This is a genomic window from Nonomuraea sp. NPDC047529 (assembly GCF_040642995.1).
In the GTDB taxonomy this organism is placed as follows: domain Bacteria; phylum Actinomycetota; class Actinomycetes; order Streptosporangiales; family Streptosporangiaceae; genus Nonomuraea.
The window spans coordinates 110616-166183 of record NZ_JBEYTJ010000018.1 but is presented as its reverse complement, the minus strand read 5'-3'; the positions used below and the strand labels follow the sequence as shown (position 1 = coordinate 166183).

At 70.6% G+C, this 55568-nt stretch carries 55 protein-coding genes and 1 pseudogene (1 of these 56 only partly in view); 24 read left to right on the top strand and 32 right to left on the bottom strand.

Annotation, left to right across the window (positions count from 1 at the left end; all coding sequences use genetic code 11):
* Positions 1 to 74: 74 nt before the first annotated feature.
* Positions 75 to 983, bottom strand: a complete 909-nt coding sequence (locus tag ABZ815_RS27335; protein ID WP_357702676.1) for a lysylphosphatidylglycerol synthase domain-containing protein — start codon at positions 981 to 983, stop codon at positions 75 to 77.
* On the bottom strand, positions 980 to 1807 hold the full coding sequence (locus ABZ815_RS27330) for a methyltransferase domain-containing protein (protein WP_357702674.1): 828 nt from the start codon (positions 1805 to 1807) through the stop codon (positions 980 to 982). The genes ABZ815_RS27335 and ABZ815_RS27330 overlap by 4 nt, the downstream gene beginning before the upstream one ends.
* A 144-nt stretch (positions 1808 to 1951) precedes the next feature.
* Between ABZ815_RS27330 and ABZ815_RS27325 the strand changes: the two genes are divergently transcribed.
* A complete protein-coding gene (locus ABZ815_RS27325; protein ID WP_357702672.1) occupies positions 1952 to 2911 on the top strand; it encodes a lysylphosphatidylglycerol synthase transmembrane domain-containing protein in 960 nt (319 codons plus the stop codon).
* Here the strand turns inward: ABZ815_RS27325 and ABZ815_RS27320 are convergent.
* From ABZ815_RS27320 to ABZ815_RS27305, 4 genes are read right to left on the bottom strand one after another with little or no spacing between them, the layout of a single operon-like run.
* Positions 2812 to 3876 carry a glycosyltransferase family 4 protein gene (locus ABZ815_RS27320; protein ID WP_357702670.1) on the bottom strand — a complete coding sequence of 355 codons (1065 nt, stop codon included), beginning with the start codon at positions 3874 to 3876 and terminating at the stop codon, positions 2812 to 2814. The genes ABZ815_RS27325 and ABZ815_RS27320 overlap by 100 nt on opposite strands.
* A gap of 3 nt (positions 3877 to 3879) precedes the next feature.
* On the bottom strand, positions 3880 to 4809 hold the full coding sequence (locus tag ABZ815_RS27315; RefSeq protein WP_357702668.1) for a glycosyltransferase family 2 protein: 930 nt from the start codon (positions 4807 to 4809) through the stop codon (positions 3880 to 3882).
* 58 nt (positions 4810 to 4867) lie between these two features.
* Positions 4868 to 5695 (bottom strand): hypothetical protein, encoded by an 828-nt coding sequence (locus tag ABZ815_RS27310; RefSeq protein ID WP_357702666.1) that lies wholly within the window; start codon positions 5693 to 5695, stop codon positions 4868 to 4870.
* Positions 5696 to 5728: 33 nt separating this feature from the next.
* The gene (locus tag ABZ815_RS27305; RefSeq protein ID WP_357702664.1) at positions 5729 to 7753 is read right to left on the bottom strand and encodes a glycosyltransferase family 39 protein; all 2025 of its coding nucleotides are present in this window, start codon (positions 7751 to 7753) and stop codon (positions 5729 to 5731) included.
* Positions 7754 to 7818: 65 nt separating this feature from the next.
* On the opposite strand from ABZ815_RS27305, the gene ABZ815_RS27300 reads away from it, so the two are divergent.
* From ABZ815_RS27300 to ABZ815_RS27280, 5 genes are all read left to right on the top strand, one after another.
* A complete protein-coding gene (locus tag ABZ815_RS27300) occupies positions 7819 to 9336 on the top strand; it encodes a hypothetical protein (protein WP_357702662.1) in 1518 nt (505 codons plus the stop codon).
* A 143-nt stretch (positions 9337 to 9479) separates the two neighbouring features.
* Positions 9480 to 11102, top strand: coding sequence for an LCP family protein (locus ABZ815_RS27295; protein ID WP_357702660.1), 1623 nt, complete (start codon positions 9480 to 9482; stop codon positions 11100 to 11102).
* Positions 11103 to 11274: 172 nt separating this feature from the next.
* The gene (locus tag ABZ815_RS27290) at positions 11275 to 12474 is read left to right on the top strand and encodes an acyltransferase family protein (RefSeq protein ID WP_357702658.1); all 1200 of its coding nucleotides are present in this window, start codon (positions 11275 to 11277) and stop codon (positions 12472 to 12474) included.
* Between the two features lie 56 nt (positions 12475 to 12530).
* Positions 12531 to 13493: a glycosyltransferase gene (locus tag ABZ815_RS27285; RefSeq protein ID WP_357702656.1), complete on the top strand. Its 963-nt coding sequence runs from the start codon at positions 12531 to 12533 to the stop codon at positions 13491 to 13493.
* A 38-nt stretch (positions 13494 to 13531) separates the two neighbouring features.
* Complete coding sequence (locus ABZ815_RS27280; RefSeq protein ID WP_357702654.1) at positions 13532 to 14239, top strand: acetoacetate decarboxylase family protein; 708 nt, start codon at positions 13532 to 13534, stop codon at positions 14237 to 14239.
* Here the strand turns inward: ABZ815_RS27280 and ABZ815_RS27275 are convergent.
* The 6 genes from ABZ815_RS27275 to ABZ815_RS27250 all read right to left on the bottom strand — a co-directional run bounded on the left by ABZ815_RS27275 (position 14236) and on the right by ABZ815_RS27250 (position 20025).
* Positions 14236 to 15120 carry a glycosyltransferase gene (locus tag ABZ815_RS27275; RefSeq protein WP_357702652.1) on the bottom strand — a complete coding sequence of 295 codons (885 nt, stop codon included), beginning with the start codon at positions 15118 to 15120 and terminating at the stop codon, positions 14236 to 14238. The two genes, ABZ815_RS27280 and ABZ815_RS27275, sit on opposite strands and share 4 nt — an antisense overlap.
* A 186-nt stretch (positions 15121 to 15306) precedes the next feature.
* The gene (locus ABZ815_RS27270) at positions 15307 to 16074 is read right to left on the bottom strand and encodes a CDP-alcohol phosphatidyltransferase family protein (protein ID WP_357702650.1); all 768 of its coding nucleotides are present in this window, start codon (positions 16072 to 16074) and stop codon (positions 15307 to 15309) included.
* Positions 16052 to 17092, bottom strand: a complete 1041-nt coding sequence (locus tag ABZ815_RS27265) for an iron-containing alcohol dehydrogenase family protein (RefSeq protein ID WP_357702733.1) — start codon at positions 17090 to 17092, stop codon at positions 16052 to 16054. Before ABZ815_RS27265 ends, ABZ815_RS27270 begins: the two co-directional genes overlap by 23 nt.
* A 29-nt stretch (positions 17093 to 17121) precedes the next feature.
* Positions 17122 to 17856: a phosphocholine cytidylyltransferase family protein gene (locus ABZ815_RS27260; protein WP_357702648.1), complete on the bottom strand. Its 735-nt coding sequence runs from the start codon at positions 17854 to 17856 to the stop codon at positions 17122 to 17124.
* A 77-nt stretch (positions 17857 to 17933) separates the two neighbouring features.
* Positions 17934 to 18557, bottom strand: a complete 624-nt coding sequence (locus ABZ815_RS27255) for a DUF5941 domain-containing protein (RefSeq protein ID WP_357702646.1) — start codon at positions 18555 to 18557, stop codon at positions 17934 to 17936.
* A 52-nt stretch (positions 18558 to 18609) separates the two neighbouring features.
* Positions 18610 to 20025, bottom strand: a complete 1416-nt coding sequence (locus ABZ815_RS27250; protein ID WP_357702645.1) for a CDP-alcohol phosphatidyltransferase family protein — start codon at positions 20023 to 20025, stop codon at positions 18610 to 18612.
* A gap of 91 nt (positions 20026 to 20116) precedes the next feature.
* On the opposite strand from ABZ815_RS27250, the gene ABZ815_RS27245 reads away from it, so the two are divergent.
* The gene (locus ABZ815_RS27245) at positions 20117 to 20851 is read left to right on the top strand and encodes an IspD/TarI family cytidylyltransferase (RefSeq protein WP_357702643.1); all 735 of its coding nucleotides are present in this window, start codon (positions 20117 to 20119) and stop codon (positions 20849 to 20851) included.
* A gap of 69 nt (positions 20852 to 20920) precedes the next feature.
* Positions 20921 to 22654, top strand: coding sequence for a CDP-glycerol glycerophosphotransferase family protein (locus tag ABZ815_RS27240; RefSeq protein WP_357702641.1), 1734 nt, complete (start codon positions 20921 to 20923; stop codon positions 22652 to 22654).
* Here ABZ815_RS27240 and ABZ815_RS27235 read toward each other — a convergent pair whose 3' ends face one another.
* On the bottom strand, positions 22655 to 23671 hold the full coding sequence (locus ABZ815_RS27235) for a glycosyltransferase family 2 protein (protein WP_357702639.1): 1017 nt from the start codon (positions 23669 to 23671) through the stop codon (positions 22655 to 22657). It abuts the gene before it with no gap.
* An 81-nt stretch (positions 23672 to 23752) separates the two neighbouring features.
* Here ABZ815_RS27235 and ABZ815_RS27230 point away from each other — a divergent pair, with 81 nt between their 5' ends.
* From ABZ815_RS27230 to ABZ815_RS27210, 5 genes are all read left to right on the top strand, one after another.
* Positions 23753 to 25195: an LCP family protein gene (locus tag ABZ815_RS27230; protein ID WP_357702637.1), complete on the top strand. Its 1443-nt coding sequence runs from the start codon at positions 23753 to 23755 to the stop codon at positions 25193 to 25195.
* Positions 25196 to 25230: 35 nt separating this feature from the next.
* The gene (locus ABZ815_RS27225) at positions 25231 to 25578 is read left to right on the top strand and encodes an STAS domain-containing protein (RefSeq protein WP_357702635.1); all 348 of its coding nucleotides are present in this window, start codon (positions 25231 to 25233) and stop codon (positions 25576 to 25578) included.
* A gap of 109 nt (positions 25579 to 25687) precedes the next feature.
* Positions 25688 to 25840 carry a hypothetical protein gene (locus ABZ815_RS27220; RefSeq protein ID WP_357702633.1) on the top strand — a complete coding sequence of 51 codons (153 nt, stop codon included), beginning with the start codon at positions 25688 to 25690 and terminating at the stop codon, positions 25838 to 25840.
* Positions 25841 to 26053: 213 nt separating this feature from the next.
* Positions 26054 to 26893, top strand: a complete 840-nt coding sequence (locus ABZ815_RS27215) for an LLM class flavin-dependent oxidoreductase (protein WP_357702631.1) — start codon at positions 26054 to 26056, stop codon at positions 26891 to 26893.
* 140 nt (positions 26894 to 27033) lie between these two features.
* On the top strand, positions 27034 to 27726 hold the full coding sequence (locus ABZ815_RS27210) for a DUF4097 family beta strand repeat-containing protein (RefSeq protein WP_357702629.1): 693 nt from the start codon (positions 27034 to 27036) through the stop codon (positions 27724 to 27726).
* A 61-nt stretch (positions 27727 to 27787) separates the two neighbouring features.
* Here the strand turns inward: ABZ815_RS27210 and ABZ815_RS27205 are convergent, their stop codons facing one another.
* On the bottom strand, positions 27788 to 28450 hold the full coding sequence (locus tag ABZ815_RS27205; RefSeq protein WP_357702627.1) for a hypothetical protein: 663 nt from the start codon (positions 28448 to 28450) through the stop codon (positions 27788 to 27790).
* A 473-nt stretch (positions 28451 to 28923) separates the two neighbouring features.
* Here ABZ815_RS27205 and ABZ815_RS27200 point away from each other — a divergent pair, with 473 nt between their 5' ends.
* The 3 genes from ABZ815_RS27200 to ABZ815_RS27190 all read left to right on the top strand — a co-directional run bounded on the left by ABZ815_RS27200 (position 28924) and on the right by ABZ815_RS27190 (position 30607).
* Positions 28924 to 29160 carry a hypothetical protein gene (locus ABZ815_RS27200; RefSeq protein ID WP_357702625.1) on the top strand — a complete coding sequence of 79 codons (237 nt, stop codon included), beginning with the start codon at positions 28924 to 28926 and terminating at the stop codon, positions 29158 to 29160.
* A gap of 424 nt (positions 29161 to 29584) precedes the next feature.
* Positions 29585 to 30043: a hypothetical protein gene (locus tag ABZ815_RS27195; protein WP_357702623.1), complete on the top strand. Its 459-nt coding sequence runs from the start codon at positions 29585 to 29587 to the stop codon at positions 30041 to 30043.
* Positions 30044 to 30106: 63 nt separating this feature from the next.
* The gene (locus ABZ815_RS27190; protein ID WP_357702621.1) at positions 30107 to 30607 is read left to right on the top strand and encodes a GNAT family N-acetyltransferase; all 501 of its coding nucleotides are present in this window, start codon (positions 30107 to 30109) and stop codon (positions 30605 to 30607) included.
* On the opposite strand, the gene ABZ815_RS27185 is transcribed toward ABZ815_RS27190, so the two are convergent.
* Together ABZ815_RS27185 and ABZ815_RS27180 are read right to left on the bottom strand one after the other, a co-directional pair.
* Positions 30592 to 30897, bottom strand: a complete 306-nt coding sequence (locus tag ABZ815_RS27185; protein ID WP_357702619.1) for a hypothetical protein — start codon at positions 30895 to 30897, stop codon at positions 30592 to 30594. The genes ABZ815_RS27190 and ABZ815_RS27185 overlap by 16 nt on opposite strands.
* A 46-nt stretch (positions 30898 to 30943) precedes the next feature.
* On the bottom strand, positions 30944 to 31597 hold the full coding sequence (locus ABZ815_RS27180; RefSeq protein WP_357702731.1) for a DNA alkylation repair protein: 654 nt from the start codon (positions 31595 to 31597) through the stop codon (positions 30944 to 30946).
* Between the two features lie 105 nt (positions 31598 to 31702).
* On the opposite strand from ABZ815_RS27180, the gene ABZ815_RS27175 reads away from it, so the two are divergent.
* The 3 genes and pseudogenes from ABZ815_RS27175 to ABZ815_RS27165 all read left to right on the top strand — a co-directional run.
* Positions 31703 to 32362 carry a hypothetical protein gene (locus tag ABZ815_RS27175; protein ID WP_357702617.1) on the top strand — a complete coding sequence of 220 codons (660 nt, stop codon included), beginning with the start codon at positions 31703 to 31705 and terminating at the stop codon, positions 32360 to 32362.
* A 708-nt stretch (positions 32363 to 33070) separates the two neighbouring features.
* Positions 33071 to 33406, top strand: coding sequence for a hypothetical protein (locus tag ABZ815_RS27170; RefSeq protein WP_357702616.1), 336 nt, complete (start codon positions 33071 to 33073; stop codon positions 33404 to 33406).
* Positions 33407 to 33777: 371 nt separating this feature from the next.
* A pseudogene (locus ABZ815_RS27165) lies at positions 33778 to 34475 on the top strand (transposase family protein); the annotation flags it as partial.
* Between the two features lie 333 nt (positions 34476 to 34808).
* Here the strand turns inward: ABZ815_RS27165 and ABZ815_RS27160 are convergent.
* The gene (locus ABZ815_RS27160) at positions 34809 to 35972 is read right to left on the bottom strand and encodes an acyl-CoA dehydrogenase family protein (RefSeq protein ID WP_357702614.1); all 1164 of its coding nucleotides are present in this window, start codon (positions 35970 to 35972) and stop codon (positions 34809 to 34811) included.
* A gap of 123 nt (positions 35973 to 36095) precedes the next feature.
* Between ABZ815_RS27160 and ABZ815_RS27155 the strand changes: the two genes are divergently transcribed.
* Complete coding sequence (locus ABZ815_RS27155; RefSeq protein WP_357702612.1) at positions 36096 to 37409, top strand: UDP-glucose/GDP-mannose dehydrogenase family protein; 1314 nt, start codon at positions 36096 to 36098, stop codon at positions 37407 to 37409.
* Between the two features lie 184 nt (positions 37410 to 37593).
* On the opposite strand, the gene purE is transcribed toward ABZ815_RS27155, so the two are convergent.
* Genes purE through ABZ815_RS27140 form a run of 3 tightly spaced genes read right to left on the bottom strand, consistent with a single transcriptional unit; the run spans position 37594 to position 40055 of the window.
* Positions 37594 to 38070 carry a 5-(carboxyamino)imidazole ribonucleotide mutase gene (gene purE, locus ABZ815_RS27150; RefSeq protein ID WP_357702729.1) on the bottom strand — a complete coding sequence of 159 codons (477 nt, stop codon included), beginning with the start codon at positions 38068 to 38070 and terminating at the stop codon, positions 37594 to 37596.
* A 20-nt stretch (positions 38071 to 38090) separates the two neighbouring features.
* On the bottom strand, positions 38091 to 39239 hold the full coding sequence (locus tag ABZ815_RS27145; RefSeq protein ID WP_357702610.1) for a 5-(carboxyamino)imidazole ribonucleotide synthase: 1149 nt from the start codon (positions 39237 to 39239) through the stop codon (positions 38091 to 38093).
* 42 nt (positions 39240 to 39281) lie between these two features.
* A complete protein-coding gene (locus tag ABZ815_RS27140; RefSeq protein ID WP_357702608.1) occupies positions 39282 to 40055 on the bottom strand; it encodes a hypothetical protein in 774 nt (257 codons plus the stop codon).
* Positions 40056 to 40282: 227 nt separating this feature from the next.
* Here ABZ815_RS27140 and ABZ815_RS27135 point away from each other — a divergent pair, with 227 nt between their 5' ends.
* The gene (locus tag ABZ815_RS27135; protein WP_357702606.1) at positions 40283 to 40759 is read left to right on the top strand and encodes a GtrA family protein; all 477 of its coding nucleotides are present in this window, start codon (positions 40283 to 40285) and stop codon (positions 40757 to 40759) included.
* On the opposite strand, the gene ABZ815_RS27130 is transcribed toward ABZ815_RS27135, so the two are convergent.
* The 10 genes from ABZ815_RS27130 to ABZ815_RS27085 all read right to left on the bottom strand — a co-directional run bounded on the left by ABZ815_RS27130 (position 40743) and on the right by ABZ815_RS27085 (position 48606).
* Positions 40743 to 42020: an ATP-binding protein gene (locus ABZ815_RS27130; protein ID WP_357702604.1), complete on the bottom strand. Its 1278-nt coding sequence runs from the start codon at positions 42018 to 42020 to the stop codon at positions 40743 to 40745. The two genes, ABZ815_RS27135 and ABZ815_RS27130, sit on opposite strands and share 17 nt — an antisense overlap.
* A gap of 4 nt (positions 42021 to 42024) precedes the next feature.
* Complete coding sequence (locus tag ABZ815_RS27125) at positions 42025 to 42693, bottom strand: response regulator transcription factor (protein WP_043620820.1); 669 nt, start codon at positions 42691 to 42693, stop codon at positions 42025 to 42027.
* A 319-nt stretch (positions 42694 to 43012) separates the two neighbouring features.
* A complete protein-coding gene (locus ABZ815_RS27120; protein WP_357702602.1) occupies positions 43013 to 43552 on the bottom strand; it encodes a hypothetical protein in 540 nt (179 codons plus the stop codon).
* 136 nt (positions 43553 to 43688) lie between these two features.
* A complete protein-coding gene (bfr, locus tag ABZ815_RS27115) occupies positions 43689 to 44174 on the bottom strand; it encodes a bacterioferritin (RefSeq protein WP_357702600.1) in 486 nt (161 codons plus the stop codon).
* A 25-nt stretch (positions 44175 to 44199) separates the two neighbouring features.
* A complete protein-coding gene (locus ABZ815_RS27110) occupies positions 44200 to 44376 on the bottom strand; it encodes a (2Fe-2S)-binding protein (RefSeq protein WP_125632481.1) in 177 nt (58 codons plus the stop codon).
* 120 nt (positions 44377 to 44496) lie between these two features.
* Positions 44497 to 45117 (bottom strand): MBL fold metallo-hydrolase, encoded by a 621-nt coding sequence (locus ABZ815_RS27105; protein WP_357702598.1) that lies wholly within the window; start codon positions 45115 to 45117, stop codon positions 44497 to 44499.
* A complete protein-coding gene (locus tag ABZ815_RS27100) occupies positions 45118 to 46203 on the bottom strand; it encodes an S-(hydroxymethyl)mycothiol dehydrogenase (protein ID WP_357702596.1) in 1086 nt (361 codons plus the stop codon).
* 15 nt (positions 46204 to 46218) lie between these two features.
* Positions 46219 to 47136, bottom strand: coding sequence for an adenylate/guanylate cyclase domain-containing protein (locus ABZ815_RS27095; RefSeq protein WP_357702727.1), 918 nt, complete (start codon positions 47134 to 47136; stop codon positions 46219 to 46221).
* 83 nt (positions 47137 to 47219) lie between these two features.
* Complete coding sequence (locus tag ABZ815_RS27090; protein WP_357702594.1) at positions 47220 to 47738, bottom strand: PH domain-containing protein; 519 nt, start codon at positions 47736 to 47738, stop codon at positions 47220 to 47222.
* Positions 47739 to 47784: 46 nt separating this feature from the next.
* Positions 47785 to 48606 carry a biotin--[acetyl-CoA-carboxylase] ligase gene (locus ABZ815_RS27085; protein ID WP_357702592.1) on the bottom strand — a complete coding sequence of 274 codons (822 nt, stop codon included), beginning with the start codon at positions 48604 to 48606 and terminating at the stop codon, positions 47785 to 47787.
* An 84-nt stretch (positions 48607 to 48690) separates the two neighbouring features.
* On the opposite strand from ABZ815_RS27085, the gene ABZ815_RS27080 reads away from it, so the two are divergent.
* A complete protein-coding gene (locus ABZ815_RS27080) occupies positions 48691 to 50895 on the top strand; it encodes an FdhF/YdeP family oxidoreductase (protein WP_357702590.1) in 2205 nt (734 codons plus the stop codon).
* Positions 50892 to 51734: a formate dehydrogenase accessory sulfurtransferase FdhD gene (gene fdhD, locus ABZ815_RS27075; protein WP_357702588.1), complete on the top strand. Its 843-nt coding sequence runs from the start codon at positions 50892 to 50894 to the stop codon at positions 51732 to 51734. The genes ABZ815_RS27080 and fdhD overlap by 4 nt, the downstream gene beginning before the upstream one ends.
* Before the next feature lie 65 nt (positions 51735 to 51799).
* On the opposite strand, the gene ABZ815_RS27070 is transcribed toward fdhD, so the two are convergent.
* Positions 51800 to 53602, bottom strand: coding sequence for a hypothetical protein (locus ABZ815_RS27070; RefSeq protein WP_357702586.1), 1803 nt, complete (start codon positions 53600 to 53602; stop codon positions 51800 to 51802).
* Positions 53603 to 53761: 159 nt separating this feature from the next.
* On the opposite strand from ABZ815_RS27070, the gene ABZ815_RS27065 reads away from it, so the two are divergent.
* The gene (locus tag ABZ815_RS27065; protein ID WP_357702584.1) at positions 53762 to 54841 is read left to right on the top strand and encodes an epoxide hydrolase family protein; all 1080 of its coding nucleotides are present in this window, start codon (positions 53762 to 53764) and stop codon (positions 54839 to 54841) included.
* 50 nt (positions 54842 to 54891) lie between these two features.
* Here the strand turns inward: ABZ815_RS27065 and ABZ815_RS27060 are convergent, their stop codons facing one another.
* Positions 54892 to 55568: the end of a phosphoenolpyruvate carboxylase gene (locus ABZ815_RS27060; RefSeq protein ID WP_357702725.1), read on the bottom strand. The gene runs 1900 nt beyond the window's last position; the window shows 677 of its 2577 coding nt (coding positions 1901–2577); the start codon falls outside the window, past its right edge — the gene reads right to left on this strand; the stop codon is at positions 54892 to 54894.

Below are 55568 nucleotides of genomic sequence, written 5' to 3'. Positions count from 1 at the left end.
AGATCGACGTGGGACCTGGCGGGCCCCCTCTTCGATTCAGCTTATGACCACCCTCCCCCAAATCGTGGGGCAAATCACACCGAGTCGCGACGTGAGGCGATTCCCGCCAAGCCCGCGCAGATCAGGTCCCCGATGACGATGACGATGCGGGAGCAGAGGGCCACCGCGATGGCCGCGCCGCTGTCGAGCACGGGGGCGAGCACCGCCACCATCGCCGCCTCGCGCACCCCGGCCCCCGCCGGCACGACGAAGGTCACGATGCCCAGACACCACGACAGGGCGAAGGCCCCGACGGCGAACAGCAGGCCGCCCTGCGGGGCGATGAAGAAGAAGTGCACGCCGTAGGCCGTCCAGCCGGCCAGCGCCCAGCCGAGCGCGGTGAGCATGCCGCGACGGGTGAGCGGACGTTCCAGGGGCTCCCGCCCGAGCTTGCGCAGGCCGAAGCCGATCACGCCGTTGACGACCTTGGGCTCCAGCAGCACCAGCAGCAGCGGGATGAACAGCAGCACCCAGCCGAACCGGTGCCAGCCGAGCGTGACCAGCGTGACGAGCAGGCCGCTGGCGATCTGGACGGGCATCATCAGGAAGAACGCCGTGGCGCTGCGCGGGCGCGGCACGCCCAGGTCGCGGCCCATCTCCATCTGGGCGAGCACCGGCCAGACAGCGCCGGGGATGTACTTGCCGAGCTGGCCGACGAAGAACACCTTGGCGGCCGGCCGCAGCGGCAGCGGCGAGCCCAGGTCGGCCAGCAGGGTGCGCCAGGTGAGCATGGCCCCGAGCAGCGCGGCGACCACCGCGACGAGCGACCCGGCCAGCGCCGGCCACGACAGCCGGGCGAACCCGGCCACCACGGCGTCCCACTGCCTGGCCACCGCCCACGCGCCGAAGGCGAGCGCGACGGCCAGGAAGCCGAAGCGCAGCAGCCGGCGCGGCAGCGACCGCTTGGGGATCGCGCTCGCGCCGGTCTCCTCCACGAGGCTCACAGCGGCAGGACCCGCTCGGGCGGCTGCGGCAGCGCCGGCCCCGCGGGCCTGCGCGGCGTCTTGGTGGCCACCCACAGGTACGTCGGCACGACGGGCAGCAGCAGCCGCAGCACCTCGCGCGGGACGCGCGCCAGCACGGCCTTGACCAGCCGCCCGGGCAGGCCGGGGAACAGCTCGGAGCCGGCGAATCTGGTCGGCGTGGCCAGCACCGGGAACGTGTAGTCCCAGACGTGGAAGGCCCGCAACATCTTGCGCAGCCCCCGCCGCGTCCTGAACCGCTCGTAGTAGTGGTCGGCCCGCCCGGACGCGCGCACGTAGCGGTCGGCCAGCGCGGGCGGCAGGTACGACAGGAACGGCAGCTTGTAGTGGGGCTCGACGACCCCGAGCCGGTTGCCGAGCCCGAGGTAGAGCACCCCGTCGTCGGACAGCACGCGGTGCATCTCGGCCACCACGGCGTCGGGGTCGACCACGTGCTCATAGATGTGGTTGAACACCAGCACGTCGATCGACCCGTCGGGGAAGGGCAGCGCCGTGCCGTCGCCGCAGACGAACGCCACCCGCTCGCCGAACCGGTCGGCGGCCTTGCGCAACCCCGGCACGTCGATGTCGATGCCCAGCGTGTGCTTGGCCCCGGCCTGGGCCAGCTCGTCGGCGATGAACCCGGCCGAGCAGCCGACATCTCCCACGGTCAGCCCGCCGAGCGGCCCCTGGAAGTGCTCCAGCACGGCGATGATCTTCGCGGCCTTGCGGCGGCGTTTGTCCTCGTCGAGCATGGCCGACTGGAATTCGGAGTACTCGAGCTGCGCGACGCGTTGCTTGCCCACGCCGCCCAACAGTACCCGCGCCGCGGGCCCCGGTACGCTGACCTGCCCGACATGCCGGCTCTCCACGACCGCCCGGCAGGCCGGCTCTGCGCGACCTGCCCGGCCTGCTGGCTCTCCGCCCGGGCTCCCGCGTAGCCTGGCCTGATGCTGCGCCGCCTGCTGCGCGTCCTGCTCGCGCTGGTCGCCCTCGCCTTCCTCGGCTACGGCCTGGCGAGGAACTGGCACGACACGACGCAGGCCCTGACCAGGCTGTCGCCGTGGGCGGTGCTCGGGGCGTTCGGGGCGGTGCTGGCCGGACAGGTCTGCATGCTGGTGGCCTGGCGGCAGATCATGGCGGGGCTCGGCACGCGGCTGCCGCTGCGGGTGGCCGGGCGGATCATGTTCGTGGGACAGCTCGGCAAGTACATCCCGGGCGCGGTGTGGGCGTACGCGGCCATGATGGACCTCGGGCGCGACCACGGGAGCCCGCCGCGGCGCACGTTCGCCACGATCTCGCTCGGGCTGGTGGTCAACCTGGGCGTCGGCATCTCGATCGCCGCCGCCACGCTGAGCTCGCACGAGGCCGTCCGCCGGGCCTGGTACGTCGTGCTGCTGGTGCCGGTGATCATCGTGTGCCTGCATCCCAAGGTGCTCACCTGGGGGCTCAACCTGGCGTTGCGCATCGCCCGCAAGGAACCGCTGGAGAGCGTGCTGCCCGGCCGCACGGTCGTCGTCACGGTCGCCTGGACGGCGCTCGGCTGGTTCGTCTACGGCCTGCACACCTGGCTGCTGTCCGGCCGCCCCGACCTCTACCTCGTGTCGACCGGCGCGTACGCGTTCGCCTGGTGCACCGGCATCCTGGCCTTCGTGGTGCCCGCCGGGGTGGGCGTGCGGGAGGGCGCGCTCGTGCTGGTGCTCGGGCCGGTCATCGGCACCGCCCCGGCCATCGCGGTGGCGATCGTGTCGCGGCTGGCGTTCACGCTGGCCGACGCGGTCGCCGCGGGGGTCGCGTTCGTGCTCGGCCGTCAGAGCGCGAGCAGCGCGCCCGCGTACGCGGCCCAGAACGGCTCGGGATCGACCGCCTTGACCCCCGACCGCAACCTCTCCGGCTCGCCCGAGGCGTAGAAGCGCTCGATCGCCGCGCGCAGCGCCCCGGCGTCGCCCGGCTCGACCAGCAGGCCGTCGACGCCGTCGGTCACGTGGTCGGCCAGCGCGCCCACCCGGGTGGCGATCACCGGCACGCCGTGCTCGTGGCCGAGCCAGACGTTCTGGCTGGCGGTCGCGCTCCGGTACGGCAGCACCAGCGCGTCGGCCGCGGCGAACAGCTTGGGCACGTCGGCGGCGGGGACGTACCCGGGCCGCAGCTCGACCCGGTCGGCCAGGCCCAGCTCGTCGATCAGCGCCTTCGTGTCGTCGAGCCCGCCCCAGAACTCGCCCGCGACGGTCAGCGAGACGCCCTCGGGCAACGCCCGCAACAGCAGGTCGAGCCCCTTGTACGGGCGCACCATCCCGAAGAACAGCAACCGCCCGCGCACCCCACTGGACTGCTCGGCCGACGTGGACGGCAGATGCGGCGGCAGCCCCGCCACCCCGACCGGCCTGCCCGGCGCGAGCCCCCTGGCCAGCTCGGCCTGCTGCTCGGAGTGGGCCAGCACGCCGTCGACCCGCCGCAACAGCGCCTTCATCAGCGGCTGGTCGTACGGCTTCCGCTCGTGCGGCAGCACGTTGTGGCAGAGCGCGACCGTCCGGACCTTCCGCCCGATACCGGACAGGATCCCCAGATACGGAGGAACCTGCACAGGACTCAGCACCGCCAGCACCACCAGGTCGGCCGTGCGCAGCCGCCGCCCCGCCGCGAACCACCCGTCGGGCCGCCGCCAGTCGAGCCGCCGCGCGGTCCTCGGGTACGGCGTGCCCTCGGGCTCGGAGATCGTCTGCTGCCCCGGGTAGAGGAACGACGGGTACTGGGCCCGCCACGACTCGATCACCACGTCGTGGCCCTGGGCCGCCAGCCGGTGCGCCAGCTCGGTGGTGTGCTGCGCCCCGCCCCCCTTGTACGGGTAGGTCGGGCCGACGATCGCGATGCGCACGCGCTATTCCCCCCGCGACCGCACGATCAGGTCGGCCAGCAGCGCCACCGAGCCGATCAGCAGGCCCGACAGGAAGATCATGACCGTGTTGGCCGGGAAGTAGAACGGCTGCCGGATCATGTCCCAGACGCCCTTCACCATGCCGATCGCCACCAGCCAGAGCGCGGGCGGCATGAGCACCTTGAGCGGGTTGAAGTACATGATCATCCGCAGCACCTGCAGGATGTAGCGGTAGGCGTCGGAGACGAAGCTGAACTTCGACTTGCCGGCCCGCTTGGCGTACTCGATGGGCAGGTAGTAGACGTCGTGCTGGTTCGACAGGAACGACAGCGTGATCGTCGTGACGCACGAGAACCCGGGCGGCAGCAGCCGCAGGTACGGCCGGGCCACCGACTTGCGGAAGGCGCGCAGGCCCGAGTTGAGGTCGGGGATCTTCTGCCCGGCGAGCTTCTCGGCCACCTTGCGGATCACCCACTTGGCCGGCACCCGCAGGATCTTGTGCGACCCCTCCTCGCTGGTGCGCGCGCCGACGACCTGGTCGACCGTCTGGTCCTTCTCCAGGATCTGCACCAGCTCGGGGATGCGCTCGTTGGGGTAGGTCATGTCGGCGTCCGTCCAGACGACGATCTCGCCCTTGGCCTCCTGCGTGCCGATCCGGCGCACGGTGCCGGAGCCGCCGTTGCGGTGGAAGGCGCGGATGCGCAGGTGGGGATAGTCGGGCGCGGCCTCCTTGAGCCGGGCCAGGGTCTGGTCGGTCGAGCAGTCGTCGACGGCGACCAGTTCGTAGGTGTAGCCGCTGGAGTCCATCGCCCGCGTGATGCGCTCGACCTCGTCGATGACGTGGTCCTGCTCGTTGTAGCAGGGCAGGACGATCGTGACGTACGGCGCTTCTTCCACGGCAGGTCCACTCTTGGGGGTCTCAAGCGTGCTCACGGGGGTCGAGGGTACTCTGCCCCGCTGGAAGCCGAGTCCACATCGACGGGCTTCAGACTCACTTGATCAGCTGCGACCATCCTACGCCGGGCATCCTGAGCATCTCCTGACCGACGGCCTTGGCCCTCGCCGGGTCGTCGAACCGTACGCACAACACCTCGGAGACGGCGTCGAGCGTGAGAGCCGGCACGTCGCCCTGGTAGAGCCGGGAAAGGCGCAGGCCGAACGGCTTGTCCTGAAGGAACACCTCATCCACGCCGTCCAGCTCGCGCAGCCGCGCCACGACCGCGTCGCGCTGGGCCTCGGTCGCCGCGGCCCGGCAGGCGGGGTACTGCCGCCGGCGGCTGCACATCACGACGCTCAGGTCGGCCTTGCCCTCCCAGAAACCGGGCATCCGGGGCATGACCAGGATGCCGGGCTCTCCGGCCAGCCGCCGCCGGACGGCGCCGTAGTCGGCCGGGCCGCGCAGCCCGGCCTCGATCTGCGGGATCCAGCTCGCCTCGCGGGGCTTGGCCAGCCCCTCGTCGATGATCACCTTCTGGGCCCAGCGCCGCTCGATCTCGTCGGCGGGCACCAGCGTGGGCGCGACCGCCTCGGGAATCTGCCGGACCAGCGCCAGCACCCGCTCGGCGGTCCCCTCCGGGCAGCCCTGGGTCCCCTCGGTGCACAGCGTGACGGTGAAGCCGTCCACGACGGGCAGCGCGCCGACGGGAGGAGGTGAGGGCAGGAGCGAGCGCCGGTACAGGAACCAGCCGCCCCCGCCGAGCACCGCCACCACCAGGACGGCCGTCACGATCACCGCCGCCGTCCTCTGGTGGGCTCTGATCCAGGGCCGTAACCAGGGCTCCCGGTCGTCGCCGAACGACAGCTCGTCGGTGTCAGACATGTCCAGAACTATCGCGATCTTCCCGGACCGGGGTCAACCCACCGCCATCCACACGTTCACCCGCAGAGACCACGTGCCGTCGGGCGGATCCACGAGCGAGCGCTCGTCCTGGCGGGTCACCAGGCCCATGATCTGGCGCGGGGTTCCGTAGGGGGCGACCTGGGCGGGGTCCGCGGCGAGCACGACCGGCACCCGGCCGGCCGCCCTGACCCGTTCGACGGCCGCCCGGACCGCCGGCTCCTCCGCCAGGTCCTGCGTCGGGGGCCGCGTCACCTGCGCCGCCGGACGGCCGCACATCCCGCGGACGAGCTGGGTGAACCGGTCGCCGGTCACCCGCTCGACGAACAACACCGACGCCTTGGGCGGGATCGCCGCGCACATCGTCCGGACCGCCGCCGCCTCCCCCCGCTCGACCGGCGTGAACGCGGTGCCGATCGAGGTCACCACCGGCGGCGCGAGCACCAGCAGCACCCCCGCGACCGTCGCCCACCGCCGTACCGGCTCGCGCGGCCACGACCGCTCACGCAACCAGCCCAGCCCCCACACCGCCAGCACGATCAGCCCGGGGATCACGACCGGGACCAGCCGCCGCGAGGCCCACGGCTGGTCGGGGGTGATCTCGGGGCGCAGCAGCGTGGTGACCGTCGTCCAGCCGATCACCGCCAGCGGCAGCAGCCAGACGAACGGCCTGCCGTCGCGCAGCAGCCTGCGCAGCAGCACGGCCGCCGCCACCGTGGCCAGGACGACGGCCGGGATGCCGATGTACCAGGTGACCCAGTGGAGTGAGTACTCGAAGTACAGCCGCTCCGGCTGGATGGGCAGGCCGTTGGCCTGCTGGGTCTGGGCGATGAACTCGGCCGTGCGGGCGTCGTCGACGTTCGTGGCCTTCCTGGTCACGGTCTGGAACCAGGGACGGGCGTACAGGGCGGCCATGACCAGCACGACCAGCGCGGCCCCCGCCGCCGGCAGCCACCGCGGCGGCCGGATCCTGGCCAGGACGGGCGTGGCCGCCACACCGATCGGAGTGAGCACGAGCACGACCGCGCAGATGACCAGCAGCGGCCGGACGGAACCCGACAGATACTCCAGGTACGGCCGGGCCAGCGCGTACGCCGCCACCAGCCCCAGCCCGGCCCCCGCCACCAGCCCGGCCAGCAGCGGCACCCCCACCGCCCCCTGCGGCCTGCCCGACCGCCGCATCGCGATCAGCAGCCCCGCGTACGCCAGCACCGGCAGCACGTCGCGCAGCCCGTCGACCCTGACCAGCACGGCCAGCCCCAGCACCAGCCCGGCCGGCAGCCCCTGCCGCCAGCCGGGCCGCTCGGCCTCGATCGCGTCCTGCGCCAGCGCCAGGCCGCCGAACAGCAGGATCAGCGACGGGATCTCGCTGAACGTCGTGCGCGAGGTGTAGAGGATCGGCAGGCTCACCGCGAACGCCGCCGCCGCGAGCACCGCCCACCGCCCGCCGGCCAGCCGCGCCGCCACCCCGGCCACCGTCAGCACGGCCAGCGCCCCCAGCACGGCCGGCACCGCGAACGGCGCCCCCAGCCAGTCGCCGATCGCGAACAACATCGGCGGCCCCGGCATGAACTGCGGCACCACGCCGCCGTCCACCGGGTAGGTGCCGACGCTGTCGAAGTACAGGGAAGGGTCGTGGCCGCCGAACGCCGCGGCCTGGTCGGGGATCGGCAGCGAGCCGTGCCCGGCGATCCAGGCCGCGTACTGGGCGTAGGTCGCCGGGTCGCGCCGGACGAGGAGCTGCTCGGAGTGCATGACGACGTTGAACACGCCCGACCCGGCGGCCACCGCCAGGACCCCGGCCACCTGCCACGGCGTGGCCTGGACGCCCTGGCCCGCGCCACGCGCCCCGCGCCGGACGCCGCGCGTGCCCGCCCAGCACAACAGCGCCGCCGCGGTCACCCCGAGCAGCAGCGCGGGCAGCGGCGCGAACCGGCCGGCCAGCAGCAGCGGCAGGCCCACGAGCAGCCAGCCCGCCACGGCGAGGGCGGGCGACACCGACAGCGCGGCCAGTACACGGCCCGATCGATCACGTTCCATCGGTGAGCGAGCGTATCCAACGCCGGAGTCACGGCGTCCACGGAAACGCGGGTAGCGTACGCGAGGTGCAGGAGGAGCGGGATGACGCGCAGGTGAAGCCGGGGCCGGGTGCGGGAGCCCCAGCCCGGGACGGCGCACCCCACACCTGGCGGCGGATCGCCTCCTGGGCCAAGGAGCCCGGCTGGTGGCGGCGGCACGGCTGGTTCGCGGGTGTGCTGGCGGTCGGCGCGGCGCTGCGCGCGCTCGCCATGCTCGGCTACCGCCCGGCCCTGTGGTTCCCCGACTCCTACACCTACATCGTCACCGTCTTCCACCCACGCCCCGACCTGGTGCGCCCGGCGGGCTACTCGATGTTCCTGAAGCTCCTGCAACCGTTCCACGGCTTCTGGGCGGTCACCGCCGCGCAACACCTGCTCGGCCTGGCCACCGGCGTCATCGTCTACGTGGCCGCGCGCCGGGCCCCCCGCTGGGCGCGCACGCTCGCGGCCGTCCCCGTGCTGCTGGACGCGTACCAGGTCGAGCTGGAGCACCTGCTGGTCTCCGACACGCTGTTCCTGTTCCTGATCGTGGCCGCCGTGGCGCTGAGCCTGACCGAGAGGCCCTCCACCGTCGCCGCCATCGGCCTGCTGCTGGCCGCCGCCACCCTGACCAGGACCGTCGGCCAGCCGCTCATCGTCGTCCTGGCCGCGTGGTTCGTGCTGCGCAGGCGCGTGGGCCTGGCCGGGGTGCTGCTCGCCGCCGCGCTGGTCCCGGTGGTCGCCTACGGCGCCTGGTTCTACGCCGCCAACCACCGCGTCGGCCTGGTGGGCGCGAACGGCGTCTTCCTCTACGCCCGCACGATGTCCTTCGCCGACTGCGCCAAGATGGACCCGCCGGCCGACCTGCGGGTCCTGTGCGACCCCCGTCCGCCGGAGCTGCGCCCGCCGTCGCAGGAGTACATCTGGAGCAAGGACTCGCCGCTGGTGAAGCTGCCCGGGATCACGTTCTCGAAGGCGAACGACGACCTGGCCTCCAGGTTCGCGACCCTGGCCGTCACCAGCCAGCCGCTCGACTACGCCGGCTCGGTGCTGTCCGAGCTGGGCCGCACGTTCGCGTGGGGGCGTCCGGTCTATCCCGACGCGGAGATCTACGCCTACTACGAGTTCCCGGTGACCCCACCCGGACCACCTGGCCGCTATCCCGCGCAGGTCGGCGCCGACTATGCCAAGCTCTACGAGCAGGGTGCGATCGGTACGGAGATCGTCGAGCCCTACGCAGGATGGCTGCGGGGCTACCAGAGCGTGGTGCGCCTGCCCGGCCCGGTGCTGCTGGTGCTCCTGCTCGCGCCGCCCGTCGCGGCCGCCGTGCGCAGGGCGCGGGGCCTGCGTCACGCCGGTCCGCCGGCGTGGCTGGTGCCCTGGTCGGCAGCCGTTGTGCTACTCGTCACACCGCCCGCCGTGGCCGAGTTCGACTACCGGTACGTGCTTCCGGCCGCGCCTCTCGCCTGCCTGGCGGGGGCCCTGAGCGTCCGGCCTGACCTGCGGAGACGGTCAGAAAGCGGGAAAGACTTTGGCAATGATATTCCACGAAATGTCCGGCTCTGAGTATGCTGTGCCGCGGAAACATCACGCCCGGGTCACGGTCGTTTCCGGCGGTCATGGCACCGGGCACGCCGTACGTGACCTAATCTCGTGGCGCGGAGCGACCAAGCCGGCGCGTTGGCGCAAGGAACGAGGCTGGGGGGCGTATGAGTGACTACAGGAGCGCGTCCGTTCAGGACGCCAGAGTCGCCTCCAGCGCTCCGGGCAGCCGGATGGCGCGACGGGCGGCGGGCTCCCCGCCTTCCCCGCCCGACGACCGGCCCGCACGCGGCCACCGCGGCGACGGCGACGGCGGCGGGCAGGGCAAGATGCGGGTGCTGGCCTGGGTCAGCATCGCCGTCACCACGGTCATGGTCGCCGGCGCGCTGACCGGCTACACCGTCTACCGCGACGCCTTCGGCAACATCACCCAGAAGAGCGTCAAAGAGGACATCATCAACCCGCGTCCGCGTGACACGGGCGCGCTCAACGTGCTGCTCGTCGGCTCCGACACCCGCGCGGGCAAGGGCAACGCCCGATACGGCCAGCAGATCGCCAGGACGGCCGACGCCGGCGGCAAGCGCACCGACACGATCATCGTCATGCACATCTCCCCCAACCGGGACAAGGCGCGCCTGATCAGCTTCCCGCGCGACTCGATGGTGCAGATCCCGAAGTGCAAGAACGAGACCACCAAGGCCGAGATGCCGCCCCGCCGGGACATGATCAACTCGGCGTACAACTCCGGCGGCATCGCGTGCACGATCTCCACGATCGAGACGCTCACCCAGATCCGCATCAACCACTTCGTCGAGGTCGACTTCAGCGGCTTCAAGAACATCGTCGACGCCCTCGGCGGCATCGAGATCTGCCTCAAGTCCGGCGTCAACGACAAGGCGTCCCATCTCGTCCTGCCTCCGGGCAAGAGCCTGCTCAACGGCGAGAAGGCGCTCGGTTACGTACGCCTGCGCCACTACGGCGACGGCAGCGACATCCAGCGCATCAAGCGCCAGCAGATCTTCCTGAGCAAGGTCATCGCCAAGGCCACGAGCAGCGAGCTGCTCACCGACATCGGCAAGCTGACCGGCTTCATCAAGGCGGCGGCGGGCTCGGTCACCATGGACCCCGAGCTGGCCAACGACACCCAGCAGCTCATCGACATCGCCACCAGCGCCAAGGAGCTGACCGCGGGCGGCGTGCAGCTCACCACGATCCCGTGGCTGCCCGACCCGCAGGACCCCAACCGGGTGGTCTGGAAGGAGCCCGACGCCTCCGCGCTGTGGGCCTCGGTCATCAGCGACACCGATCTGCCCAGCCCGTCCCCGAGCGCCGGCGCGACCACCAAGCCCAAGGTCACCCCGAAGCCCGAGCAGGTCAAGGTCCAGGTGCTCAACGGCACCACCACGCCGGGCAAGGCCCGCCTGGTGGCCGACGAGCTGGCCAAGCAGGGCTTCAACGTCGTCGGCGTGGGCAACTACCAGGCCGCCGACGGCGCGAGCCTGCCGGCCAGCGAGATCCACTACGCCAAGGGCGCCGCCACCGGCGCCGACTACGCGGCCGTGCTGTCCGGCGCGGTGCTGCCCAAGCCGGCCCCCACCGCGGGCAAGGTCACCGCGACCAACCCGCAGCCCTACACCTCCGGCCTTTCCGCCGGAACCGGCGGAAAGGGCGCTCCGGTGCTCCAGCTCGTCGTGGGCTCGGACTTCAAGTCGGTCAAGGTGACCAAGCTTCCTGACAGCGTGAACAACAGCACGATCACCGCCTCCGACCAGAAGAACGTGTGCACCTGAGGCTCCAAGTTCCCTGTGGAACCGGACGTCTGGTGAGACAGGGACCACTAGATCGAGATAATGTTTGCGGGTCGGCGACGCAGCGCGACACAGCCGCAGTTAAGGCGGTTGTAAGTATGAAATGTCAGAATTGCGTCGTGCACCCCGGCCCCTAGCGAAGCTGAGCTCCCCAGTGTCTGACACAAAGTTCTCCCCACCGGTCACGACCCCGCGGAGCCCTGACGGCCCCGGCGAGGAAGGTGGGCCGGCGAACACTGGAGCTCGCTGGCCCCTGCCCCAGGAGCCCGTCTGGGGCAACCAGACCGACCCCCACGGCATCGCGACGGCCGAGCGTCCCGCCGAGCAGCAGGAGCCCGCCGAGGAGCCCGAGCCGCCCAAGCGCCGGCGCGACCCCTACCTCGACAACGTCAAGTTCATCCTGATCGCGCTCGTGCCGCTGGGCCACTCGCTGGTGCCCACGCTCGCGGCCCATTCCTCCAGAGCGCTCTACATCTACATCTACATGTTCCACATGCCGCTGTTCGTGTTGATCAGTGGCTACCTGTCCAGGAACTTCTGGAACTCGAACGCGAAGACGAACAAGCTCGTCGACACGTTCGTCGTGCCGTACGTGATCGTGGAGATCGGCTACGCCGCCGTCCGCGCCGGGCTCGGCCAGAAGTGGAGCCTCACGATCATCGATCCGGCGTGGCTCAACTGGTACCTGCTGGCGCTGCTGTTCTGGCGGTTGTCCACACCGGTGTGGAAGCGGATGAAGCACCCGGTCCCGGTCGCCATCGTGATCTACATGTTCGCCGGGTTCTCGCAGATCACCGGCGACTTCAGCATGGACCGCTTCTTCGGCCTGCTGCCGTTCTTCGTGATCGGCCTGGTGATGCAGCCCGAGCACTTCGAGATGCTCAACAAGTTCTGGATCAAGATCGCGTCGGGCGTCACGCTGCTGTGCGCGGCGGCCGTGGCCATCGTCATCGCGCCCAAGGCGCCGCTCGCCCCGTTCTACTTCAAGAACAGCTTCCAGGACATGGACCTGTCCTGGTGGATGGGCCTGCTGCTCAAGGCCGGGCTGCTGGTCTGCGCCCTGGCGATGAGCTTCGCCGTGCTGGCGCTGGTGCCGCGCGGCGAGACCTGGTACTCCGACCTCGGCACCCGCACGCTCTACTGCTACCTGCTCCACGGCATCCCGGTGCTGATCGCCAAGGACCAGGGCTGGCTGGCCCTGCCGTGGCTGCACGGGCCGCTCGGGGTGCTCGCCATCGCGTGCAGCTCGTTCGCGCTGGCGATCGTGTTGTGCCTGCCGGAGACGCGCACGGTCTTCAAATGGGTGCTCGAACCTCGCCTGACCTGGCTCTATCGCCGCCCCTCTGGAAGTTAAGCGGCACTTCTACCTGAGTTAACGCCTTTGACCTGGTAGACGCGGAGCATCGACACATGCGCGCATGTGTCGCCACCACCGTCCATCATCCCGAGGACGCCCGGATCATGCACCGGCAGATCAGGGCGCTGCTCGACGCGGGCCACGAGGTGACCTACGTCGCGCCGTTCACCTATTACAACGTGACCCCGGCCGTCGGGCTCACGGCCGTCGACGTCGCCCGGCAGGCGCCGTACGGGAAGGCCCGCGCGGCGCTGAGACGCGGCGTGCGGGACGCCGACCTGCTGATCGTGCATGATCAACGGCTGCTGCGCGTGCTGCCCCACCGGCGCCCTCCGGTCGTCTGGGACGTCCGCGAGGACGTCTCCCCCAGGCGGCGGGCACGCGCGGAGAGGCGGCACCACGTGATCACCTCCGCCGTGGTGCCCGAAGCGACCCTGGTGTCGCCCAGCCCGCCTCCTCCCGGCGACACCAGGGTCGTGCACATCGGCCGCCTGGCGGCCGACCGCGGCGTGGCCGAGCTGATCGCCCTGGCCGAGCGCCTGGCGCCGCACGGCGTCCGGATGGACCTCATCGGCGGCGCCGACCGCGACGTGCGCCCGCTGCTGCGCGACGCCCAGCGCGTCGGCCTGCTCGACTGGTTCGGGTACGTGCCCAACCGGCACGCCCTGCGCATGTCCGAGGGCGCTCTGGCCGGGCTGTCCCTGGCCGGCGACGCCGTGACCGAGCCGCCGACGAAGATCCTCGACTACATGGGCCGCGGCCTGCCGGTGATCGCCACCCCGCAGGCCGCCCCGCTGGTCAGGGGCACCGGCTGCGGCCTGGTCGTGCCCCTGGACGTGGACGCGCTGCTGGACGCCGTACTGGACCTCAAGGAGGACCCCGTGCGGCGGGCCGACCTGGGGGCGCTCGGGCACGCCGAGGCCCGGCTGCGCCACCACTGGCCCGACCGGGCCGCGGACTTCGTCAAGCTGGCCGAGTCGTGGGCGGCCCTGCCCGAACACGCGCTGGCGGTGTAGGAATGGCCAGCGGGCGCCGGGGTTGATGTACTGGACCCATGGCATCGCATCTGATCCAGGGCCGGACGGTGGGCATGCCTGTGCGAGTGGAGGACGCGGAGGTCTGCAGCGCCTTCTACGCGGTGCGGGCCGACGCGGCGCGGGCCGTGATCGCCTACTCCGGCCTCGACGTGGCCGAGGTGTTGCCCGGCAAGGCCGTGTGCGTGCTGCTGTTCGTCGACTACCGCAGGGGCGACCTCGACGCCTACCACGAGTTCGGGATGGCCTTCCTGATCCGGCGGCCGGGGACGGCGGGCAAGATCGGGCTCGGCGACCTGCGCGGCGCGGGCGTCTTCGTCCACTGGCTGCCCGTCGACCAGCGGTTCACGCTGGAGGCGGGGCGGACGATCTGGGGCTTCCCCAAGGAGCTGGCCGACATCGAGCTGCGGCTCGGGTCTCCGTACAAGCGGTGTGTGCTGCGCAAGGACGGCAGGCTCGTGCTCGACCTGCTGATCAGGCCCGGGGTGCCGGCGCCGGCCGCCATGGCGCCGCTCGACGCCTTCACCCATCTGGAGGGCGTCACCCGGCGCATCCCGTGGTCCGTACGCGCCGAGGGCGCCCGCGTGCGGCCGGGCGGCGCGCTGATCCGCCTGGGCAACCACCCGATCGCCAAGGAACTCAGCGAGCTGGGGCTGCCCAAGCGGGCGCTGTTCGCCTCGACCGTCTCCCGGGCCTCGATGACCTTCGGCGAGGCGGAGGCGGTCTAGACGATCGGCGGACGGCCGAGCTTGACCATGCGCCAGGCGGTGCGCCAGGCCATGGCACGCCGCTCGCCCGCGGGCGTGCGCAACCCCTCGAAGAAGCCGGAGAACCACGCCTTGATCGCGACCCCCGAACGGCGCTCGCGGATCAGGGTGAGCACCACCCAGTTGGTCAGGTAGAGGAACGCCAGCGGCCACGGCAGGTTACGACGGGCCAGCCAGACGCGGTTACGGGCGTTGAGCCGGTAGAACTGCGCATGGCGGGTCGGCGGGACCTGCGGGTGGTACATGACGGTCTCGGCGTCGTACTCGATCCGGTAGCCCTCGCCCAGCAGGCGCCAGGCCAGGTCGGTCTCCTCGTGCGCGTAGAAGAACTTCTCCGGCAGGCCGCCGACCTGGAGGAAGGCCGAACGCCGCACGGCCGAGGCGCCGCCCAGGAACGTGGTGACCGGCGAGGAGCGCTGCGGATCGCCCGCACGCAGCCGGGGCACGTGCCGCCGCTGGCCGACGCCGCCCTCGGGGTCCATCACCCGGAAGGAGATCACCGCGAGGTCGGGCTCGGTGGCGAACCGGTCGCGCACGTGGGCGACGACCTTCTGGTTGGCGTACCAGCCGTCGTCGTCGAGGAACAGCACGACGTCGCCGGAGCACTCCTCGACGCCGCGGTTACGGCCGGCGGGAATGCCGGTGTTGTGGTCGAGCCGGATCGTCTTCACGACCGCGGCCGAGCCCTCGGGTGGCGTCGCCGGCACCTGGGGCACGTCGGCGCCGTTGCCCACGATCACCACTTCGACGTCGCCGTCGATCTGGTTGAGCGCGGACTCGACGGCCCGGTTCAGCTCCGCGACCCGGTTGCCCATGGTGAGGATGACGCACGAAATCTTCAACGGGTCATCGTCCTGACGCGTTGAGGACACGAGCGGAGCATACTTTCATGATCACCGAGTCTGCTGGTCTGCATCTTGTTGACAATGGTGGAGCTAAGCGTATCGGAACCGATGGTGAACCCCCACCGAACAGCGAACGTCCGATCAATACGACGGACGGGAAGCTCCTCCGGTTCCGACATGAGATCACCCAAGCCGCCTCGACGCCATAATGCTGATCAGATGGAGCACGGTCTGCAGCGCAGCGGCGATCACGCAGGCCACGATGAGCACGCGGGAGGCCCCGAGCGTGCCGGTCGCCAGGTCGATCACCGCGGCCGCCACCGCGAGCAGGGACAGCTCGATCGGCTGCATGATCCGATGGAACTTCGTCGCCGCCAGGATTCTCCTGCCCAGACCGAGCAGCCCTGAACGGAACTGCACCGCCGACGCCTCGGAGGAGGCGCCCAGCCCGCCCTTGGCCCTCGCCACCTCCACCAGGTCGGTCTCGGCCTTGATGAGGATCGCGCCGAGCGCGGCGGCGAAGCCGAGCACGGTGTACCAGTCGGGCAGGACGGCCGAGGCCCGCCAGCCGAGCCCGGCCAGCACGGCGGCCTCGGTGAAGTAGGCCCCGACGCGGTCGAGGTAGACCCCGGCCAGCGACGTCTTGCCCGTCCAGCGGGCCAGCTCGCCGTCGGAGCAGTCGAGCAGCAGGTAGACCTGGACCAGCAGGGCGGCCAGCACGGCCGCCCACAGCCCCGGCAGGGCCAGCACGAAGCCCGCCGCGACCCCGGCGACCGTCATCACCCAGGTGAGCTGGTTGGGCGTGACCGACGTCTTGCTCGTCAGCCAGGTGACGTAGATGGACAGGCGGCGCATGTAGAGCACGCCCGCCCAGTGTTCGCCGTTCCTGCGGTCGAGATGGCCCTCTGGCTGGGCGACCCGCCGCAGCTCAGCTACCGAAGGCCCGGACATAGTCCCCCACCCGATCGCGGATCTCGGAGTCCTGCATGCGCAGGTGCTCCAGGATCGTGTAACGGCCGGGACGGGTCGACGGCGCCAGCGCGATGACCTCGGCGAACTGCTCGCCGGTCAGCCCGATGTCGGCGGGCACGACCGGGAGCTCGTGCCGGCGCAGGCAGTCGACCACCTGGGTCACCCTGGCGGCGTCCTCCCGCAGGAAGAAGCAGAAGGCGGCACCGATGCCGGCGAGCTCGCCGTGGTTGGAGGTGCCGGGGAAGAGCTGATCCACGGCATGAAGGATCTCATGATCTCCACCGCTCGCGGGCCGCGACGACCCCGCGACGACCATCGACATGCCGGAAAGGATGAGCGACTCGGCCAGGACGGTCAGGAACGCGTCGGACTCGATGCCGTCGCTCCGGCCGACCAGCGCCTCGGCGGCGGTGCGGGACATCGAGCAGGCCAGGCCGTCGATGGGCTCGCCGCGCTCGACGCTGCCGAGCTGCCAGTCCTCGATCGCCGACAGGTTGCTGACGACGTCGCCGATGCCGGCCCTGACCAGCGACTTGGGCGCGTTGTGCACGAAGTCGAGGTCGACCAGGATGGCCAGCGGCATCGGCACGCCGAACGTGCCCTTGCCCCCCTCGTACACCAGGGAGGCGGTGGGCGAGCAGATGCCGTCGTGGGAGAGGTTGGTGGCCACGGCCACCATCGGGATGCCCGCGAGCGAGGCGGCGTACTTGGTCGCGTCGATCGTCTTGCCGCCGCCGACCCCGACGACGACCTCGTAGGCGCCCTTGCGCAGGTCGGCGCCGAGCGAGACGGCCGCCTCGACCGACCCGTCGCTCACCCTGAACACCTCGGCCTCGCCGAGCGTGGGCGCGATCAGGCTCTCGATGTGATCGCCCTGGCCGGGCCCGACCGCCACGGCCACGCGGCCGGAGGTCGCCACACGGCTGTCGGCCAGCAGGGCGCCGAGCTCTGCGACGGCGCCGCGCCTGACCTCCATGGTCAGGGGCGCCGGCAGCATCCTCGCTAGAAGCGGCATGCGCGCTCCCTCTAGTAGCGAACGGCTATGGTGCGAGCCTTGGCCAGGTCGTCGTGGTTGTCCACCTCGACCCAGTCGACCTCGCCGATGGGCGCGACGTGGACGGCCTCGCCGCGCTCGACCATCTCCTGGTAACCGTCCTCGTAGTAGAGCTGGGGGTCGCGCTCGAACGTCGCCTTGAGCGCGTCGGCCAGCCGCTCGGCCGCGCCGGGCCTGATGAGCGTGGCGCCGATGTACTCGCCGTACGCCTCGGCCGGGTCCATCAGCTTGGTGATGCGGCGCAGCGAGCCCTCCGGGGAGAGGGTCACCTTCATCTCTTCGTCGGCCAGCTTCTTGACGTTGTCGACCGCGAGCAGCAGGTCGCTGGTCTCGGGGGCGGCCAGCAGCGTCTTCTCCACCGAGACGGGGTGGACGGTGTCGCCGTTGACCAGCAGCACGCCCTGGGCGAAGTAGTCGCGGGCGCACCAGAGGGAATAGGCGTTGTTCCACTCCTCGGCCTTGTCGTTGTGCACGAGGGTGAGCTTGACGCCGTGGCGCCGCTCCAGCTCCTCCTTGCGCTCGTGCACGGCCTGCGCCGCGTAACCGACGACGACCACGACCTCCCGCAGGTCCACCTCTGCCAGGTTGCGCAGCGAGATGTCCATGATCGTGGTTTCGCCGTCAACCGGCACGAGCGCCTTGGGCAGCGTGTCGGTGTACGGCCGCAGGCGTCGTCCGGCCCCGGCGGCCAGAACCATTCCCAGCAACGTGCACTCCTCGGTCGAGCATGACTACGTGTGCCCAAAGGTTAGTTGCCTTTGGCCCCTTCGCGGGTAATCCGGCGTTAGTCTTGCGTTCCCATCTCGCTCGCCTCGACGCCCGAGCGGGGCGCGGCCACCCAGCACGTGATGCTCTCCCAGCCGAACAACGCCCACAGGTAGAGGGTCAGCAGCACGTACCCGGCGGTCATCCAGCCGGCCAGGGCGGCCAGCGAGACCGCCATCATCCGGCCGTCCCAGCCGAGGCCGAGCGTCGAGAGCCAGGGCGGCGGGTAGACGCGCTGGCGCAGCCGGTAGACCAGGTCGTAGTGGTGGAAGGCGAGCGCGCCGAGCAGCAGGAACGTCAGCACGGGCGGCAGGCCGTGGGCGAAGCCGCAGGCGGCGATGAAGCTGTACTCGATGAGCCGCAGGATCGGCGGCACGAGCCAGTCGAAGCGGCCGTCGTGCGGGTGGGTGCTGCCCGGCCCGGCCAGCAGGAGCGTCACGGCGGGCGCGAACACCGCGAGCCCGTCGGAGCCGGCCACGCCGATCAGCAGCAGCACGCCCGTGACGAACGTGCCGGCGATCACCGGCGGCAGCGGCGGGAGCTGCCCGGCCACGAGCAGGCCCATCGCGCGCGAGAGCGGCCCGTCGTCGCGGTAGGCGACGACCTTGCTCTCTGGCACGGGGGTCATGTGCACGGAGATCACGCTGCCCACCTCGCAATCCGTCGGACGGCCGCCCCGCCGTGCCGGACGCCGCTCACCGGGCCGACCTCGCGACGCGCCCGGCGAGCTGGTAGAGGGCGGCGACCCCGCCCCAGCACAGCAGGGACACGAACGTCACCCTGGCGTTCCACACGGCGGCGGTGACGGCGATCAGCGCGGTCCGCTCGCCGATGGGCAGCACGACGATCTTCCTGAACCAGCGGGCGACCGAGTCGCCCTCGATCCGCCGGGCGAGCCCGAGCACCCCGTGGGCCTGCCGCGCGTCGCCCGGTTCCAGCAGCGACCGGGCCGGCCTGGCCCACAGCGCCCCGACGCGGCCCGCGTCGGCGACCGCCCCGGCGTAGGAGTAGTCGACGGAGTGCCGGACGACCTGCGCGATCATCGCGGCGGCCGCCAGGTACCAGATGGCGGTCCCGCCGTAGCCGAAGGCGAGCCCGACGTAGACCAGGTACTCCTTCAGCCGGTCGGCCATGCCGTCGGCCCAGGCGCCGAGCGGGGAGAACGCGCGGGTGTAGCGGGCGAGCTGCCCGTCGAGGCAGTCGAGCGCGAACGACATCAGGAACAGCACGCCCCCGGCCACCCGTCCGGGCTGGGTGCCGGCCGAGAACCAGACGGCGGCCAGCGCGGCCAGGCCGATCGAGACCCCGGTGACGGCGTTGGGGGTGAGCTTGAGGCGGACGGCCGGCTTGATCAGGTGGCGCGACCAGGTCGAGACGAAGAACGTGGCGAAGAAGCCGTCGTCCTCCTTGACCGAGGTGTCGAGCCTGACCCTGGCCTCGTCGACCTCGGCGAGCCTGGTCAGGGCGCTGTCGGCGGCGTTCTGGCCGGTCACGCGGTCGGCGTGCAGCGGGCCGATCGAGGCGGCGCGCACCCGTACGCCCGCTCTGACCAGGCCCACCAGCAGCAGGTCGACCGCCTCGACGGCGGTCACCGGGCCGAGCTTGCCGAGGTCGGCCAGCTCGGCCAGCTCCTCGGCGAGGTCGGCCAGGGACGCCAGGTCGGCCTCGCCGGTCTGGAGCACGCCCCTGAAGGTCGCGTTGGCCTCCGGGACGGTGTGGAACGAGCTGCCGGCCGCGACGATCCGGCCGGACTCGACGCGCACGGGCGGCCGCATCGGGGCGGCGGCGTCGTCGTGCGAGACGAGCGCCCCGGTGTCGTGCGCGGGATGTTCGAGCAGGAGCGCGAGCGCCTCGGTGTGGGCGACGAGGTCGGCGGGGAGCACCACGACCGTGCCCGAGGCGACCCGGGCGATCTTGGCCACACCCCGCAGGTCGGCGCCGAGCCCGCCACCGGGGGTCACCACCTGGACGTCACGGACGGGAAGCACGGCGAACTGGTCGCTCAGCCGGTCGAGCAGCGTGCCGTCGGCGCAGGAGAGCCGGCACGCCGGGGTCGTGGCGAGCAGCACCACCGAGGTGGTCGTGCCCTCGCGGATGAGTGAGTCGGGCAAAGCGCAGGTCTCCTCCCGGTAGGGAGTGCGTGGACTCAGCGTAGCGACAGGGGGGCGCGATATCACGGAACAGGACCGTTACGCTGCCGACATGGATGCAGCGCGGCGGTCGGTCGGAGTGCTCCTCGCGGGAGGCGTGGGGCAGCGGGTCGGACATGAGATACCCAAACAGCTCATCGAAGTAGCCGGGCGGACGATTCTGGAGCACTCGATCGCGGTGTTCGAGCAGGCGCCGGAGATCGACGAGATCGTGGTGCTGATGACGCCGGGCTTCACCGACCGGGTGAAGGAGATCGTGGCGAACGGCGGCCACCGCAAGGTCACCCAGATCGTGGAGGGCGGCCGGAGCCGTACGGAGAGCACGTGGCGGGCGTTGCGCGCGCTGGGCACGCAGGAGTGCGACGTGCTGCTGCACGACGCCGTACGGCCCCTTCTGGAGCCGCGGATCATCACCGAGTGCGTGGCGGCGCTGCGTACCCACCGGGCCGTCAACGTGGCGATCCCGAGCTCCGACACGGTCCTGGTGGCCGTGCCGGCCCCGGACGGCGAGGTCATCGGCGAGGTCCTCGACCGGTCGCGGCTGCGCCGCAGCCAGACGCCGCAGTGTTTCCGGCTCTCGGTGATCCGCGAGGCGTACGAGCGGGCCATGGCCGACCCGGGTTTCGCCGCCCGCCCGGCCACCGACGACTGCGGCGTGGTGCTGCGCTACCTGCCCGAGGTGCCGATCCACCTGGTCCAAGGCAGCGAGCGCAACATCAAGGTCACCCATCCGGACGACCTGCGGATCGCCGAGCAGCTCTTCGCGATCAAGGGGTCCATCTCCTGACGTGTCCGGGCATGTCGTAGACGTTCGCGTGGAAGGCCCTTGACCTGCGGGTTGTTACCGTGCGGTCGCATGAGAAGACTGCTGGCGATCGGCGCGCTGCTCGGCTGCTACCCCATCCTGCTGGCGTCGGCGCTGTGGCCGGCGCCGCTGCTGTTCGGGCTGGTCGCCGTGGTCTCCTACGCCATGGAGCTCGCCGCCGGACGTCTGGCCGACGGGCTGACCGACCTGCTCAGCCGGATGCACCTGGGGACCACCCTGCGGTTCGCGGCCAGGGAGACGGCCGCGCTGCTGCTGGTGGCGCGGGTGTCGGGGGCCGACTCGCCGTGGTTCGTGGCGCTGGCCGCCGGGCTGTTCGCGCTGCACGGCGCGCGGGCCGCGCACTCGGGCCTGGCCATCCGCCTGCGGCAGACCTTGAGCAGCATGCCGGTGACCACCCGCAACCTCGACGTGTCCGCGTTGCGCATCCCCAAGATGCCGCCCCCGTTCCTGGGCGCCCATCGCGGCCTGCGCTTCCTCGGTCTGGACGCCCTGCCGGTGCTCGGCGCGACGTTCGGCGCGGCGGCCGGCGCGCTCGGCGCGGGCGTGGCCTTGGTGCTCGGCGCGGCGGGCGTGCTGGCGCTCCTCCCGTACGTGCGCCGCGCCCGTCCGCTCGGTGACCGGGCGCGGGTGCTGGAGGTCGTGGGCGAGCAGGTCAGGGCCTACGACCCCGAGGTCATCCTGTACTTCTCCGGCGCGACGGCCGCCGCCTACCAGGCCAGGATGTGGCTGCCCACGCTCGAACGCATCGGCAGGCGCGCCATCGTCGTGCTGCGCGAGCGCGGCATGGCCAGGCACCTGGAGTCGACCACGCTGCCGATGGTGTGCATCCCGTCCTCGGCCGACCTGATGAGCTTCCGCGCCCTGTTCGGCGCCAAGCTCTGCCTGTACGTCTCCAACGTCGGCCGCAATGTCCACATGCTGCGCATCCCGACCCTGCGCAGCGTGTTCCTCAACCACGGCGACAGCGACAAGGAGGCGTCGTTCAACCCGTTCTCGCGGGTCTACGACGAGGTGTGGGTGGCCGGGCCGGCCGGGCGCGACCGTTACCGCCGGGCCCGGGTGGGCGTCCGCGACGAGAGCATCCACGAGGTCGGCCGTCCGCAGCTCGAAGGCATCTCGACCGAGGGCCCGCGGCTGCCGTACCGGACCGTCCTGTACGCCCCCACCTGGGAGGGCTGGAACGACGACCTGTTCCACACGTCGCTGATCACCATGGGCCCGCGCATCGTGCGCGCCCTGCTGGACCACGACCCGCCGCTGCGGATCATCTACAAGCCGCACCCGCTGACCGGCCACCGGGACAAGAGCGCCGCGCGGGCGCACCGCAGGATCGTGTCCATGATCGAGGCGGCCGAGCTGGCGAAGTCGAAGGCCAGGCATCCGTCGAGCCCCGGCGGGGCGCCGGAGGTCAGGCACCTGATCGTCACCGCCGAACGCCCGCACCTGTACGAGTGCTTCAACGAGTGCGACCTGCTGATCAGCGACATCTCCAGCGTCGTGGCCGACTTCCTGGCCAGCGAGAAGCCGTACGCGGTGACGAACGTCGCGGGATTGCCCGAACGCGCCTTCCACGAGCGCTACCCGAGCACCGAGGCGGGGGTGCTCCTCGGCGAGGACCTCGCGGCCCTCGCCGGTTTCCTGGACGGTGAGGACACCCTGGCCCGAGCCAGGATCAAGCTCAGGAGCTACCTGCTCGGGCCGGAGTACCCGGACGCGCTGACCCGCTTCGACGCGGCCGTCGAGCGGGTCTTCGCGGGTTCGTGATCAGTGTGGCGGCCTGGCCAGTTTCCGTGGGCTGGTGAGGAAGCCCCAGCCCCACGAGACGTGCATCGCCGCGTAGACGAGGGGCAGCCGCAGCTTGGCGGCGCCCGGGAGCCCGCTGCCGGTGACCGCCGAGCCGGCCACGAGGGCCAGCGCGTAGCCCCCGGGGACGACGAGCGTGAGCGGGAAGAACGGCGACAGGACCAGCCCCAGCGCCATGGCCAGCACCGCGGCGGGCGGCGCCAGGTAACGCAGGTTGATCGTGCCCTCGTGGGTGCGCGCGACCACGCGCCGCCAGCGGCCGTAGTGGAAGTACTGCTTGGCCAGGGCCTTCACGTTGGGCCGCGGACGGTAGGAGACCCGCATGCGCGGCTGGAACCACACCAGCCCGCCGGTCTGGCGGATGCGGTGGTTCATCTCCCAGTCCTGGGCCCGCTGGAAGTGCTCGTCGTAGCCGCCGACCCGGTCGAGCGCCGACCGGCGGAAGACGCCGAGGTAGACGGTGTCGGCCGGGCCCGCGGTGCCGCCCACGTGGAAGGCGGCGGCGCCGACGCCGATCTTGGAGGTCATGGCGCAGGCCACGGCCTGCTCGAACGGTGTGACGCCTTCGGCCGCCATGACGCCGCCCACGTTGTCGGCGCCGGTCTCGGCCAGCGTCTCGACGGCGACGCGCAGGTAGTCGGAGGGCAGCATGGCGTGCCCGTCGACCCTGGCGATGATGCCGTTGCGTGAGGCGGCGATGGCGGCGTTGAGCGCGTTGGGCGTGCGACCGGTCGGGTTGGGCACCACGGTCACCCGGCGGTCGGCCGCCGCGATGGCGTCGGCGACCTCCTGGGTGCGGTCTTGGGACGGACCCACGGCGAGGACGACCTCGATCTCACCGGGGTAGCTCTGGGCGAGGACCTGGTCGACGGCCTCGCGAAGGTGCCGCTCCTCGTTGAGGACCGGCATGACGACGGAGATGGGGGGCCAGCCGCGCGTCTCCGCGGGCGCGTGCGGCGAGTCGGGGAACTGCTTCATGGCGGGGCTCACGCTACTGTACGACCAGGGGAGAAGGGCAATCGAAAGCCCTACGTCCCCGGCGGATACGAGGAGGAGGGCATGCGCGAACCGGGCGAGGAGGACGGCGGCGTGCTGGTGGGCGGCGACGCCTACGGCGGCGTCAGGCTGACCCCTGCCACCCGTCCCCGCAGGCCCGTCAGGAGTGCCAAGGCGCGCCGCCGCAACGTGATCGTCGCGGGCGTGCTGTCCACGGGCATCCTGGTCACCACCGGCGTGGTCTGGGCGACCCCGCGCCAGATCGGCACGGTCGACGCGGGCGTCACCGCCCCCAAGTCGCAGGGGGCCGAGAACATCCTGCTGGTCGGCATCGACAAGCGCGACGACCTGACCCGGCAGCAGCAGAACCAGCTCAAGCTGGGCCGCGAGTCCGGCCAGCGCACCGACACGATGATGGTCATCCACCTGTCGGAGGACCACCAGCGCGTCACCGTGGTGAGCCTGCCGCGCGACACCTGGACGACGGTCCCCGGCAAGGGCGACCACAAGATCAACTCGGCCTACCAGTACGGCGGGCCGAAGCTCACCATGCAGACCGTCAAGGCCGCGACCGGGCTGGAGATCAACCGCTACATCGAGGTGAACATCCTCGGGTTCATCGACGTGGTCGACTCGCTCGGCGGGGTCACCGTCTGCACGCCCATCCCGATCAACGACCCGAAGACGGGCCTCAACCTGCCGGCCGGCACCCACCAGCTCCAGGGCGCCCAGGCGCTCGGGTACGCCCGCACCCGCGCCACCGCCCGCTCCGACCTCGACCGCATCGACCGGCAGCAGCAGGTCATCTCCGCGCTGCTCAACCGCGCGCTCAGCGCCGACACGCTGGCCAATCCGGCCAAGCTCGCCGCGTTCGTCAACTCCACGCTGAGCACGGTCAAGGTCGATCCCGACGACGGGCTGATCGGGCTGGCCTCCCAGCTCCGCGACGTCTCGCTGGAGGACGTCCGGTTCGCCGACGTGCCGCTCGCGAACGTCGACTTCAAGGCCCCGACCGGCGAGTCCGCGGTGTTGTGGGACCGTCCGGCGGCCCGCGACATGTTCCGCCGCATCGACGCCGACCAGGACCTCGCCAAGCCCGCGCCGACCAAGACGGCCACGCCCGCGCCGGTCAAGACGGTGGTCCCGCCGGAGAGCGTCACGGTCAAGGTCATGAACGGCACGCTCATCACGGGGCTGGGGGCGCGTACCAAGTCGGCGCTGGCGGCCTCCGGGTTCAAGGTGCCCGGCGAGCCCGGCAACACCGGCAAGAAGGACCACAAGCAGACTCTCGTGCGTTACGCCGCCGGCCAGGAGGCCGCCGCCCGCCTGGTGGCGTCCGTCATCCCGGGCGCGGAGTTGCGGCAGGCCGACGTCGAGGGCGTCGAGGTGATCGCCGGCAGCGACCAGCCGAAGATCAAGAAGCTCAAGCAGCCGGACGCACCGTCCAGCAAGCCGAGCGCCACCCCGACGACCAAGACCGCCATGGAGAACATCTGCAAGAAATAGGCATAACTAGGTAAAGCCAGGGCACGTGAATTGCCATGGTGGTCAAGTCTTGGCGGGAGGACCCCTGTACCGTCCTGCACGTCGTCGGCGATCTCGACGTGGCGGGCGCTCCTCGGCTTCGCGCCGAGCTCGATCAGGCGCTGGCGGCGGCTGATCCGCTCAATCTGGTGATGGACCTGACCGAGGTGCCCTTCTGCGACTCGGTCGGGCTCGGCGTCCTGGTGGCGACGCTCAACCACGTCCAGGACCTGCGCGGACGGATGATCCTCGTCCTCGGGCCGGGCATGATCCGGCACCTTCTGACGATCACCAATCTCGACCGGCACTTCGAGACCAGCGCCACGCTCGGCGAGGCCCGCGCCGCCCTCGACCCGGCCGCCTGACCCCGTCCGGCCCAGATCATGGACGTGATGTCATTGAGGGCACATCTCCCCGGAGCCAGCGGCTCGTAGGCTCCCGGGAAGATCCCTCTCACGTCCGGAGGCCCGCACGTTGTTCGACGAGTTCCCCGAGCCTGCCCGCTCCCAGCTCGCCGTCGCCTTCGCCGAGGGCAGGACCCGGCCGGAGTGGTGTTTCGCGGAAGGCCGGGCGCACCTGGCATTCTGGGCCCCCTTCGCGGGCGCGGACCCGGTGATCGTCCGGTAGTTCGAGCCCGGCCCCGCCCCCGCGGCGGCGGCCGCGCTGCGCCGCGACCTGCGCCCCGACGAGGTGCTCGCGCACGGCACGCGCACGCCGGCCGGGCCGGCTGCGGCGCGTCGTCGCCGGGGCCGACGTGGGCGACACGCCTACCGCGAACGCCTTCCTGCGTGCCGGATACTCGGAGGTCGGCCGGCTGTTCACCTACTACTGGAGGACTTCGTGAGACTTGGCGTGATGTTCGACCGGGATCTGCCGCCCGAGGAGCTGATCCCGTTCGCCCGGGCGCTCGACGAGACCGCCGTCGACGACCTGTGGGTGGTGGAGGACCTGGGCTGGACCGGCGGCGTCTCGGCGGCGGCCACCGCGCTGGCCGTCACGTCCCGGCTGCGCGTCGGCATCGGCATCACCCCCGCGCCGCTGCGCAATCCGATGCTGCTGGCGATGGAGATCGGCAACCTGGCCCGGATGCATCCCGGCCGGCTGGCCGCGGGCATCGGGCACGGCGTGCAGGAATGGATGCGCCAGGTCGGCGCGGCCGTGCCGTCGCCGCTCGCCCTGCTGGAGGAGACGATCACGGCCGTACGCGCCCTGCTGCTCGGCGAGACGGTCACCCTGCACGGCAAGGCGGTGCACCTCGACGGCGTGTCGCTGGTGCATCCGCCGGCCGTGCCGCCGCCCGTCCTGGCGGGCGTGAAGGGGCCGCGCTCGCTGGCGCTGTCGGGACGCGTCGCGCAGGGCACGATCGTGCCGGAGGGCGTCGGCCCGGCGCAGCTGCCCGGCATCGCCGAGCGGATCGCCGGGGGCGACGACCACGAGCTGGGCGTCTTCACCTTCCTGCACATCGGCGAGGAGGCGGACCGGCTCGCCCATCCGGTGGTCCGGGACCAGGCGGCCTACCTGGGCGTGTCGCCGCACGACGTCGTCATGGCGGCCGGGACCCCTGAGCAGGCGGCGGAGCAGGTCAGGAGCATGTGGGCGGCGGGTGCGGGGACAGTGGTCGTCCGGCCACTGGGGCGCGATCCCCTGCCGCACGTGCACGCCCTGCTGTCGGCGCTGTAGCGGGCTCGGGTTCCCCCGGCGCCTTGGCGTCGGGGCCGTGGTTCCTATGGCCGAATGGCGGAGGGGCATCGGTCGAACGGCCGATGGGGCTTCGCCGCCGCTTCGCCACGATCGTTTGCATGAGGCTTTTGCTGGTAATCGTGGCAATTCTGGCGGTCACCGGGTGCAGCGTGCGCTTCGACAGCGATGAGGTGCCCGCCGTCCGGACGTTCCCGTTCACGGGGGCCGAACTGAAGATCTCGTCGTCGCTGGGCGGGGTGCGGGTGCTGCCCGCCACCAGCCCGGCCGTCGAGGTGCGGCGCTGGACGCGCGGCAAGGCGTCCACCAGCCCCTCCTGGTCGCTGCGCGACGGCGTGCTGCGGCTCAGCGCCGACTGCACGCTCATCGTCGGCGACTGCGGCGCGCGCTACCACGTGAGGGTCCCGGCCGGGGTGCGGCTGACGATCGACTCCCCCGACGGCGTCATCCTGAACGGCCTCACCCAGGACGTCGACGTCTCCAGCGGCGACCGCATCGAGGTGAAGAACACCTCGGGCAAGCTGCGCCTGCTGAGCGACTCCGGCACGATCGAGGGCGACGGACTGCGGTCGTCCAGCGTGCACGGACGCACCCTGGACGGCTCGATCTCCCTGGCCTTCGCCGCGCCGCCCGCGGACCTGGATGTGAAGTCGCGCGAGGGCGGCGTGACCGTCCGGGTGCCGAAGGACTCCTACCAGGTGAAGGTCGAGAGCCAGGACGGCTCCGAGCACTCCGACATCAAGAGCACGAAGTCCAGCTCCAGGACCATCCTCGCCCGCAGCACGTACGGGAACGTACGCGTCCTGACCCGCTGACCCTCCTCCGGCCGCGCCGGCTCTCCTCCAACCTGTGGGGCGCGCCGGTGTTTGGGAGGCGTCAGCCGACCTCCGCCTCCTGCCGGGCCTCAACCGCCCGCACGGACGTCTCCGCCTGCCGCACGGCCTTCCAGAAGTACGTCGAGCTGGGCTTGCCCGCCTCGGCGTACTTCTCGGCCAGCGCCCTGGCCATCACCACCAGCCGGCGTCCGCGGAGCTGGAAGCCCGCCGCTTCTGGCACCGCGCCGAGCGCCCGGTGGTTCCAGTACGCGGCCAGCCGCCGCCAGTGCTCGGCCTCCTTCCCATCCGCGCCGCACGCCTCGCAGGCCAGCAGGACCGCCAGCTCGTGGGCGGCCCTGGCGTCACCCCTCTCCGCCGACCGCAGCCGGAACATGCCCAGACGTCCCCAATGCAGCGGCACCCGCAGCTCCGTGGGCGAGGGCTGCCAGGACGACTGCTCGCCGGGCGCGGGCTCCAGGACGTCCCCGCCGGTCCGGTCGGCGGCCGGCGACCCGCTCCGGCGGCGCGCGGCCTCCCCCGCCTCGGCCTTGGCGGCCTGCCACAGGGCGCTGAACTCGGCGGTCAGCTCCGTCACGGACTCGATGGGCATGCCGGACTTCACCGCGATCACCTGACACACCTCGACGATGGTCCGCATCAGCAGGAAATCCGGCACTTTCTGCGACCTGCCGTTCAGCAGGTCGGACACGGTCGACTTCGGCAACGGCCGGCGCCATCTGTTTCGTTCGGGCTCTTCGGCCAAAAGGGCGAGCGCGACTTTCTCAATCCGTTTCAGCGACGGGTTTCCGCATTCGATTTCACGCAACCTGTTCAGACGTGTCACGAGCACAGCAAGGTGATCTTCACCTTGACCGACATCCTTCATGAGCCGCCCCGGTTCGGACACCGTTGTCCGGTTTAAGAGTGGAAGTGGCATTTCGAGAAGACGGGCAGGCGCCACCCTCTCGTTGCGTTGAGATAAGCAGCCATAGTGCCATAAGTCGGTCTTGTCGGGGTGCCAGGCGCATCACACACATCCGCCCCATCAGCCCTTCTCGGCCGAATCCATCCGATGTCGTCCGAATACGTCCGAGGCAAGCGCGATCACGGCCGGAACGATCAATTGCGCGGACGCGCCCCCGAGTCCCGCTGGTACTCCTACGTCAACGAACAAGCCCGTACGGCAAGGGGACACGAATGAGCAAGACAACCCTCATCTGGTCGGCGGTCAGCGGCGCCCTGCTCGCGCTGCTCGTCGGTGTCGTCGCCGGCCTGCTCGCCATCGGGAACGGCAGCACGGTCGCGGGCGCCATCATGGCGGGCGCGACGGCCTCCGGCGGCTTCGCGGCGCTCTGGATCACCGGCACCTCGGCCGTGCACACCTGGCTGAACTCCCAGAAGCCCGAGAGTCCTTCACAGGACACCAGCGGCTGACCCCACCCCTCGGCACGTCCCGCAACCACCCCCTCGGCACGTCCGGCAATCGCACCCCCTCACGCCCCGGCACGTCCCACAACCGCACACCCCCGCGCTCCGGCACGTCCCCACAACCGCACACCCCTGCGCTCCGGCACGTCCCCACAACCGCACACCCCCGCGCTCCGGCACGTCCCGCAACGCACACCCCCGCACCCGCACCCGCACGGACGGCGAACGCACCGAGGACCGGTCGGAGACCCCGCACCGGTCCCACACCTCCCCCTTGACCGCACCTTTCCCGGACCGTGCCTCCCAGGCCCGCACCTCTCCCGCCCCCGTTCCGGTCCTGCCCGTTCCGGCCCTGGTCGCGGGCGGCGGCGGGTTACGCTGGCGACCGTCCTGAACCCATTTGTCGCGAAGGCAGCACCCGGAGGCGCCCATGGCGATGCCCAGGAAGGGCTCGCGGCTCATCACGGTCGACGGCACCGACTTCCGCTGGCGAGTCAGCCGCAGACCCGCCTTCGGCGACGGCAGTTCCGCGGCCCCGCTCACCTTCGTCGTCGAACGTGACGAGGATCCCGGCCGCGTCCTGCTCGTGTCACTCCCCTGCGCCCGGCCGGACAACTGGCGGGGAGCCCGGACGATCGCGATCCGCCCGCCGCTCGTCGCCGCATGCGTCCGCCGCGCCCTCAAACAGGGCTGGACCCCCGCCCGACCAGGCCCCCGTTTCACCCTCGCCATCACCGAGGACGAACTGACCGAACTCCTGGGCGGCCCACCCGCCTACCTGGTCCCCTTCCTCTGGGGCATGATCCCGGAAGGCGGCACCATCAGGGACCTCCCCCGTGCCAGGCAGATCTGGAGCCGCGAAAGCGCCGGCACCGACCGCACGCCGTAACCCGGCCCCCTCCGGCGGCAAATCCCGTTGCCCGTCCCCACCGTCGGCGGGCAAGGTCGGAACATGGTCGAACTACGCATCCTGGAGCCCGACGACTGGCCGCTCTGGCGCGAACTACGACTGGCCGCGCTCGCCGACGCCGCCCCCGCCTGCGGTTCCACGCTGGCCGACTGGCAGGGCGACGGCGACCGCGAGGAACGCTGGCGGGCCCGCCTGACGATGCGCGGCTCGCACAACGTCGTCGCCTTCCTCGACGGCCGCCCGGCCGGGATGGCCGGCGGAGTCCCGATCGAGACTGCGGACAGCGTCGAGCTGGTGTCCATGTGGGTGAGCCCGTCCACCCGCGGCCGGGGAGTCGGGGACCACCTGATCCACGAGATCGAAAGATGGGCCACGTGGCGAGGAGCCAAGACGCTGCGACTTTCCGTCAAACCCGGAAACGCCCCGGCCATCGCGCTTTACACGCGTCACGATTTCCGGGACTCCGAAGAACTCCCCGCCCTGGACCCGAACGGATCGCGGGTGATGACGAAACTCCTCCCCGCCCTTCACAATCCTCGATGACGAGCTATGCGCGGCAGCCTCCGCACAAATTCCCGTGGGTCCTCGAAATCCCACTGCTCGCCGTTCGGGACGCCGCCGAGAACGCCGCGCCCATGAACAGCCCTCGTCCAACGCTGCGGAATCTGAACCGGTGATTCTTCCGTAGACGTCGTGCGCGACAGAGGCCAGCAGCTCGAAATCCGGCCCCAGCTCATCAAGACGATGCTGCATGCCCCGCGAGCCTTCTTCGAGCCGAAGAAATCCCTCTTGAAATCCAGGTAACGCAACACCTGAGGCAGTTCGATCAGCACGTCGGGACAGTCAGCGACCCTCTCGAACGTTTTTCGTCTCCACCCTCTAGTGAGCCGCCCCGCCCTGCTCCCGGCGTACCATCTCGGCGATCCACACCGGCGCGAACGGCGACGTGCACCCCGGGGACGTCGGATAGTCCTTGAGCACCTCCAGCCGCTCACCGATGCCGATCGCACGGGCGCGGAGCTCGGCGTGCTCGATCCCGATGTGAGCCAGACAGTTGTTCATCTCCCACTGCAGACGGTCAGGGGCGTCCTTCATCTCCGCCTCGATGACGTCGAGCAGCCCCACCAGGTCGAGCCCCTCGGGCTTCTTCGCCACGCGCTCGACGGTCAACGCCCACCCGGCGCTCGCGACCAGCGGATCGGGATCGGCCGACCAGGCCACCCGCAGCTCTTCGGCGTACCGACTCTTCTTCACCACGTAGTTCACGAGCCAGTCATGCACCTTGGGCGTACGCGCCTCGCGGACCATCGCGTCCAGTTCGTCCCGCTCGTACGCCTTCGGACGGCAGACCAGCGTCGCCAGCAACCTCGCCGCGGTGTCGCCCGTCTCCCAGAGCTCGCGCGCGAGTTCCTGCTGCGTCTTCAGCCGCTTGGCGAGGGCGCGCAGCTTGCCGAGGTTCACGCCGTGATCGTCGCCGTGTCTCTCGTTCACCTCGCGCGCCTTGGGATCCTCCAGCGCGGCCAGCTCGGCCATCACCTCGGTCAACGTCACCCCGGCCACCTCCTCAGAAGCAGCTCCAGCCTAAACGCGTTGTGACGTACCTTGGTGTGTCTCCGTGACCGGACGGACAGAGGCTGCATGAAACAGCACCAGGCTTCGAGGTGGGACGACGTCACTCTGCGCTCGACCTACAAGGACCATCTGCTCGAAGAACGCGACGAACTGGCCGACGCCGCACGCGACGGCGCCTGGTCCACAGTCTTCGAGCTGCTCGAAGAGCATCCCGAGTGGATCAACGGCGGCAGAGTCGGCGGCACCAGCGGATACGCCCCACTCCACCAGGCCGCCTGGCACGGCGCCGACGTCGGCGTCGTGCACCGGCTGATCTCCCGCGGCGCCTGGCGCACGCTCCGTACGGCTCAAGGAGAACGGGCGATCGACATCGCCACCCGCCGGGGACACCACGCCCTCCTGGCGCCACTCACCCCGGTCATCCACCACCACCTGCCGGCCGGAACTTTGAGGTCGATCCAGCACCACTTCCACGCGCTGATCCACGAACGCGCCGACGACCTGGTCACCGAGCACCAGCTACGCCTTCCCGACCTGGAACCGCTGACCGAGCAACGTCACCCGGCCTGCTGGTTCGCCGTCCCCGGCATGTACGGCGGCTTCAGCTACCGGCTGGAGCGAACCCGGCTGACCGTGGAAAGCTGGTGCCGCGTCGTCGGCGGATCGGGCCAACGCCACATCATCGACGAACACGGCCCCCGCCTCGTCGCCGAAGGCTTCGTCTGACCAACAGCCCCCGCAATCACCAGCTCGCCGACCAAGCTCTCACTCCCTACAGCACACCGATCACTCACACCCATCGCCCGACGAGCCCCACTCCGCCATGTATGACGAGCGGGCGAGACTCCATCCGGCAGCCCCTTCTTGAGGATCTGGCAGCTCATCGCCATGCGTCGGGCCTGGCTGGCCCCTTGTGAATCCAGGTGACCTCCTGTCTCCAGCCGCTCACGTCATGACCTAAAGGCGAGCGACGACAGGTCGATATGGATATGTGCACGAGTTCACGCCGGCATCTTACGGACCATGCGGGCTCATTTTAGGATTCACCTTATCCAGGCACCATACAGTGTGCGCCGTGTACAGGAGATCATGTATCATCTCATACCGATCTCCCGAAACATCTCGATATATAATATGCATATCGAGGCTCTCCAGAATACGAAGCGCACGCTCGGCCCATGCCGCAATCTCCGAATGAGGGACCGAGTTTCCCGGGATGGTCATCCCTACCCCTAGAGACTGAAGATAGTAGTCTCGACTCCTGACCAGACCGTTCCGATTCAACTCCGAGCAAACCTGCTCCCAGGTGAGCCAGACTTCAGGGTGAGACCCTTCGACGTGAGCGGTTCGCAGTCTGTATCGAAACTCCACTAGATCAACCACACAACGACCCGGCCCACTGTTCTTTATATGCACGGTCCAGCGAGAGCGAATATGACTACTCGCCACCTTTTCGTCACCTCTGGTGCCCAGTGTGGCCGAGATGGACTTCGAGAACTGATCGCGCGCGATAAGCAGGCCGCCAAGTATCACGACGAGATTGGCCGCGGTTTGGACATCGAATACAGTAAATCGCCAGGGCCACGCCGCAAGCATGTGTGGAGCGACGTTACGGCGAACAATTTCCCACACCAGGTCGATCAGCAGAAAAATTACGACAACGCCCGGAAGGACCGTCTGCAAGCGTCGCCGCCGTATGCAGACAGGCGGACCATTGACTTTAACCCTTTTATGGACACCGTGAGCCCTCACAGCATGCCAACGAACTGACGCGCCGCTCAGTTCCACGGAAATTCGGATGAACCATAAATAGCGTTCTATGATGCCTACATCAGGAATACACGTCGGCTTGATCGTCCTCTCGCGGGGAACCGGCCCGCACTCGCCTGAACGAGTTGCCGTTCTCCTTCACACGCTTGTCGATGATCTTCCTCTCTCGCCGGCATTCCGGCCGGCACGCAGGCTTGTCCTGGTGCAGCCGGTATGGCGCCCCTTGCGGTAACCAAGGAGACGAAAACCGCGCCAGTGCGCCTCGCACAACATCTACTGAGCTCTCTTCGCTCAACGACGCTGGTAGGGATTAGATGCGCGGAGCAGTGGCGGATGACCTGAGGCTCCAGACAAGACAGCAGTTGACCAAGATCCGATGCACCAGCCAGGAACCTCATTGCCCTTACCGTGCCTCGATCCCGCTGTCCAACCACATCCTCGCCCACCTGACCGGCCCCATCCGTACCCAGCGAGCCGAACGCCGCTCTCGGGGACAGGGGTCAGATGCGCCCGCGAAGCGCTGCTCGTCGTCCACCTGCGCAATGGCGACATCTACACGTACCCGGCCCTCGGCTTCTCCGTCGACATCACACGACCAGCACGTGCGGCCCGGTCGGCCTACACCCACCTTGGACGGCACCCGAATCCGGATCGACCCCTGACTGAGGAGTAGCCGCACTACAGCGGCCAAGCAACATGGAGTCAACGTGCAGCTGCTTGCTGATCCGGTGAGCCGGCTGGTGCAGGCCCACCCGCGCTATTGGGCGTGGTGCACGACGTGAATGCTGCTCGGACAGTCGGGCTGGCCAACGCCTTGACCGACGTCGGCGTGAAGCCCTTCGCCAACAAGGGCTACCAAGGCGTGCGCGGCGCGGTTCGGACGCCGTCCAAGCGGCATCGCCAGCGACCCTGGCCATCCCAGGCGCAGCGAGACATTGACCGCGTCCAGGCCCGCATCCGCGCCATGGGGGCACGCGCCGCCGGGACCATGAGGAAGGTGCCGACGAAGCCGCGCTGCTGCCCGCATCGAGCGGCCGGACGCCTGGAGGCCCTCTTCCTCCTGCAGCTCAACACAGAAAGCCCAGCGCGGGCAAGCTCGCAGGGACCGAGGTTTGCGTGCTGGTGCCCTCGGTGCTGCGGTGTTCGCAACGAGAACCGGAGAGCTGTGGCCTCGGTCAGCCCCAAGCGCTCATCCACAAGGAGTTGCCCTTTGTGCGAACTGCGCGCCCACTGGATGCCTGGTTCCTACGAGCGGGGCCACTCGGTGATCAGAGGCCGTCTGTTCCGTCCGCGCGGCGTTTCTCACGGAACACGCACGGAAGAGTGATCGTCAGGCTCACGACCACAGGACGACGAACCCCGCCTCAGCCGACCGGCAGGCGGGGTTTTCGCACGTCAGGGGCTACTTGAGGAGCTGGCGGGCCATGACCATGCGCTGGATCTGGTTGGTGCCCTCGTAGATCTGGGTGATCTTGGCGTCGCGCATCATGCGTTCCACCGGGAAGTCCTTTGTGTACCCGTATCCGCCCAGGAGTTGCACCGCGTCCGTGGTGATCTCCATGGCGGCGTCCGAGGCGGCGCACTTGGCGGCGCTCGACAGGAAGGTCAGGTCCTTCTGCGGCCGGCCGTGCATGGCCAGTTCGCTCTTGGCGGCGGCGCGGTAGGTCAGCTGCCTGGCGGCCTCCAGCTTCATCGCCATGTCGGCGATCATGAACTGCAAACCCTGGAAGTCGCCGATCGGGCGGCCGAACTGCTTGCGTTCCTTCACGTAGCCGATCGCGTAGTCCAGGGCGCCCTGGGCGATGCCCAGTGCCTGGGCGGCGATGGTGACGCGGGTGTGGTCGAGGGTGGCGAGGGCCGTCTTGAAGCCGGTGCCGGGCTCGCCGATCATGCGGGACGCCGGGATGCGGACGTTCTCCAGGATCACCTGGCGGGTCGGCGAGGCCTTGATGCCGAGCTTCTTCTCCTTCGGCCCGAAGGAGACCCCTTCGTCGGACTTCTCCACCACGAAGGCGGAGATGCCCCGGGCGCCCGCGGACGGGTCCGTCACGGCCATCAGCGTGTAGTACTCGGAGACGCCGGCGTTGGTGATCCACATCTTGGTGCCGTTGAGCACGTAGTGGTCGCCGTCGAGAACGGCGCGGGTCTTCATGGCGGCGGCGTCGGAGCCCGCCTCCGGCTCGGACAGCGCGTACGAGAACATGGCCTCGCCCCTCGCCACCGGCTTCAGGTAACGCTGCTTGAGCTCCTCGGACGCCGAGAGCAGGAGCGGCACGGTGCCCAGCTTGTTGACCGCCGGGATGAGCGAGGACGACGCGCAGGCCCGCGCGACCTCCTCGATGACGATCACCGCGGCCAGCGCGTCAGCCCCTGCGCCCCCGTACTCCTCGGGAACGTGTACGGCGTGCAGGTCGGCGGCGACGAGGGCCTTGTAGACGTCCCAGGGGAACTCTTCGGACTCGTCGGCCGCCGCGGCCTGCGGCGCGATCTTCTCGTCGGCCAGGGCGCGGACCGTCTCCCTGAGCATGTCGTGCTCTTCGGCGGGCGCATAGAGAGGGAAGCTCATGCATAGATACTAGGACGTCCGAGCACTTTGTTACCAGCTAGTACGGTTTGCGAACAGGTGCAGGTGGCACGAAGGAGGTAGCGAAGGCCGGTAGCATGCCTGGCGATCGAAAGGAGCTCGCTCGTGCCATATCGCCTCACGGTGATCGGGACCGGATACCTGGGCATCACGCATGCGTCCTGCATGGCTGATCTCGGATTCGAAGTCCTTGGCCTCGACATTGACGCGGACAAGATCCGCCGGCTGAACAACGGTGAGCTCCCCATTCACGAGCCCGGGCTGGAACCCGTGCTCCGCCGTGGGCTCGACTCCGGACGTCTTCGCTTCACCAGCTCCTACGAAGAGGTCGCCGCCTTCGGTGACGTGCACTTCGTCTGCGTCGGCACGCCCCAGAAGAAGGGCGAGTACGCCGCGGACGTGTCGTACATGGAAAACGCCATCGAATCGCTCGCGCCGCTCCTCGACCGCGAGTGCCTGGTCGTGGGCAAGTCCACCGTGCCGGTCGGCACCGCCGAGCGCATGGCCGACAAGCTCGCCCGCCTGGCCCCCGCGGGTGTCGGCGTCGAGCTGGCGTGGAACCCGGAGTTCCTGCGCGAGGGCTTCGCGGTCGAGGACACCCTCCACCCCGACCGCATCGTGCTCGGCGTGCGCTCGGAGCGGGCCGAGAAGGTGCTGCGCGACGTGTACGCGCCGCTCGGGGAGGTCCCGTTCGTGGTGACCGACTTCGCGACGTCCGAGCTGGTCAAGACGGCGGCCAACGCCTTCCTCGCCACCAAGATCTCCTTCATCAACGCCATGGCCGAGGTCTGCGAGGCCGCGCACGCCGACGTCAAGCAGCTCTCCGAGGCGCTCTCGTACGACGACCGCATCGGCGGGCGCTTCCTCAACGCCGGGCTCGGCTTCGGCGGCGGCTGCCTGCCCAAGGACATCAGGGCCTTCATGGCCCGGGCCGGCGAGCTGGGGGCCGACCAGGCGCTGACGTTCCTGCGCGAGGTCGACGCGATCAACATGCGCCGGCGTGCCCGCATGGTCGACCTGGCCAGGGAGCTGGCGGGCGGCTCGTTCCACGGGTGCACGGTCGGCGTGCTGGGCGCGGCCTTCAAGCCGAACTCGGACGACATTCGCGACTCCCCCGCCCTTGACGTCGCCGTGACGATCGGCCACCAGGGCGGACAGGTCACCGTCTACGACCCGATCGCGCTCGACAACGCTCGTAAGGCTCATCCGGAGCTGAACTACGGCGAGTCGGCCGTCGACGCGGTCCGTGGAGCGCACGTGGTGCTGCTGCTGACGGAGTGGAAAGAGTTCCTGGAGCTCGATCCGGAGGAGCTGGGCGCGGTGGTCGCGACCCGGCGCATCGTCGACGGCCGCAACGCGCTCAACGCCGAGGTGTGGCGCTCGGCCGGCTGGCACTACCGGGCACTCGGCCGCCCGTAGCCCCTGCACCCGCCCGCCGCAGCTCACCGGGTGCCCGGAGAAGGACCTCCCGGCACCCGCAAAAGACACCCGGATGCCCGGAGACAAGACCTCCCGACACCCGCAGAAACGCCCCCGGGCGCCCGAAGACAAGACCTCCTGGGCGCCCGTCCTGAAAGGGCCTGTACGGCTCTGAGCTGCATGCTCAGAGCTCAGCGGCCTCGGCGCGCAGCTTCTCGCCCTTGGCGTACGCCTGCTCCTTGAGACGCCCCTGGAACTCCTCCATGCGCTCACGCAGCCCGGCGTCGGAGGCCCCGAGGATGCGTACGGCCAGCAGCCCCGCGTTACGCGCGCCCCCGACCGCGACCGTGGCAACCGGCACCCCGGCCGGCATCTGGACGATCGACAGCAGCGAGTCCATCCCGTCGAGGTACTTCAGCGGCACCGGCACCCCGATCACCGGCAGCGGCGTCACCGAGGCCAGCATGCCCGGCAGGTGTGCCGCGCCGCCGGCGCCCGCGATGATCACCCGGATGCCGCGGGAGGCCGCCTGCCGCCCGTACTCGATCATCTCGACCGGCATGCGGTGGGCCGAGACGACGTCCGCCTCGAACGGCACCCCGAACTCCGCCACGGCCTCGGCCGCGGCCTTCATCACGGGCCAGTCGGAATCCGACCCCATGACGATCCCGATGCGCTCTGTCACGTGTACTCCCCGGTCATGAGGTAGACGGCGGCGTGGCGGGCGCGGGCGCGGACCTTGTCGAGGTCGGAGCCCAGAGCCGTGACGTGGCCGATCTTGCGGCCCGGACGCACTTCCTTGCCGTAGAAGTGCAGCTTGATGCCGGGGTCGTGGGCCAGCACGTGCTCGTAGCGCTTGAACAGGTCGGGGTCGTCGCCGCCCAGCAGGTTGGCCATGACCACGACGGGGGCGGTCATCGACGGCGAGCCGAGCGGCAGGTCGAGCACGGCCCGCAGGTGCTGCTCGAACTGGGACGTGGTCGAGCCCTCGATCGTCCAGTGGCCGCTGTTGTGGGGGCGCATGGCCAGCTCGTTCACCACGAGGCCGTCGGCCGTCTGGAACAGCTCCACCGCCAGCAGCCCGGTCACGCCCAGCTCATGGGCGATCTTCAGGCCGATGCGCTGGGCGACGGCGGCGTCCTCGGGGTCCATGCCGGGGGCGGGGGCGAGCACCTCGACGCAGATGCCGTCCTGCTGCACGGTCTCCACGACCGGATAGCTGACGCCCTGCCCGTGGGGCGAGCGGGCCACCAGCACCGCGAGCTCCCGTTCGAACGGCACGAACGCCTCGGCCATCAGCTCGACGCCGGTCGCGAACGCCTCGGCCACCTCTTCGGGCGTACGGCAGACCCACACGCCGCGCCCGTCGTAGCCGCCGCGCACCGACTTCAGCACCACCGGCCAGCCGTGCTCGCCGGCGAACGCCGAGACGTCCTCGGCGGAGGCGACCCGGGCCCAGGCGGGGCAGGGCACGCCGATCGCGGTCAGCCGCTCGCGCATGACCGCCTTGTCCTGGGCGTGCACGAGCGCGTCGGCGCCCGGGTGCACGGCGTGGCCGTCGGCGATCAGGGCCCTGATGTGCTCGGTCGGCACGTGCTCGTGGTCGAACGTGATCGCGTCGCAACCCTGGGCGAACGCGCGCAGATCGGCCAGGTCGCGGTAGTCGCCGACCCGGGTGTCGACGATCACCCGTGCGGCGCTCTCGCCGGCGGCGGCGGCCAGCACCCTCAGCTCGACCCCGAGCGCGATGGCGGGCTGCTGCGTCATCCGGGCGAGCTGGCCGGCGCCGACCACGCCGACGACCGGCCCGATGGGACTGTAGGAACTCACGTGAGGTGAGCTTACCGGGACGGAACGACTACCTCGCCGTTGTCAACTCGCGCGGGCCCGGCGCAGCCCGAGCGTCCTGATCCGGTTGCCCGCGCCGACGAGGCTGGCCATCACCACCAGGTCCGTACGCCCGCCCTCGTACGTCAGGCGCAGGGCGTCGAAGACCAGGACGGAACCGGCGGCCACCGGGATCGCGAGGGTACGGGTGCCGTACAGCTCCACGTCGGCGCGCCGCGCGGTGACGTCCTTGAGCAGGCCGCGCAGCGGATCGCCGGACGGGAAGCGCACCCCCGCCACCCCGGCCGGGTCGGTGAGGTACGTGAGGTGCCGCTGCGGCACCAGGCGGGCCTGCCTGACCAGCGACGACGGCGCCTCGGCGGCCTCCCGCGCCGGCTCGCCGGGCACGGGGACCGGTCCGGCGCCCAGCCGCCAGCGTCCGTCCTCCAGGAAGAACAGGTAGTACGCGGGCGTGGGCTCGCGGGCCAGCGCGGCGAACCAGTCGCCTTCGTCGGGCAGCAGGTGGACGGGGTCGGCGGGGAGGGCTGGACGGCCGTTCCGGGTCGCCTCGCAGGCACGGCCGTCCAGCGTCCGCTCCGCCCACGTGGTCAGCTCCCGTACGGCGGCGCAGTCCCGCCGCCGCCAGGCTTCGTCGACCTGCCGGAGCAGCGAGAACGCCTGCTCGGCGGTCGCCGGGTCGACCCGTGGTGCGGCTGCCGGGGCAGTCGTGCGGTCCTCCTGGAGCACCGGGGCGCCGCCGGTCGTGCCACAGCCCGCTGTGAGCAGGGCCAGCACCAACGCGAGCAGTCGAAGCGGCACAGGTGGCTCCCGGGAGGGCGGCCGTCTGGAGCGGCAGGTCCGACATCGCGGGCGGGCCCGCGATCTGAACGGCAGCGTAATGCCGATCTTTCAGAAATGCCGCTAATAAGACGATATTTCTAGAAGTCGTCTTTGCGGGGTATGTTCCGCCCCCTGACACCGGCCGTACGACATCGCCGGTACGCTGAGTTGGTCAGTCTCGACTAGGGAAAGGACCGAGCGCGGACGTGCAGATTGCCAAGCGCCTCTACCAGCGGTTCGAGTCCCTGGTCCACGAGCTGGCCAAGTTCGGGAGCATCGGGGCCGTCGCCTTCCTGCTCGACACCGGTGTTTACAACCTCTTCCTGCTCGGCTTCGAGTGGGGTCCGCTCACCTCCAAGGTCGTGGCCACCACGCTCTCGGCCACCTTCGCCTACCTGGGCAACCGCTTCTGGACCTTCCGCCACCGCGAGCAGAGCGGCCTCGGCCGCGAATACTTCCTGTTCTTCCTGCTCAACGGCGTCGCCCTGCTGTTCGGCCTGCTGGTGATCGGCTTCACCAAGTACACCCTCCAGCTGCACGACGGCCTCAGCCTGAACATCGCCAACTTCGCCGGCGTCGGGCTCGGCACGCTGTTCCGCTACTGGTCGTACAAGAAGTGGGTGTTCCTGGAGGCCACCGAGCCGATCCCGGTCGAGCTGCCCGAGGTCAGGCAGGACCGCTGACCACGCGGTTCCTGCTGTCCTCCTCCGCCGGGCGCAGGAAGATGGCGAACGTCGCCGGGCGGCGCCGTACCAGTTCCAGCCGTCCGCCGTCGGCCGCGGCCAGCGCCCGGGCGAGGGTGAGCCCGAGGCCGGTGCCTCCGCCGCCGCTGACGTTCCGTTCGAAGATCTTGGGTGCGATCTCGTCGGCGATGCCGGGGCCCTCGTCGGAGACCTCGATCACGATGTAGTTGTCGCCGCTGGTGGTGGTGACGGTGACCGTGCCGCCGCCGTGGCGCAGGGAGTTCTCCAGCAGCGAGGCGATGACCTGGCCGAAGCCGCCGGTGGTGGCCATCGCCTTCAGGCCGCGGGTGCCGTCGAGGTGCAGCGTGCGGCCCGCCTCGCGGAAGACCGGCTCCCACTCGGTGACCTGCTGCACGAGCACCTCGTCGATGGCGACCGGCTCGGCCTGGGCGTGGCGCTGGCGACGGGCCGCCGCCAGCAGCTCGTCGATCACCGCGGTCAGCCGCTCGGCCTGCACGATGGCCGCCTCGCCCTCCTCGCGGACGACCTCCGGCTCGTTCGAGGCTGCGACGATCTCCTCCAGACGCATGGTCAGGCCGGTCAGGGGCGTGCGGAGCTGATGGGAGGCGTCGGTGGCGAACTCACGTTCGCGGGTGAGCAGGTCGGAGATGCGGGTGGCGCTGCGGTCGAGCACCTGGGCCACGCGGTCGAGCTCGGGGATGCCGTAGCGGTGCTTGCTCGGCCGCGCGTCGCCCGACCCCAGCCGTTCGGCGATCTTCGCCAGGTCCTGCAGGGGCAACGTCAGCCTGCGTGACTGTACGACGGCCAGGCTCACGGCCACCGCGAGTGCCGCGACGGCCAGGGCCACGATCAGCAGCAGCCTGGCCCGCACGTCCCGCTCGACCTGGTCTCTGTCACGACTTATGCGGACATAGACGCCGGTGTTGGTCTGTGCGTCCTCGGTCATCAGGTGGCCCGACGCCGGCGCGGTGCCGACGACGGTCACCCTCAGAGGGGTTCCGCGTTCCCAGATCTGGATGTACCTGCCCGGGTACTTCTGCTCCAGTTGCTGCGGATCGAGCGGGGTCTCCTGGACGCGGGCGTACTCGACCTCGCCCACGAGACGTTTGGCTTCCGCCCCGAGCTCCTGAGCCGCCTCGTCGACGATCAGGCGGCTGACCACGACGCCCAGGGGGACCCCCAGCAACAGGACCGCGATGACCGCGACGACCAGTGTGGAGGAGAGCAGTCGACGGCGCATGCGCCTACTCGCGTTCGAACCGGAAGCCGACTCCCCGGACTGTCGTGATGTAGCGGGGCTTGGCGGCATCGTCGCCGAGTTTGCGGCGCAGCCAGGAGATGTGCATGTCGAGGGTCTTGGTCGAACCCCACCAGTTGGTGTCCCACACCTCGCGCATGATCTGCTCGCGGGTGACGACCTTGCCCGCGTCGCGGACCAGGACCCGCAGCAGGTCGAACTCCTTGGTCGTCAGGTGCAGCTCCTTCTCCCCCATCCAGGCGCGGCGGGAGTCGGCGTCGATGCGCACCCCCTGCACGACCGGGGTCTCCGACGTGCCGCGCCGCAACAGCGCGCGCACCCGGGCCAGCAGCTCGGCCAGCCGGAACGGCTTGGTCACGTAGTCGTCGGCGCCGGCGTCGAGGCCGACGACGGTGTCGACCTCGTCCACGCGGGCCGTGAGTATGAGCACCGGGGTGCCGTGCCCTTCGGCACGGATCCGGCGGGCGACCTCCAGGCCGTCCATCTCTGGCAGCCCGAGGTCGAGAACGATGAGGTCGATGCCGCCCGACAGGGCCCTCTCCAGGGCCTGCGGGCCGTCGGGGCTCACCTCTACCTGATAGCCCTCGCGGCGTAGCGCACGCGCGAGTGGCTCGGAGATCGAGGTGTCATCCTCGGCGAGAAGTACGCAGGTCATGGAGCGATCGTAGGTCCTTAGGCGATCGTTTCCCGGGCACAGCGCGCGGTTTGACTTGTCGTTGACCTATCCATTGACCTGGGCAAACGAAGCTAAATAAGGGTTAGTCGTGATTAAATTACCGCGATTGTCGAGGGGAAATCACAAAGCGCTCCAGGCTTTCCGATCACATCACGTAAGCCCGTTTCTGCGGGCAAGACCCGCCGTCCGGCGCGCCGCGCGCCACGCGTACCGGGCTACCGCCGGACGAACCCCGGCACCCCGGACACCGGTCGCACGTGACCGGCATCCGGGGCGTGACACCCCGGTCAGGGGCTGCTCAGAGCCAGCTCGCCCGGACGGACGTGGCCGGGCCACCGGCCGGCGCGGTGCCCAGCTCGCCGGCGTGTACCCGGTCGAGCAGGCGGCGGACCGTGTCGACGATCTCGGGGGCGGTCTCGCGCAGGCTCGCCGCGTCGTCCGGGCCGACCTCGGCGGGATCGACGCCCGACTGGCGCAGCACGCCGTCGAGGTCGGCCAGCCGCTCCCCCAGCCACTTCAGCGGCTCGGCCGACAGCTCCTCGTCGAACACCCGCCGGTCGGGCTCCCAGCCGCTGGAGCCGGGGTGGTGGTGCGTACGGTCGAAGCTGCCCGGCGTGCCGTCGACGGACTCCAGCAGGTCGACCCGCCAGACGAGCTGGTCGACGACGATGGGACGGGCCGAGTAGATCGACCCCTTGAGCTCGCCCGGCGCGAGCCTGCGGATCTCCAGGCGCACACCGTGCTCGGCGCCCTCCTGGTGCTCCCCGGGGTCGGGGTCGACGAAGTACAGGTCGCTGACGGCCACGCCGATGCGCTCGAAGCCGAAGAGATAGAGCATGGAGACCACTCCCTCACAGGTGTCCGGGGCTCGCCTTCCCCAGTATCCGTCAGGCCGCCGCGGCCGGCCGGTGGGCGGCGGAAAAGACGACGGCCCCGCTGCCCGTAGGGGCGGCGGGGCCGGAGAGAGCGTGGCGCTAGTCGTCGACCGAGGGGGGTTCGGCGTAGCGGGCGAGGTAGAGCTGCTCGCCCAGGCTGCGCATCAGGCCCAGCTCGGTCTCCAGGTAGTCGATGTGCTCCTCTTCGTCCTCAAGGATGTCCTCGAAGATGCGGGCGGAGGTGATGTCGCCCTTCTCCCTCATCAGCTGGATCGCCGGCCGGAGCCGCTCGACCACCGCCAACTCCACCTCAAGGTCGGCCTTGAGCTGCTCCTCGACGGTCTGGCCGATGTGCAGCGTGCCGAGGCGCTGGTAGTTGGGCAGCCCCTCGAGGAACAGGATGCGGTCGGTCAGCCGTTCGGCGTGGCGCATCTCCTCGAAGGACTCGTCGCGCGTGTGCTTGGCCAGCCTGGTGTATCCCCAGTTCTCCTGCATCTTCGCGTGCAGGAAGTACTGGTTGATCGCCGTGAGCTCGGCGGTCAGCTGTTCGTTGAGGAGTTCGATGATCTGCTTGTCGCCCTGCATGAACGGGCCCCTCGTCGCGGTACGGCTATGCGGTCGTCAGTTCTTCAGACTGCTTCAGGATCGCACAGATCTTCCGTACACAACGGGCACAGTCCCCACCAGCACCAGTGGTGTCGCGAATCTGCTTCGCACTCTTCGCCCCGGAGGCGATGCAGTCGTGGACCTCGTTCTCGGTCACAGCACGACATATGCACACGTACATCCGGCGACAAGCCTCTCAAAGCGAGCAGAAGGGGATGCCTTTAGGTTAGGCACACCTAAGATAGCTCACTTCGGTAAGGCTTGCCTATGTTAGAGGCGTCACAGTGGGCTCACCCCCAGGTCAGTGGCCTCTCGCCCGCCACTCCTCCAGGTGCGGGGCCTCGGCCCCGATGGACGTGGAGTCGCCGTGACCGGTGTGCACGACCGTCTCGGGCGGCAGGGACAGCAGCCGCCCGGCGATCGACTCGATGATCGTGTCGAACGACGAGTACGACCGCCCGGTCGCCCCCGGGCCGCCCTTGAACAGCGTGTCACCGCTGAACAGCACGCCCGCGTCGGAGGCGTGCAGGCAGACCGCGCCCGGCGAGTGGCCCGGCGTGTGCAGCACCTCCAGCGCCACCCCGCCCACCGAGATCTTCTCGCCGTCGGCCAACGGCGTGTACGTCACCTCCGGCCCGTACACCTGCTCCCAGAGCACCTGGTCGGCGGGGTGCAGCCGGATCGGCGCCCCGGTCAGCTCGGCCAGCCGGGCGGCGGCGTTGACGTGGTCGTTGTGGGCGTGGGTGCACACGATGGCCTTGACCCGGCGCCCGCCCGCCCGCGCGGCGATGGCCTCGGCGTCGTGCGCGGCGTCGATGATCACGACCTCGCGCGCGTCGCCGACCAGCCAGATGTTGTTGTCGACCTCCCAGGTGCCGCCGTCGAGCGAGAACGTGCCGGAGGTGATGACGCGGTCGATCATCTAGAGGATCACCACCGAGCGCAGCACCTCGCCGCGGTGCATCTTGGCGAACGCCTCCTCGACCTGGTCGAGCCCGATCGTCTCGGTGACGAACCGGTCGAGCGGCAGCCGGTTCTGCAGGAACAGGTCGATCAGCATCGGGAAGTCCCGCGAGGGCAGGCAGTCGCCGTACCAGGACGACTTCAGCGCGCCGCCGCGGCCGAACACGTCGAGCAGCGGCAGTTCCAGCCGCATCTCCGGCGTCGGCACGCCGACCAGGACCACCGTGCCGGCCAGGTCGCGGGCGTAGAACGCCTGCTCGTACGTCTCGGGCCGGCCGACCGCCTCGATCACCACGTCCGCGCCGAACCCGCCGGTCAGGTCGCGGATCGCCTCGACCGGGTCGTTCTCCCGCGAGTTGACCGTGTGCGTCGCGCCGAACCCGCGGGCCCACTCCAGCTTGCGGTCGTCGACGTCGACGGCGATGATCCGGGACGCCCCGGCCAGCGACGCCCCCAGGACCGCCGCGTCGCCGACCCCGCCGCAGCCGATCACGGCCACGGTGTCGCCGCGTGTCACGCCGCCGGTGTTGATCGCCGCGCCGATGCCGGCCATCACGCCGCAGCCCAGCAGGCCCGCGACCTGGGCCGGCGCCTCGGCCGACACCTTCGTGCACTGCCCGGCCGCCACCAGGGTCTTCTCCAGGAACGCGCCGATGCCGAGCGCGGGCGACAGCTCGGTGCCGTCCTTGAGGGTCATCTTCTGGGTGGCGTTGTGGGTGGCGAAGCAGTACCAGGGCCGGCCGCGCAGGCAGGCGCGGCACTGGCCGCACACCGCGCGCCAGTTGAGGATCACGAAGTCGCCGGGCTCCAGCCCGGTCACGCCCTCGCCGACGGCCTCGACCGTGCCCGCCGCCTCGTGGCCCAGCAGGAACGGGAAGTCGTCGTTGATCCCGCCTTCGCGATAGTGCAGGTCGGTGTGGCAGACCCCGCAGGCCTGCACGTTCACCACCGCCTCGCCCGGCCCGGGGTCGGGGACGACCACCGTCTCCAGCGAAACTTCCTGGCCCTTACCGCGGGCGATCACGCCCTGCACTTCGTACGGCATGGCAGCCATCTTGTGTCAGGAGGATGATCTCCGCAAGACATAGGGCTGGACCACGCCGAGACCTCTTGCCGGACGCCTTCTGATCTTGTGGACCTCGATCCCGTCCGGCGCTCCGGCCAGGCCGTCGGCCAGCTCGGAGTCGACCAGGATCGTGCCCGGCCTGGCGATGGCCGTGAGCCGGGCGGCCAGGTTGACGGTGGTGCCGAACACGTCGCCCATCATGGGCACGACGGGCCCGTACGCCATGCCGATGCGCAGCTCCAGGCTGTCGGCGAGGTCGAGCGCGATCGCCGCGGCCTGGGCCGGGGCGGGCGCGGCGAACAGCACCTCGTCGCCGAGCGTCTTGACCAGCCGCGCGCCGTGCGCGGCCACCACGTCGGCGGCGCGCGACTCGAAGCCCTCGACCAGCGAGGCCAGCGCCCGTTCGTCCAGCTCGCGCGACCGCCGGGTGAAGGAGACCAGGTCGGCGAAGCCGACGGCGATCGACACGCGGCCCTGCGCCCGCTCGGCCTGGTCGTCGGCGACGGCCAGCAGCCGGGTGCCCGCGGCGGCGAGCTGGGCGCGCCAGACGTGCACCAGCAGGTGCTCGAAGTCGGGCAGCAGGGCCTTGGCGGTGTCGAGGACGCCGCTCAGGTCGGCGTCGGCGGGCGTGTCCGGGAGCATCGTGCCGATCACGATCTCGGCCTGCCACTGCGCCAGCCTGGCGGTGGTCTGGCCGAGCGCGCGGGCCATGCGGATGACGGCCTGCTCGTCGAGCAGGCCGCCGTCGAGCAGGCTGCGCACCCGGCGCAGCGCGGCCACGTCGGCGTCGCTGAACGCCACGGCGTCGTCGGGGAACTGGGCGAAGCCGAGCGCCCGCCAGATGCGCTGGGCGAGCTCCTGCGACACCCCGGCCCCGGCCGCGACCTGCGCGCGCGTGTGGCGGGCCGGCATGCCGACGAGCGTGCGCTCGATCTGTTCGGCGGTCGGCCTGCCGGGCGGTTGGGTGGCGTTCACGATCAGCAGGCTACGCCAACTCAGCGGCCGTCGATCTCTCCGTCGGACGCGTCCTCCACCAGCTTGAACAGGTCCATGCGGACGTCCTGGATGTGCGGGATGTCGCGCAGCACGATCTGGCCCCTCTCGCCCGCGGACTCGACGGTCAGCGTGCCGCAGCCGAGCATGCGCTCCAGGAACGTCTGGTCGGAGCTGACGGTGTTGACCTTGGCCATGGGGATCTCGTCGGTCGACTTGTTGAGCACGCCCATGCTGATCGTGAAGCGGTGGGTCGTCAGGTTGTAACCGGTGTTCTTCCACTGCAGGTAGGGCACGAACGAGAAGATCGTCAGCAGGATCAGGGCGATGGCGACGACGGCGATCCTGCCGTAGGAGGTGACGCTCTCCCCCCACGTGGTGGGGAAGAAGTACAGGGCCGCACCCGCTGCCGCGGCGATGAGGATCAGCGCGAAGAACGGGCCGACGAGGCGCTTCCAGTGGGGATGGAAGGATCGGACGCGCCGCTCACCCTGCGTCAGATGGTGGTCGGGAAGGGTCATGCCGCACATGCTGCCACCAACCCGGCCGAGCGGCTACGCCGCTGGCCTATCGGGCGGCCCGCACGTGCACGACGTCGCCCGCGCCCAGCGTGTAGCGCTCGCCGCCGGACGTCACCTGCAGATGGCCGGACCCGTCGATGCCGGTCGCCTGCCCGGTCAGCACCTGGTCGCCCGGCAGCTCCACGCGCACCTCACGGCCGACCGTGGCGCTGACGGCCAGGTAGGCGGCGCGCAGCCCGGCGGCCTCGGCGTCGCCGCCCGCCGCCTCCCACTCGCGGTAGTGGCTCTCGACCTCGCGCAGCACGGCCCGCAGCAGCGGGTCGCGGTCGACGCAGGCCGCCTCCTCGATGGCCAGGGACGTGGCCGTCTCGACCGGCGCCTCCTCGGCGCGGAGGGAGACGTTGAGCCCCATGCCGATGACGACGGCGTCGTCGACCCGCTCGGCCAGCACCCCGGCCAGCTTGCGCTCGCCCACCAGCAGGTCGTTGGGCCACTTGAGGCGCACGTCGACCTCGGCCAGCCGGCGTACGGCCGAGGCGGCGGCCACGCCGTACAGCAGCGGCAGCCACCCCTGGGCGGCGACCGGCGCCGTGGGCCTGAGCAGGACGGAGAACGTCAGCCCCGAGCGCGGCGGCGCCGACCAGGCGCGGTCGAGCCGGCCCCGGCCGGCGACCTGCGACTCGGCCACCAGCACCCGGCCCTGCTCGGCCCCGGCCTGGGCGGCCATGGCGAGGTCGGCGTTGGTCGAGCCGGTGGTCTCGACGACGGTGACGCCGGTCCACAGGGTTCCCGGGCGCACGAGGGCGCGGTTGAGCGCGGCCTCCGAGAGCGGCGGGCGGTCGAGGTCGGAGTAGCGCGAGGTGGCCATCCCCCTATCTTGGCCGACCCCGTGCCGAGGTCGTGGCACCGCACCGGCTGTCTCGAAGTGCGCCTGAGGGGTAAAGATGGGGGGATGAGCAGACGTCCTGACCCTCGCAACTGGGCATCGTGGCGGCCCTTCGGCCTCGGGTTGCGCAAGCCGAACAACTACCTGGAGCTGTGGAAGGCGTTCAGGTCGGTCAAGGGGAACAGGCGTTACGCCTGGCGCATTCTCAACCAGGGCACCTGCGACGGCTGCGCGCTCGGCACGCACGGCATGCGCGACTGGACGATGGACGAGATCCACCTGTGCAACATCAGGTTGCGCCTGCTGCCGCTCAACACCATGCCCGCGCTCGACGTGTCGCTGCTGCGCGACGTCTCGGGGCTGGCCGGGCGCAAGAGCGTGGAGCTGCGGGAGCTGGGGCGGCTGCCGTACCCGATGCTGCGGCGGGCCGGTGAGCCCGGTTTCACCCGGATCGGCTGGGACGAGGCGCTGCGGGTGGCGGCCGACGGGCTGCGCGGCGCGCGGTTCGGCACGTACCTGACCAGCCGCGGGGTGCCCAACGAGAACTACTACGCGGCGCAGAAGGCGGTGCGGGCGCTCGGCACGAACAACGTCGACAACGCCGCCCGCATCTGCCACTCGCCCTCGACGGTCGCGCTCAAGCAGACCATCGGCGCGGCTGCCACGACCTGCTCCTACACCGACTGGATCGGCTCCGACCTGATCGTCTTCATCGGCTCGAACCCGTCGAACAACCAGCCGGTCGCGATGAAGTACCTCTACCACGCCAAGAAGGCCGGCACCCGCATCGCCATGGTCAACGCCTACCGCGAGCCGGGCATGGACAAGTACTGGGTGCCCTCCAACGCCGAGTCCGCGCTGTTCGGCACGAAGATCACCGACGAGTTCTTCGGCGTGAACGTCGGCGGCGACATCGGCTTCCTCAACGGCGTGCTCAAGCACCTGATCGAGAACGACTGGGTGGACAAGGCGTTCGTGACCGGGCGGACGTCCGGGTTCGAGGAGGCGCGCAAGGCCGTCGAGTCCCAGTCGTGGGCCGAGCTCGAAGCGCTCTCGGGGGCCACCAAGGAGCAGATGTTCCGGCTGGCCGAGCTGCTCGGCAAGGCGCGCTCGGCCGTCCTGGTCTGGTCGATGGGCATCACGCAGCACGCCTACGGCGAGGACAACGTCCGGGCGATCGTCAACCTGGCGCTGGCCCGGGGTTTCGTCGGGCGCGACAAGTGCGGGCTGATGCCGATCCGGGGGCACAGCGGGGTGCAGGGCGGGGCCGAGATGGGGGCGTACGCGACCGGCTACCCCGGCGGCCTGCCGATCACGTCCGCCAACGCCGCCAAGTTCACCGACCTGTGGGGCTTCCAGGTGCCCGACACGCCCGGCCTGACCGCGACCGACATGATCGACGCGGCCCACCGGGGCGAGCTCGACGCGCTCGTCTCCTCCGGCGGCAACTTCCTGGAGGTCCTGCCCGACCCGGCCTACTGCCGCGAGGCGCTGTCCAGGCTGGGGCTGCGGGTGCACATCGACATCGTGCTGTCCTCGCAGATGCTCGTGCCGGGCGAGGGCGACGTGCTGCTGCTGCCCGCCCAGACGCGCTACGAGATGGTCGGCGGCGTGACCGAGACCTCCACCGAGCGGCGGATCATCTTCTCGCCCGAGGTCGAGGGGCCGCGCGTCGGCGAGGCGTGGCCGGAGTGGAAGATCTTCTCCGAGCTGGCCGCGCGCACCCGTCCGGAGATAGCCGACCATGTACGGTTCACCGGCACTCCGCAGATCCGTGCGGAGATCGAGCAGGTCGTGCCGTTCTACCAGGGCATCTCCGGGTTGCGGAAGTTCGGGGACAACGTCCAGTACGGCGGCCGCCACCTCTTCGCCGACGGCCGCTTCCAGACGCCCGACGGGCTGGCCGTCTTCTCCGTGGTCGAGCCGCCCGCCCTGGAGCGCCCCGACGGCACGTTCAAGGTCGCGACCAGACGTGGCAAGCAGTTCAACAGCATGGTCCACGAACGGCTCGACGGCTTCAACGGCGCGGCCCGCGAGGCCGTGCTGATGAGCGCGTACGACGCCGACCGGCTCGGGCTGGCCGACGGCGCCCCGGTCGAGCTGCGCGCCGGCGAGCGCTCCTACCAGGGCAAGGTGCTGCGTGCCCCGGTGATGCCGGGCAACCTGCAGATCCACTGGCCGGAGGGGAACGTCCTGCTCGACGAGGCCCGCCGCTCGCCACAGGCGCGCATCCCCGACTACAACGCCCTCGTCACCGTGCGGCCGCTGTGACGGCGCGTCCCGGGCCGACCACCCGCGTCCGCATCACCGAGCTGGCCGGCTCCGGCGCCCGCGACCGGCGCGACGACCTGGCCACGGAGGAGCCGCTGGAGATCCGCCTCACCGGCGACGACGGCACGCGCAAGACGATCGCCATCACCATGCGCACGCCGGGGCACGACTTCGAGCTGGCCGCCGGGTTCCTGAGCGGCGAGGGGCTGGCCGGGCCGGGCGAGATCGCGGCCATCGCGTACTGCACGGACGAGGACCTGCCGCCCGAGGCCCGCTACAACACCGTCACCGTCCGCCTGCACGGCCCGGTGCCCGACCTGCCCGCGCTCGACCGGCACTTCCTCACCTCCAGCGCGTGCGGCGTCTGCGGCTCGGCCGGTCTCGACGCGCTGCACGGCCGGTGCAAGCCGATCCCCCGTGGCTCGCTCGAACTCACCCCCGAGGTCCTCTACGGCCTGCCGGGCGCGCTGCGCGAGGCCCAGGGCGTGTTCGGCAAGACCGGCGGGCTGCACGCGGCGGGCCTGTTCACGGCGACCGGCACGCTGCTGGCGTTGCGCGAGGACGTCGGCCGGCACAACGCGGTGGACAAGCTGGTCGGCTGGGCAGCGCTGGCCGACCGGCTGCCGCTGGCCGGGCACGTGCTCATGGTCAGCGGCCGGGCCAGCTACGAGATCATGCAGAAGGCGCTGGCGGCCGGCATCCCGGCGGTGTGCGCGGTGTCGGCGCCCTCGTCCCTGGCCGTCGATCTGGCCAGGGAGTTCGGGATGACGCTGGTGGGGTTCCTGCGTGGCGAGCGCTGCAACGTCTACGCCGGTCAGGAGCGGATCGTCACGGCCTAGCCGTCACCGCCCTCGGCCACGAGGAACCCCGGGGCCCGGCCGGGGTCGCGCCCCGGCCGGTCTGCCTATCGGCAGGTCACGGGGTAGACGCCCTCGGCGGACGGCTTGTTGTGGTTCAGCACCTCCAGCTTCACGACTCCGTCGGTCTTGGAGTCGCGGTGCCAGTTGGAGGACTGCACCTGGAGGTTTCCACCGCTGTTGGCCTGGTGCGTGTACGTCTCCCCGGGCTTCCCGTCGACCACCCATCGGTAGGAGATCTCGGTGCCCGGCGCGGCCTTGAAGCTTGCGAACGCGGTCACGTACGGGGCCTGCACGCAGTCGCCGTAGTAGGCGACCGGGCGGAACTCGCTGATGCGTACGGTGCCCGGGTTCGGGTCGACCGGCTTGCAGGTCACGGTGTACGGCGCTTCCAGGGTCGGCTTGTTCTGGTTCAGCACCTCGATGCGGACCTTGCCGGTGGTGCTGGACTTGAACGAGCTGTACCAGAAGTCGTTCAGGCCGTTGGCGTAACCGGGGTAGATGTGCACGGTCCTGACGACGCCCGGCTTGCCGTCCACGACGACGCGGAAGCGGATGTCGACGTCCTTGTCCGTCGAGATGTGGCCGCCCACGGTGAGCCCGATGGAGCCGGCGGGGCAGTCGCCCGTGTAGAGGGGCGTCTGGATGTCGTGGAAGGTCAGTTTCGCCGTCTGCGGCTCGTTCGCGCAGGTGAAGGTGAACGAGTGCTCCACCGGCTGCGCCGGGCCGCGGTCGGTGACGAGGCCGAGCTTGTGCGTGCCGGTCTTGGACGAGTCGAGCGACCAGGCGGCGGAGACGTTCTGCGACCTCGGCTGGCCACTGGCCGGGAAGTCGAGCACCTGGTGCTGCCACTCGACGCCGTCGAGCAGCCACCAGTAGGACAGCTTGGTCGCCCCGCCCGCCGGGAGCGTGACGCGCCCGGCGGCGGTGTAGGCGATCGGCTCGTCGCAGTAGCCCTCGTAGCCGTCCGGGGTCAGGTCGGTGATCGCCACCTCGGGCTTGGCCGGGGGCTCGGTGGTCGGCGTGGTCGTGGGGGTCGACGTCGGGGTGCCGGTCGGGGTGCTGGTCGGGGTGCCCGTGGGCGTCGAGGTCGGGGTGGGCCCCGGGGTGGTCTTGCAGGTCACCTTGTACGTGGCCCGTCCCGAGTCGTGGCCGCCCGCGTTCAGGATCCGTACGGACTTCCAGCCCTCGGTGGACCCGCCCACGGACAGCGGCAGCGTGACCTGCCTGCTGCGCGGGCCGCCGGCCGCGAAGTACATCACCTCGGGGCCGCTCTCACCGGTGGCGCTGTCGATCCACTGGTAGCCGACCTTGGCGGGGGTGCGCGAGACCTGGATGGTCGCGGTGAACGTCACGGTGGCCGGGCAGGCGCCGTCGTGGCGGGACGGGCTCGCCTGCACGCTCGCGGCCGCCACCAGCGGCCGGTCCGGCTGGGCGGGCAGCGGGTTGACCACGTCGTACCGCTGCGGGGATCCGGTGCAGGAGACGCGGAAGCGCGCCTTGGCCGACAGGCCGCGCCGGCCGAGCACCTCCACGGCCTGCCAGCCGGTCGTGTCGCGGTCGAACGTCTGGCGGTCCCTCACGACGACCTTGCGCGCGCCGTTGACGCGGAAGCTCCTGATGGCGCTCTTGCTGCCGTCACCGCGCACCCAGCGGTAGCGCACGGTGCCCTTGCCCTTGGCGGCCACCGTGGCGGCGAAGGCCACCGTCGTGGGGCACTCGCCCGTCCGGTCGGCGAGGGCCGCCTTGACCTGGGTCACCGAGGTCGCCGGTGCGGCGGCGGCCTGGGCTGGAGGAGCGGCCAGCAGGCTGCCGAGCAGCACGGCGCCCAGCAGCAAGACTGTCTTCATTGGGGTCCCTTTCTGCACTTGTCAAGGGGCCCATGATCGTCGGTGAGCCTTGGAGGTCACTTGGATCCGCCTTGTGAAGTCCTGTGGAATGAAACGTTCCGTTCTGCTACAGTTGGAACAGAATAAGCCGTTCCGCTTCTTCGGTCGAGAGGACCCCTCATGAGCATCCGCCCGTTCCGCATCGAGATCTCCCAGGCCGACCTCGACGACCTGCTGTCCCGGCTCGCGCGGACCCGCTTCACCGACGAGATCCCCGGCGCCGACCAGGGCGTGGGCGTCGAGCGGGTCAAGCGCCTGGTGGCCCACTGGCAGTCCGGCTTCGACTGGCGGGCCCAGGAGGCCAGGCTCAACGCGTACCCGCAGTTCACGACGGAGATCGACGGGCAGAACATCCACTTCATCCACGTACGCTCCGACAACCCCGACGCCCTGCCCCTGATCCTCACCCACGGCTGGCCGGGCACCGTCGCCGAATACCTCGAAGCGATCGAGCCGCTGTCGCGCCACTTCCACGTGGTCGTCCCGTCGCTGCCCGGCTTCGGCTTCTCCGGCCCGACCAAGGAGCTCGGCTGGAACAACCGGCGCATCGCCGGGGCCTGGGCCGAGCTGATGGCCCGTCTCGGCTACGAGCGCTACGGCGCCGTCGGCAACGACGGCGGCTCGATGATCTCCCCCGAGCTGGGCAGGATCGACGCCGAGCACGTCGTGGGCGTGCACGTCACCCAGGTCTTCTCCTTCCCCTCCGGCGACCCGGCCGAGTTCGCGGACCTGAGCGAGGAGGACCAGGCCGGGCTGGCCGTGCTCGACTGGTTCTGGAAGGAGAAGGGCGCGTTCAACGTCCTGCAGTCGCAGCAGCCGCAGACGCTCGCGCACGCCGTCGCCGACTCCCCCGCCGGGCTCGTGGGCTGGCTGGCCCAGCTCTTCGACGAGGACCTGGACGACGACTTCGTGCTGACCAACGCCTCGATCCACTGGTTCACCGGCACCGCCGGCTCGGCCCTGCGGCTCTACTGGGAGAACGCCCGCATGGAGCAGCCGCAGGAGCCGACGACCACCCCGACCGCGCTGGCCATGGCCGAGGGCGATTTCAAGTCGATCCGCCGCTTCGCCGAGCGCGACCACAGCGCGATCGTCTCGTGGAAGACGCTGCCCGCCCCCGCCCATGGCCACTACACGGCCCACACCGCCACGGAGGCGCTCACCTCCGACATCACGGCCTTCTTCGACAGCCTGCGCTGAACTCCCGCGCTTCGGACGGCCCGGCCCCCCGCCGGGCCGTCCGCGCGTGCTCAGCCCGTGTTCTGCAGGCCGGCGGCCACGCCGTTGACCGACAGCAGCAGCAGCGTGGACAGCCGCTCGCGCTCCTGCTCCGACAGATCCTCGGTACGCATCGCGCGCAACGCCCGGAGCTGAAGGTGCGACAGCGCGTCCACGTACGGGTCACGCAGCTGCACGGCCCGCGAGAGCACCTTGCGGTTCTCCAGCAGCCGCGTGTGCCCGGTCACCCGCAGCACCAGCTCGCGGGTGCGGTCGTACTCCTCCAGCACCTGGCGGGCGAAGTCGTCCCGGCCGCCGAGCGCGAGGTAGCGCTTGGCGATCGAGCGGTCGGTCTTGGCCAGCGACATCTCGGCGTTGTCCAGCATCGCGTTGAACAGCGGCCACTCGGCGTAGGCCGCGCGCAGCTCGTCGAGGGAGCCGACGGCGGCCAGGCCGGTGCCGAGGCCGTACCAGCCGGGCAGGTTGACGCGGGTCTGCGCCCAGGCGAACACCCATGGGATGGCCCGCAGGTCGTCCAGCGAACGCGGCGCGCCCAGGCCGCGGCGGGCCGGGCGGGATCCGAGCCGCAGCGAGCCGATCTCCTCCAGCGGGCTGACCAGCGCGAACCACTCGGGGAACCCGGGAGCCTCGGTGAGTGCCCGGTAGGCCTCCTCCGAAGCCGTCGCGACCTGCTCGGCCAGGCCGCGGA

What these genes read in the sequence shown, in the direction of transcription:
- ABZ815_RS27235 (WP_357702639.1), bottom strand. Translation starts at nt 23,671, where the DNA reads ATGAAGCAGTTCCCCGACTCGCCGCACGCGCCCGCGGAGACGCGCGGC.
- ABZ815_RS27230 (WP_357702637.1), top strand. Translation starts at nt 23,753, where the DNA reads ATGCGCGAACCGGGCGAGGAGGACGGCGGCGTGCTGGTGGGCGGCGAC.
- ABZ815_RS27100 (WP_357702596.1), bottom strand. Translation starts at nt 46,203, where the DNA reads ATGCCGTACGAAGTGCAGGGCGTGATCGCCCGCGGTAAGGGCCAGGAA.
- ABZ815_RS27095 (WP_357702727.1), bottom strand. Translation starts at nt 47,136, where the DNA reads ATGCCGGCCCGCCACACGCGCGCGCAGGTCGCGGCCGGGGCCGGGGTG.
- ABZ815_RS27065 (WP_357702584.1), top strand. Translation starts at nt 53,762, where the DNA reads ATGAGCATCCGCCCGTTCCGCATCGAGATCTCCCAGGCCGACCTCGAC.
- bfr (WP_357702600.1), bottom strand. Translation starts at nt 44,174, where the DNA reads ATGCAGGGCGACAAGCAGATCATCGAACTCCTCAACGAACAGCTGACC.
- ABZ815_RS27085 (WP_357702592.1), bottom strand. Translation starts at nt 48,606, where the DNA reads ATGGCCACCTCGCGCTACTCCGACCTCGACCGCCCGCCGCTCTCGGAG.
- ABZ815_RS27170 (WP_357702616.1), top strand. Translation starts at nt 33,071, where the DNA reads ATGACTACTCGCCACCTTTTCGTCACCTCTGGTGCCCAGTGTGGCCGA.
- ABZ815_RS27295 (WP_357702660.1), top strand. Translation starts at nt 9,480, where the DNA reads ATGAGTGACTACAGGAGCGCGTCCGTTCAGGACGCCAGAGTCGCCTCC.
- ABZ815_RS27175 (WP_357702617.1), top strand. Translation starts at nt 31,703, where the DNA reads ATGAAACAGCACCAGGCTTCGAGGTGGGACGACGTCACTCTGCGCTCG.
- ABZ815_RS27200 (WP_357702625.1), top strand. Translation starts at nt 28,924, where the DNA reads ATGAGCAAGACAACCCTCATCTGGTCGGCGGTCAGCGGCGCCCTGCTC.
- ABZ815_RS27080 (WP_357702590.1), top strand. Translation starts at nt 48,691, where the DNA reads ATGAGCAGACGTCCTGACCCTCGCAACTGGGCATCGTGGCGGCCCTTC.
- ABZ815_RS27180 (WP_357702731.1), bottom strand. Translation starts at nt 31,597, where the DNA reads ATGGCCGAGCTGGCCGCGCTGGAGGATCCCAAGGCGCGCGAGGTGAAC.
- ABZ815_RS27270 (WP_357702650.1), bottom strand. Translation starts at nt 16,074, where the DNA reads ATGTCCGGGCCTTCGGTAGCTGAGCTGCGGCGGGTCGCCCAGCCAGAG.
- ABZ815_RS27125 (WP_043620820.1), bottom strand. Translation starts at nt 42,693, where the DNA reads ATGACCTGCGTACTTCTCGCCGAGGATGACACCTCGATCTCCGAGCCA.
- ABZ815_RS27245 (WP_357702643.1), top strand. Translation starts at nt 20,117, where the DNA reads ATGGATGCAGCGCGGCGGTCGGTCGGAGTGCTCCTCGCGGGAGGCGTG.
- ABZ815_RS27090 (WP_357702594.1), bottom strand. Translation starts at nt 47,738, where the DNA reads ATGACCCTTCCCGACCACCATCTGACGCAGGGTGAGCGGCGCGTCCGA.
- ABZ815_RS27105 (WP_357702598.1), bottom strand. Translation starts at nt 45,117, where the DNA reads ATGATCGACCGCGTCATCACCTCCGGCACGTTCTCGCTCGACGGCGGC.
- ABZ815_RS27130 (WP_357702604.1), bottom strand. Translation starts at nt 42,020, where the DNA reads ATGCGCCGTCGACTGCTCTCCTCCACACTGGTCGTCGCGGTCATCGCG.
- ABZ815_RS27225 (WP_357702635.1), top strand. Translation starts at nt 25,231, where the DNA reads ATGGTGGTCAAGTCTTGGCGGGAGGACCCCTGTACCGTCCTGCACGTC.
- ABZ815_RS27160 (WP_357702614.1), bottom strand. Translation starts at nt 35,972, where the DNA reads ATGAGCTTCCCTCTCTATGCGCCCGCCGAAGAGCACGACATGCTCAGG.
- ABZ815_RS27325 (WP_357702672.1), top strand. Translation starts at nt 1,952, where the DNA reads ATGCTGCGCCGCCTGCTGCGCGTCCTGCTCGCGCTGGTCGCCCTCGCC.
- ABZ815_RS27110 (WP_125632481.1), bottom strand. Translation starts at nt 44,376, where the DNA reads ATGTACGTGTGCATATGTCGTGCTGTGACCGAGAACGAGGTCCACGAC.
- ABZ815_RS27070 (WP_357702586.1), bottom strand. Translation starts at nt 53,602, where the DNA reads ATGAAGACAGTCTTGCTGCTGGGCGCCGTGCTGCTCGGCAGCCTGCTG.
- ABZ815_RS27240 (WP_357702641.1), top strand. Translation starts at nt 20,921, where the DNA reads ATGAGAAGACTGCTGGCGATCGGCGCGCTGCTCGGCTGCTACCCCATC.
- purE (WP_357702729.1), bottom strand. Translation starts at nt 38,070, where the DNA reads ATGGGGTCGGATTCCGACTGGCCCGTGATGAAGGCCGCGGCCGAGGCC.
- ABZ815_RS27120 (WP_357702602.1), bottom strand. Translation starts at nt 43,552, where the DNA reads ATGCTCTATCTCTTCGGCTTCGAGCGCATCGGCGTGGCCGTCAGCGAC.
- ABZ815_RS27195 (WP_357702623.1), top strand. Translation starts at nt 29,585, where the DNA reads ATGGCGATGCCCAGGAAGGGCTCGCGGCTCATCACGGTCGACGGCACC.
- ABZ815_RS27190 (WP_357702621.1), top strand. Translation starts at nt 30,107, where the DNA reads ATGGTCGAACTACGCATCCTGGAGCCCGACGACTGGCCGCTCTGGCGC.
- ABZ815_RS27265 (WP_357702733.1), bottom strand. Translation starts at nt 17,092, where the DNA reads ATGCTGCCGGCGCCCCTGACCATGGAGGTCAGGCGCGGCGCCGTCGCA.
- ABZ815_RS27305 (WP_357702664.1), bottom strand. Translation starts at nt 7,753, where the DNA reads ATGGAACGTGATCGATCGGGCCGTGTACTGGCCGCGCTGTCGGTGTCG.
- ABZ815_RS27280 (WP_357702654.1), top strand. Translation starts at nt 13,532, where the DNA reads ATGGCATCGCATCTGATCCAGGGCCGGACGGTGGGCATGCCTGTGCGA.
- ABZ815_RS27285 (WP_357702656.1), top strand. Translation starts at nt 12,531, where the DNA reads ATGCGCGCATGTGTCGCCACCACCGTCCATCATCCCGAGGACGCCCGG.
- ABZ815_RS27310 (WP_357702666.1), bottom strand. Translation starts at nt 5,695, where the DNA reads ATGTCTGACACCGACGAGCTGTCGTTCGGCGACGACCGGGAGCCCTGG.